Source organism: Nocardioides dilutus (assembly GCF_054779555.1).
The window spans coordinates 1,348,469-1,405,080 of sequence record NZ_BAAGYA010000001.1 but is presented as its reverse complement, the minus strand read 5'-3'; the positions used below and the strand labels follow the sequence as shown (position 1 = coordinate 1,405,080).

Here is a 56,612-nt window from a genome sequence, read left to right as displayed (position 1 = left end):
CCGGCCACCGCCGGGATCACCGAGATCTGGGTGCCGTCCGGCGTCGGCGTGGCGAGATTGTCGAGGAACCGGACGTCGTCGTTGCCGACGTAGACGTTGACGAAGCGGCGCAGCTCGCCGTTGTCGTCGAGGATCCGCGCCTTGATCCCTGAGTAGCTGCCGTCGAGGTCCTCGAGGACCTCCTGCAGGTTGGCCCCGCTCGCGGTCACCTCCGACTCACCGCCGGTGTAGGTGCGCAGGATGGTGGGGATCCGGACGGACACGCTCATGTGCGGGCTCTCTGCTCTCTCAGGGGTGGTCAGGCGATTCCGGTGGCGGCGAACGCGGCGTACGTCGGCTCGATGGTGACCGCGGCACCGACCCGGTCGGAGACGGCGTCGAGGGTCTTGAGGCCGTGGCCGGTGTTGATGACGACGGTGTCGAGGTCAGGGTCGAGCTGGCCGGTCTCCACGAGCTTCTTGAGCACGCCGACGGTCGTCCCCCCGGCGGTCTCGGTGAAGATGCCCTCGGTGCGGGCCAGCAGCACGATGGCGTCGCGGACCTCGTCGTCGGTGATGTCCTCGACCGCGCCGCCGGTCTCGCGGCAGATGTCGAGGACGTAGATGCCGTCGGCCGGGTTGCCGATGGCCAGGCTCTTGGCGATGGTGTCCGGCTTGACCGGGCGGATCGCGTCGACGCCCGCCTTGTAGGCGACCGACACCGGCGAGCAGCCGGTGGCCTGGGCGCCGAAGACGCGGTAGGGCTTGTCGGCGACGAGTCCGAGCTTGATGAGCTCCTGGAAGGCCTTGTGCACCTTGGTCAGCTGGGACCCGGACGCGACGGGGATGACGATCTGGTCCGGGAGCCGCCAGCCGAGCTGCTCGGCGATCTCGTAGCCGAGCGTCTTGGAGCCCTCCGCGTAGTAAGGCCGGACGTTGACGTTGACGAACGCCCAGCCGTCCTCCTCGCCGGCGATCTCGGAGGCGAGCTTGTTGACGTCGTCGTAGTTGCCGTTCACCGCGACCAGCTGCTCGGTGTAGACCGCCGAGTTGACCTGTTTGGGCTGCTCGAGGTCGCTCGGGATGAAGACCACGGTCTTGATGCCGGCGCGGGCGCCGGCGGCCGCGACCGCGTTGGCGAGGTTGCCGGTGCTCGGACAGGCGAACACCTTGGCGTCCAGCTCGCGAGCCGCGCTCAGGGCGCAGGCCACGACCCGGTCCTTGAAGGAGTTGGTGGGGTTGGTCGAGTCGTCCTTGACCCACAGGTTGGCGATGCCCAGCTCACGGCCGAGGTTGTGTGCCTTGAGCAGCCGGGTGAACCCGGGCTCGGTGTTGGGGCTCTGCTCGATGTCGGACGGCACGGGGAGCAGCGCCTTGTAGCGCCAGATGTTGGGCGGTCCCGCCTCGATCTCCTCGCGGGTCACCAGGGGGAAGTCGTAGGCGATCTCGAGCGGGCCGAAGCATTCCGGACACGCGTAGAAGGGGCCGAGGTCGACCTGGTGGCCGCACTCGCGGCACGAGAGTGCGGTGGCGTGCCCGAAGGCCCCGGCTCGGAGCTTGGACTTCTCTGCGACTGCGGCGCTCACGAGACCTCCTCATCTTTCCGGGGCGACCATCGCACCCGGACGGATTTGGCACCTTTCCGCGCCGATCGAGCAGCGCGGCGGTTGCCGGGACTTCGTTGGGCCGTTCCCTCAGTCCCTCTGGATGAGCAGTGCCCACAGTAGGGATCGCCGACAGACGGGCGCGAACCGGAATCCCATCATGCGGACAGCAGTCTCAACGACCGGACACTTCTCAGGCGGCGGCGGTCGCCTCGGACGCGCCGGTGTGAGTGAGAGCACCCCGCACCACGTCGAGGACGTCACCCACCACGTTGACCGTCAGGGCGTCGCGGACCTCGGCCGGTACGTCGTCCAGGTCGGGCTCGTTGCGCAGCGGCACGAAGACCTCGGTGAGCCCGGCCCGCTGGGCCGCGAGGAGCTTCTGCTTGAGACCACCGATCGGAAGCACCCGGCCGCCCAGGGTCACCTCGCCGGTCATCCCGACCTCAGAGCGCACCGGGCGACCGGTCGCCAGCGAGGTGAGCGCGGTGACCATGGTGATGCCGGCCGATGGGCCGTCCTTCGGTGTCGCCCCCGCGGGGACGTGGACGTGGATCGCCTTGTCCTCGAAGTACCCCGGGTCGACCCCGAGCTCGGCCGCATGGGACTGCACGAAGGTCAGGGCGATCTGCGCCGACTCCTTCATCACGTCACCGAGCTGGCCGGTCAGCGTCAGCCCGGACTTCCCCTCGTGCGCGGAGGCCTCGATGAAGAGGACGTCGCCGCCCATGCCCGTGACGGCCAGGCCGGTGGCGACGCCGGGCACCGCCGTCCGCTCCGCCGACTCCGGCGTGAACCGGGGCCGCCCGAGCAGGTCCTTGAGGTCCGGCTCGTCGATGTCGACCCGACCCTCGACGAGCCCGGCGCCCGTCGCGAGCCGGGTCGCAGCCTTGCGCAGCGCCTTGGCGAGCAGCCGCTCCATCTGCCGGACACCGGCCTCGCGGGTGTAGCTGGCCGCGAGCTCACGCAGCGCCGCGTCGCTGACCGTGACCTCCTCGTCCGTGAGCGCCGCCCGCTCGAGCTGGCGCGGCAGCAGGAAGTCGCGGGCGATGGCGACCTTGTCGTCCTCGGTGTAGCCGTCGAGCGTGACCAGCTCCATCCGGTCCAGCAGCGCCGACGGGATCTGCTCCACGACGTTGGCGGTGGCGATGAAGAGGACGTCGGACAGGTCGAGGTCGAGCTCGAGGTAGTGGTCGCGGAACGTGTGGTTCTGCGCGGGGTCGAGGACCTCGAGCAGCGCCGCGGCCGGGTCGCCTCGATAGTCGGAGCCGATCTTGTCGACCTCGTCGAGCAGGACGACAGGGTTCATCGAGCCGGCTTCCTTGACAGCCCGCACGATTCGGCCCGGCAGGGCACCGACGTACGTCCGGCGGTGGCCACGGATCTCGGCCTCGTCCCGGACGCCGCCGAGGGCGACGCGGACGAACCTGCGCCCCATGGCCCGGGCCACGGACTCCCCGAGCGAGGTCTTGCCGACCCCGGGAGGACCGGCCAGCAGGACCACCGCGCCGGAACCGCGGCCGCCGATGACCTGGAGCCCGCGCTCGGCCCGGCGAGCCCGGACGGCCAGGTATTCGACGATCCGCTCCTTCACCTCGTCGAGGCCGTGGTGGTCGGCGTCGAGCACCTCCCTGGCCTGGGAAACGTCGTTGTTGTCGTCGGTCCGGGTGCTCCACGGCAGCTCGAGCACTGTGTCGAGCCAGGTGCGGATCCACGCCGCCTCGGGGTTCTGCTCGCTGGAGCGCTCCAGCTTGTCGACCTCCTTGAGCGCAGCCTCCCGGACCGCCTCGGGCAGCTCGGCCGCCTCCACCCGGGTGCGGTAGTCGTCGGCGCCCTCGGGCTCGCCCTCGCCCAGCTCTTTGCGGATGGCGGCGAGCTGTTGGCGCAGCAGGAACTCGCGTTGGCTCTTCTCCATCCCCTCGCGGACGTCCTCGCCGATCTTGTCGGCGATCTCGGCCTCCGCCAGGTGGTCGCGGGTCCAGGCGATGAGGGTGGTCAGGCGCGCCTCGACGTCCGGCGTCTCGAGCAGCTCGCGCTTCTGCTCGTCGGAGAGGTACGGCGCGTAGCCGGCCGCGTCCGCGATCCCACTCGGGTCGGTCATCCGGTTGACGGTGTCGATGATCTGCCAGGCCTCACGGCGCTGGAGCACGGCCACGACGAGCCGCTTGTAGTCCTCGGCCAGCTCGCGGGCGCGGTCGGTGACTGCTTCCTCGGGCTCCTCGACCGGCTCGACCTCGACCCACAGCGCCGCACCCGGCCCGGTGACGCCGCTGCCGATCCGGGCCCGGCGTCCCGCGCGCAGGACCGCACCCGGGCCACCGCCCATCAACCGGCCGACCCGCTCGACGGTCGCCACCACGCCGTACGAGGCGTAGCGGTCCTCGAGCCGCGGCGCGATGAGCAGCTCGTTCTCCCCGGTCGCCTGGGCCGCGTCGACCGCGGCCTGCGCGGCCTCGTCCAGCGAGATCGGCACCACCATCCCCGGCAGGACGACGACGTCGGACACGAACAGCACCGGGAGTGAGGGTTGAGTCATGTCGGCTCAACTCCTCGCGGGCTTTCCCCTGTTCCGGCGTTCGCTGTGAGCGGACGCGCGGTGCGGGGAGGTTTCCCCGCCCCGCCCTAGGCTCGCAATGCCGCCGCGTCGGAGGTCAGCTGGCGCAGGAAGGCCATCACCCCGTCAGGGCCGTGCACGACGACGTCCGACAACGGGACCAAGGCGCTCTGCTCGCTCGAGGCGGAGCACACCAGCAGGGTCGGCAGGCCGTCCTTGGCGAGCGCGGTCACGGCCTCGAACGCCTCCAGGTCGCCCAGGTCGTCGCCGGCGAAGCAGAACGCACCCGCGTCGACCTCGTCGACGATCCGCTCGACGACCAGCCCCTTGTGCATGCCGGCCGAGCGCACTTCGACCACGTTGCGGCCCGGCTCGACGACCAGGTCGTGGCTGCCCGCCAAGTCTCGGAGCAGCGGGAGGAGCACCTCGGTGGCGCGCTCCGGTTCACGCATCCGGCGCGTGTGGATGGCGACGGCCAACCCCTTCTCCTCGACGTAGGCGTCCTCGGCTCCGGCCCGGCGCAGGAACCGCGGCAGCTCGCGCAGGAACGTCGCCAGACCGTGCGGAGGCCGCGGTCCGATGACCCGGCGGTTGGTGGAGCTCCACCGCTCGTTGCCGTACTGCCCGAAGACGAACAGCTCCTTGCCGGCATCGCCGATCGCGTTGCCGACCACCTCGAGCCCGCCGAGGTCCAGCGCCTGGCGCGCGGGCCGACCGGTGATCACCGCGACGGCGCGGACCTGCTCGGCCAGCTCGACCAGCACCTGGGCCGCGTCGTCGTGGATGTGCGCGAGGGCCGGGTCGTCGACGATCGGCGCCAACGTGCCGTCGAAGTCCAGCCCGACGACGGCGTCCGCGGCGGCGCGCACCAGTGCGGCGTACCGCTGCTCGCCCTCCGTCGAGGTGAACTCCACCCCCGAAGCCCACCACACACCCGTCGGTTGCCCCAAAGCACCCTCGGGGCGTACGCCGCCGCGAGTACCGTCAGGCCGTGCCCGGACACCGGATCCCTCTCGTCGTCGCCTCGACCCTGCTGTCCATTGCACTGGGGATGAGCGTGCCGACCGGGAGCGCCGCCGCCGTGGCCGACGAGGCGCCCACCGTGGGGACGCCGTCGATCGCCACGAGCTCCGCCGCGACCGTGCAGGTGTCGGTGCCGGTCGACAGCCACGGCAACGAGACCACGGTCATGGTGGAGTACGTGACGGCCGGGGCCTACCGGGGCGCCGGACGGCGCCCGCGGGTCCCGTCGGCGGCGACCACGGTGACCATCGGCACCATCCCGGCCTCGGACGCCGGCCCCGTCGTGGTGGCCGGACAGGTCAGCGGTCTCGACCCGGGCTCGACCTACCGGATGCGGGTGAAGGCGCTGAACGTTCGAGGTGAGGCGGCCTCGGCCGACATGACCGTGGCGATGCCGGCCGCGCCCAAGGTCACCTTCAAGGCGAGCGTCGGGGCGGACACGACCAAGCTCACCAAGCTCCTGCTCACCCGTCTGACCGGCGGGGAGTCCGCGACGGTGCGGTGCAAGAGCGCCGCCAAGGGCTGCCCCTTCACCAGCAGGACGGTCGACGGGCTGGCCGCACGCAAGCACTCCCTGACCTCGCTGCTGAAGGGCGTGCCCCTCGACCCCGGCGCCAAGGTGGTCATCCGGGTGAGCGAGTACGACGTCCGGCTGGCGACCCTGACGTTGACGATGCGCGACGGTCAACAGCCCAAGGTGAAGCGGAGCTAGGTCAGCGGTCCGGTGAGGATCAGGGTCAGGCGGTCGAGTCGCATCGGTTCCACGGCGGGCGCGGTGCGCCGGATGCCGAGGTCGAGGGCGAGCTGCTTGGCCGCCGCCTTGAGCCGCTTGGGGTAGTAGACCGTGGTCGCGTCGACCGTGCCGTACCAGTTGTCCGATCCGACGACCTGCCACCCGATCCTGCCGGCCCGGGTCGCGACCCGGCCGGCCAGTCCGGTGATCCCGGAGTTGTTGTAGACCTCGACCGGCACCTTGCCCCGCTGCACCGGGGGCTTCTTGGCCGGCTTCTTCGTCGGCTTCACCGACGGGGTCGGGGTGGCGGTCGGCTGCTTGGCGATCGTGGTGATCTCGCGTTCCGCGGGCGGGGTGTCGCGAGTGGCCACGAAGGCCACTGCGGCCATGACGACCGCGACGATGCTGAGCATCACCACGGGCGACGGCAGCACGAGCCCGCGCTCGTCCCGGGCCCTGGTGACGGCCCTGGAGCTGGGCACGGTCAGAGCTCGAAGCCGAGCCGGCGAGCCGATCGCTGGCGCTGTCGGGCAGCGCGCAGCCGGCGGAGCCGACGCACCAGGAGCGGGTCGGCCTCGAGCGCCTCCGGGCGGTCGATGAGGGCGTTGAGCACCTGGTAGTAGCGCGTCGACGACATGTCGAACTTGTCGCGGACCGCGGTCTCCTTGGCACCGGCGTACTTCCACCAGTGCCGCTCGAACTCGAGGATCTCGCGGTCACGGTCGCTGAGGGCCGCCTGGAGCTGCGGCTCCGAGGCGACAGCGCTCCCCACGTTCGCGGCGTCCATGGCTGCCACTGTAGGCGAGTAATCACACCGATGTCATTCACACGCCCGGCGTGTACGCGCCGAGCTGCACACGACAGGGTGGACCCATGACCCCGACCCGATGGGCCATCCTCGGCCCCGGCCGCATCGCCCGCACCTTCGCCTCCGACCTCGCCCTGGTTGCGGGGGCCGAGCTGGTAGCGGTCGGCTCCCGCTCGGCCGAGCGGGCCCGCGCCTTCGCCCAGGAGTTCGACGTCGAGTCGTCCTACGGCTCCTACGAGGAGCTCGTGAGCGACCCGCGGGTCGATGTCGTCTACATCGCCTCGCCGCACGCCCTGCACCTCGAGCACGCGCGGCTGGCCTTCGAGGCCGGCAAGCACGTCCTCTGCGAGAAGCCGCTGACCCTCTCGGTCCCCGAGGCAGAGGAGATGGTCGCACTGGCCGCCCGGCACGACCGCTTCCTCATGGAGGCCATGTGGACCGCCTGCCACCCGGTGATCCTCGAGGTCCGAAGGCGCATCCAGGCCGGCGACCTCGGCTCGCCGCGGCACCTGCATGCCGAGCTGGGCTTCGTCGTGCCTCCAGACGCCTCGACCCGGATGCACGACCCGGCGCTCGGCGCGAGCGCACTCCTCGACATGGGCGTCTATCCGCTGACCCTGGCCCACCTGATGCTGGGCGAGGCCGAGGAGCTGGTCGCGACCGCGCAGCTGTCGACGGACGGCATCGACCTGGACGTCGCCATCAGCGGTCGCTACCCGGGCGGAGCGCTGGCGACGATGACCGCGTCGATGACCTCGTGGTCCTCAGACCGCGCGGAGATCGCCACCGATGCCGGACGCCTGTCCCTGGAGCCCTTCCACCACCCCGACTTCGCGACCTGGGTGCCCTACGCCGCCGGCGCCAGCCACGGCGACGCTGGTGGGGACCCACAGAGGATCTCCGGTGCCGTGCCGGTCATCGGTCACGGCTTCGGCCACGAGATCGCCGAAGTCGGCCGCTGCCTGGAGGCCGGGCTGCGGGAGAGCCCGTTGGTCCCGCATGCCCAGACCCTGACGATCCTGCGCCAGATGGACGACGTACGCCGGCAGGTCGGCGTGGCGTTCCCGACCGCTGGAGGCTGAGGACGGCCTGGGCTGCGCGCTTACCCGACCGACGCTCGCCGTTCCGGACCCGGCGGTGAGTCAGGTCCACTTTGGCTCAGCGAAATGGTGCCTGGCTCACCGCTGCGAGCGTCCTTGACGCGGAGACCCGGCCTGCTACGCGCGCGGGCACCACCCCAGCCCCAGGACCGAGCGCCACATGGGCATGCCCGGACGGTCACCACGGGTGCTGCACCTACACCCGCAGGTACCTGATCACCGCCCGCACCCGACGGTGCTGGGCGTCGTCGGGCAGCAGGTCGAGCTTGGCGAAGATGCGCTGCGTGTGCTTCTCGACGGCACCCAGGGTGACCACCAAGGCTTCGGCGATCGAGGCGTTGGAGCGGCCCTCGGCCATCAGCGCCAGCACCTCGAGCTCACGCGGGGTGAGACCACCGAGCGGGTCGCGGCGGCGTCCCATCAGCTGCTGGACGACCAGCGGATCGAGCACGGTGCCACCGTCGGCCACGCTGTCGAGCGAGCGCAGGAAGTCGTCGACGTCGCCGACCCGGTCCTTGAGGAGATAGCCGGTGCCGCCCTCACCGGCGGCGAGCAGGTCGTCGGCGTAGGACACCTCGACGTACTGCGACAGCACCATGATCCGGGCCTCCGGCCACGTCCGCCGCACCTCGACGGCGGCGCGCAGGCCCTCGTCGGTGTGGCTGGGCGGCATCCGGACGTCGACCACGCTGGCGTCCGGTCGCAGGTCGAGCACCGCGGCGACGTAGGCCGGACCGTCGCCGACCGCAGCGACGACCTCGTGCCCTGCCTCGACGAGGAGCAGCTGCAGGCCCTCGCGGAGCAGGACCGAGTCGTCCGCGACCACCAGTCTCATCGCACCGTCACAAAGGGGATCCTCGCCTCCAGCACGGTCGGCCCGCCGTCAGGGGAGCTCAGCGCGAGCGTCCCGTCGACGCCGGCGAGCCGCTGGGCCAGCCCGGCGAGGCCTTGACCCTTGCCTAGGTGGGCCCCGCCGCGACCGTCGTCCTCGACCCGCACCGAGACCGCGCCGTCGGCCGCCACGACCTGCACGGACACCCGGGTCGCCCCGCTGTGCTTGGCGATGTTGGTCATCGCCTCCGCGACCACGAAGTAGACAGCGGTCTCCACGTGCGGCGGCAGGCTGTCGGGCACCCGCACCACGGACTCGACGGGTACGTCGCTGCGCACCATCAGCTCTCCCAGCGCCGCCCGGAGGCCACGATCGACGAGCAGGGGCGGGGCGATGCCGCGGGACAGGGAGCGGAGCTCGTCGACGGTCTCGCGGGCCTGGCGCAGGGCGGCGTCCAGGGTCTCCGCCACCTTGGCCGGGTCCTGGTCGAGCTGCTTGCGCGCCCGGCCCAGGTCCATCGAGAGCCGGACCAGGCGCTGCTGCGGGCCGTCGTGGATGTCACGCTCGAGGCGGCGCAACGAGGCGGCCTCGGCCACCCTGGCCGCGTCGCGCCCTCCCTCGACCCGGGCGACCTCCTGCTGGAGCTCGGCACGGCCGCAGAGCACCGCCTCGGCGAAGCCACCGTGGAACGATGCGAGGGCCCGGACCACGAACGGCAGGGTGAGCAGGGCGACGAGCCCGATCATCGTCTGGAGCGCGACATCGGCGAACCGGGTGTCGCCGAAGCCGATGAGCTCGGCGAGCGACTCGTCCCGCCCGTCCTCCGGCAGATAACGCTCCCAGAACCAGTAGGTCAGGCCGTTGAGGGTCGCCGCCCACCACACGAGCGTGACCACGAACACGAACGTGCCGGTGACGAACGACACCAGGCTCCAGACCACGTCGAGCCATGACTGCGGGTCGCGCAGCGGCGTGAAGACCCGGCGGAAGAAGCCGGCGTCCGGAGCCGCCCGGAGGTACGCGGGGACCGGAGCATGCCGCCCCAGCCACGACCGGAGCCGCAGTCGCTCCAGCTGGGCGACCGCCCGGGCCGCCAGGGTGCCGGCGACCAGCAGCAGGACGCCGCCGACGATGACGGCCGTCCCGATGCCCACGGTGACGAGGACGAGCACGGTGACGAACGAGACGAGGCCGAGCGGGAAGGCGGTCAGCGTGTATGCCGACTCGCGCAGCGTCCGGCGCAGGTCGGTGAAGTCGAAGCTCACGGAGGTCGTCTCCGGACTGTCGGTGTGGAGGGTATCGGTCATGCCCGCCAGCCTCGTCCGGCGCGGACTCGGCCACGATCCTGCCAGCCCGACACGTGTTGTCGGGCTGGCCCGACACCCCGGGGTTCCTTGACACCCATCGCGGTGGGCACGACGTTTGTGCACCCAACGCTCCCTACCGAAAGAGACGCTCGTGACCTCGTCCTCCCGCTCATCCCGCTCACGCCGCTCGTCGGTCCTCGTCCTGCTGCTGGTTCTCGTGCTGGGCTCGGTCGGCTTCGCCGGCACGGCCTACGGCGCGAGCCTCACCGCCAAGCAGGTCAAGAAGATCGCCGCCAAGGTGGTCAAGAACAAGGCCCCCAAGCTCAGCGTGAAGCACGCCGGGACGGCGGACAGCGCCACCACCGCCGGCACAGCGGGCAACGCCGCCAATCTGGGCGGGCAGCCCGCAACGACGTACCTCGACCGCGTGGCCTTCGAAGCGCTCAACAACAGCGTGCAAACGGATGGCGGCGTGACCCAGCAGGTCCTCAACCCCACCGTCATCGAGGTGCCCAGCGGGGTCGGCTTCGTGCGGGTCGACACGGTCGTGAGCTTCTCCAGTCCCGCCGTGCTTCTGTTCATGTGGATCTCCAAGGGCACGTGTCAAAACTCTGGCGACGACTTCAACCACCGGCAGATGGGAAGCACTGAGGGGACCCAGACCTCGGTCAGCGCGACCCGGGTCTACGCCGTACCTGCAGGCCCGTCGTCGTTCCGAGTGTGCGTATGGACGACCGGCGACTCGGCCGTCACCAACAGGTCGATCACCATCCAGACGGTGGCCGGGGACTTCAACGGCTGAGCCCGTAGGTGGCGATCCCGCTGCGACCGCGCAGCTCAGCTGCGAGGGCTGCGGCAACTGGGGGATCGTCCAGGGGGACCCGGGGTCGTGTCCCGGGTCACCCTGGTGCGCGTCGACTCGGGGACCAGCCTGACGACCACCGTGACGAGGCCGACGGCCAAGCCCGGTGAGGGGTCGGCTTCGGTCCGCTGACGTCGGTTCGACCGCCCCACTCGCTGCGGTCGGCGGGTGGGGCGGTCGGCCACTCGGCCTGGCGTGTCCTGCGGCCCGGGCTGTGCCTAGGCTGGAGCCCGTGCCCCACGACCTGGTGATCGTCGCCAACCGGCTGCCGGTCGACCGGGTGACCAACGCCGACGGGTCCACCGGGTGGACGAGGTCGCCGGGCGGTCTGGTCAGTGCCATCGAGCCGGTCCTGCGCGGCTACGACGGCGTCTGGATGGGCTGGCCCGGCGGGACCGAGCAGCACCTCGAGCCGTTCGAGGACGACGGGCTCGCCCTCGTCCCGATGTCGATGACCGCCGAGGACGTCGAGGGGCACTACGAGGGCTTCTCCAACGGCACGCTCTGGCCGCTCTACCACGACCTCGTGGCCAAGCCGGCGTTCCACCGGGAGTGGTGGGAGAGCTACGTCAAGGTCAACGAGCGCTTCGCCGCCGCGGCCGCGGAGGAGGCGGCGGAGAACGCCACCGTGTGGGTCCACGACTACCAGCTCCAGCTGGTCCCACGGATGCTGCGCGAGCTGCGGCCCGACCTGCGGATCGGCTTCTACCTGCACATCCCCTTTCCGCCCGCCGAGCTGTTCCAGCAGCTCCCGTGGCGGCGGCAGATCCTGGAGGGCCTCCTCGGCGCCGACCTGGTCGGGTTCCAGATGCCCGGCGGCGCCCAGAACTTCGTGCGCCTGGTGCGGCAGCGCGTCGGCCACAAGACGCACCGCGACCTGGTCTACCTCCCGGACGGGCGCACCGTCCGCGCGGCGGCGTTCCCGATCTCCATCGACGCGGCGGGCTTCGAGGCACTGGCCACGAGCCCGGAGGTGGTCGCCCGGGCCGAGGAGATCCGCACCGCGCTCGGCAACCCGCGCCGGGTGTTCCTCGGCTGCGACCGGCTCGACTACACCAAGGGGATCTACGCGCGGCTGCGGGCGTTCAGCGAGCTCATCGAGGACGGCCACTTCGACGTCGAGGACGCGGTCTTCGTGCAGGTCGCCGTGCCGTCGCGCGAGCAGGTCGAGCAGTACCAGCGTCTCCGCGACGAGACCGAGCGGCTGGTCGGCCGGATCAACGGCGAGCACGGCCGCATCGGCCGGCCTGCCGTGCACTACCTGCACACCTCTTTGTCCCGCGAGGAGATGGCCGCGTTCTACCGCGTCGCCGACGTGATGGTGGTGACGCCCTACCGCGACGGCATGAACCTGGTCGCCAAGGAGTACGTCGCCTGCCGGGTCGACGACGACGGCGCGCTGGTGCTCTCGGAGTTCGCCGGCGCCGCCGACGAGCTGCGGCAGGCATGGCTGGTCAACCCCTACGACATCAACGGCATGAAAGCGGCGCTGGTCGCGGCCTACGAGGCCGACGAGCACGAGATCACCCGCCGGATGAAGGCGATGCGCAAGCAGGTCACCCAGCACGACGTGACCGCCTGGGCCGAGAGCTTCATGAGCGCGCTCGCCGACCAGCGCGACAGCCACCACGACAAGACCGTCCGGCCGGCCCGGCGCTCGTAGCGCGGACCGGCCTACGCCGTCGGCGGCCGTTCGGGCTCGCGGACCCGCTCGCCCATCAGGTCGACGAGCGCCTTCTGGTGTCGCTCGCCGAGCTGGCCCCAGCCGGGCTCGTAGCCGTAGACCTCGCGCAGCCCGCGGGAGGTCTCGATGCCGTGCGCGATGTCGATGTCGTCGGGCGTGACGAGGCCCGGGTGGACGACCCCGATCGCCTCGGAGACCTTGAGCAGGTCGCGGCGCAGGGACGCGACGTAGTTGTGGACCCGCACCGACTTCAGCTCCGGGGCGAGGCCGCGCTGGAGCCAGGGGTTCTGGGTGGCGACCCCGGTCGGGCAGTGGTCGTTGTGGCAACGCTGGGCCTGGATGCACCCCAGCGCGAACATCGCCTCGCGGCCGACGTTGACCGAGTCGACGCCCATCGCGAACGCGACCATCGCGGTCTCGGGCAGGCCCAGCTTGCCGGCGCCGATGAAGAAGACGTCGTCGACGAGGCCCGCCTGGGCGAAGCGGCGGTAGACCTCGGCGAAGCCGAGCCGGAACGGGTAGGCGACGGAGTCCGCGAACACCAGGGGCGCGGCGCCGGTCCCACCCTCGCCGCCGTCGACGTTGACGAAGTCGAGGCCCCGCCCGCCCTTGCTCATCTCGGCGACCAGGTGGTCCCAGAAGTCCAGGTTGCCGACCGCCGACTTGATGCCCACCGGCAGCCCCGTCGCGTCGGCGACGGTCTCGACGAAGTCGAGCATCGAGTCGACGTCGTCGAAGACCTGGTGCCGGCTCGGCGAGGCGCAGTCCTTGCCCGCCGGGATGCCCCGGATCTCGGCGATCTCCGCGGTGACCTTGGCGCCGGGCAGCATCCCTCCCAGGCCCGGCTTGGCACCCTGCGACAGCTTGATCTCGATCGCCCTCACGGGAGCGGAGGCGACCAGGTCCGTCAGGCGCGCCAGGTCGAACCTCCCGTGCTCGTCGCGACAGCCGAAGTAGGACGTCCCGATCTGGAACACGAGGTCGCCGCCGTTGCGGTGGTAGGGCGAGAGGCCACCCTCGCCGGTGTTGTGCCAGCACCCTGCCAGGGCCGCACCCTTGTTGAGGGCCTCGATCGCGACGGCCGACAGCGAGCCGAAGCTCATCCCCGAGATGTTGACCACCGAGGCAGGTCGGAACGCCAGGCGCCGGCCGCGGGCCTCCCCCATCACCTTGGCTGCCGGGAGCGGCACCCCCTCGTCGCCGTGCCTGGCCGTCGCGGCACCGGGCCCGGCGAAGGTGCGGTGCTTGATGACCGGCCACGCCTCGGCGTTCTCCAGGTTGTTGTCGGTGCCGAAACCGAAGTAGGAGTTCTCCAGCTTGGACGAGGCGTAGACCCAGCGTCGCTGGTCGCGGCTGAACGGGCGTTCCTCGTCGTTGGACGTCACGATGTACTGCCGCAGCTCGGGGCCGAACCGCTCGAGCTGGAACCGCAGGTGCCCGATGATCGGGAAGTTGCGCAGGATCGCGTGCTTGCGCTGGACGAGGTCGTGGGTGGCCACAGCGCCGAGCGCCACCGCCCCCATTGCGGCGAGCCGGGGCATCCTCATGCCTGGTAGGAAACCCGAGACGGGTGCCGGTGTCGAGGCGGACCTCGACGTGTCCGCATAGGCTCCGCCCATGGACCTGATCCCCAAGCCCGACCAGGTCGTCGCCGCCGCCGGCAACGTGGCACACAAGGTGCTCTACGGCGGGCTCGCCGACCTGCGTCCGATGCCACGCACCCTGATCGACGAGGGCGAGCTGCGCGAGGTCTACCACTACCGTCCTCTGGCCGGGGTCCGCGACCACGGTGACCCGGTGCTGATGGTGACGCCGCTGGCCGCCCCGGCGATCTGCTACGACCTGCGGCGCGGCTGCTCGCTCGTCGAGCACTTCGTGGCGGCCGGCCGCCCGACCTACCTCGTGGAGTACGGCGAGGTGTCGTTCCGCAACCGCGGACTGGGGATGGAGCACTGGGTCGACGAGGTCCTCCCCGAGGCCATCGCCGCGGCGTCGGCGCACGCCGGCGGGCGGCCGGTCCACGTCATCGGCTGGAGCCTCGGCGGGATCTTCAGCATGCTCACCGCGGCCGACCGCCCGGACCTCCCGGTCGCGTCCCTGACGGTTGTCGGCTCGCCGCTCGACGTCAGCCTGGTGCCACTGGTGGCGCCGCTGCGCCCGCTGCTCAACCTCACCGAGGGGCGCGGGGCGATCACCCGTGCCTACCGGGTGATGGGTGGTGCGCCCAAGCCGCTGGTGAGATGGGCGTTCCAGCTGTCGTCGTTCCAAAAGCTCGTCACCAAGCCGATCGCGCTGGCCACCCACCTCGACGACGCCGACTTCCTGGCCCAGGTCGAGGCCGTCGACCGGTTCACCGACAACATGATCGCCTACCCGGGCCGGACCTTCGGCCAGCTCTACCACCGGTTCGTGAAGGGCAACGCGCTGCGGACGGGCGAGATCGAGCTGGGTGCCCGGTCGATCCGGATCGCCGACATCAAGGTGCCGGTCCTGGTGTTCGCGGGCGCGACCGACGGCATCGCCCCCGTCGCCGCGGTCAAGGCGGTCGTGCCGCTGCTGACCGGATCGCCCGAGGTCCGCTTCGAGATCGTCCCGGGTGGACACCTCGGAATGCTCACCGGCCGGGCCGCGCGTGGCACGACCTGGAAGGCGATGGACGAATGGATCTCCCGGTGGTCGACGCCTGACGCGAAGCCCGCCGCGGAGCCCGGCGCGAAGCCGCGGAAGTCCGCCGCCAAGAAGGCTCCGGCGAAGAGGACGACCACCAAGAAGACCGCAGCCAAGAAGGCGCCCACCAAGGGGACCCCGGCGAAGCCGGCCGCCGAGCCCACCACGAGCATCGGCCTCAACCCCACCCGCCGCTACGGCTCCGCCGGATCGAGGAGCCTGGCCCGCTAGCCTGCGGCAGTGAGTGCGCTGCCGCGGTCGGTCCGGTTCGGCTACGGGTCGGGCTCGGTCGCGACCGGCGCGTTCGGCACGGTGCCGGGGCTCATGCTGCTGCCCTACCTGACCGACAGCCTCGGCATCGCGGCGCTGGCGGCAGGGTTCATCGTCTTCCTGCCCAAGGCCTGGGACGTGATCCTCAACCCGATCGCGGGCCGGATCAGCGACCGCACCCACGACCCGCGCGGGCCGCGGCGCCCGTGGCTGCTGCGCGCCGGGCTCGGTCTCGCGGCGGCGTTCGCACTGCTCTTCGCGGCCCCGGAGATGGGGTCGAAGGCGGTCGAGGCGACCTGGGTCCTGGTGTGCTTCCTGGCCTGCGCGACGGCGTACGCGTTCTTCCAGGTGCCCTACGTCTCGATGCCGGCGGAGATGACGACGTCGTACGACGAGCGCACCAGGCTGATGACCTGGCGGGTGGCGATCCTCGCGTTCACGATCATGCTCGCAGGAGCGACCGCACCCCTGATCCGTGACGCCGTCGGGGGCCGGGCCGGCTACCGGGTGATGGGCGTGGCGATGGCCGCGCTCATCGCGGTCGGCGTCGTGAGCGCCTACCGCGGCACCCGGGCCGCGCCCGTCGGCTCGGTGCAGCCGGGAGCGGGCTCGCTGCGCGACCAGCTGCGGATCGTCGCCGCCGCCCGGGACTTCCGGCTGCTGCTGACCACGTTCGTCGTGCAGGCGCTCGCCACCGGCTGCATGCTCGCCGGCGTCGACTACCTGGCCAGCGACGTCCTCGGCCAGAAGGGGGCGACGACCATCCTGTTCGTCTGCTTCGTCGCTCCTGCGCTCGTGCTCACGCCGGCGTGGTCGGCCTACGGTGCCCGCTTCGGGAAGAAGAACGGCTATCTGGTGTCCTCGGGGATCCTCGCGACCGGAGCGCTGCTCGTCGTGTCGGCGCGGACCGCGCCGAGCGTCGTGGTCTTCCTGGCGACGGCGCTGGTGGGCGTCGGCTACGCCGGCGCGCAGGTGTTCCCGATGGCGATGCTCCCCGACGCGGCCGCGGTCGACGCGAGGCGCACCGGCACCGGACGGGTAGGCGTCTACACCGGCGTGTGGACCGCGGGCGAGACCCTCGGGCTGGCGCTGGGGCCCGGGCTGTTCGCGGTGGTGCTCGCGATCGGCGGCTACCGCTCCAGCACGGACGGTGAGGTCGCCCAGCCCGACAGCGCACTCACCGCGATCACCCTCGGCTTCTCGGTGCTCCCGGCGGCCCTGATCCTGCTGAGCCTGGTCTGGCTCGTCCGCTACTCGCTGACGGCGGTCGACGTCGACGAACCGGAGGTGGCCATCCCGTGAGCGATGCCCTCGAGCGGCTGCACACGCTGCAGGCCGGCGACCTGCCGGTGCACGGCGGCCGGACCCTCGCCTACGTCTACGACTCCGGGCTGCCCGACATCGACCGGATCGGCCGCGAGGCGGTGGCCGCCGCGGCCGCCACCAACGGGCTGGACCCCACCGCGTTCCCCAGCCTGCTGCGGATGGAGAACGACCTGGTCGGCTTCGGGCTGCGGCTGCTCGACGCCCCCGACACCGGCGTCGGGACTGTCACCTCGGGCGGCACCGAGTCGGTCCTCCTCGCCGTCCAGACCGCACGAGACGGCCGGCCGGAGGTCGAGCGGCCGGCGATGGTGGTCCCGTCTACCCGGCACGCCGCCTTCGACAAGGCGGCTCACTACTTCGGCGTGGAGAAGCGGGTCGTCCCGGTCGGCGCCGACTTCCGCGCCGATGTCGCGGCGACGGCGGCCGCGGTGGACGAGCTCGGTGACCGGGTGGTCCTGCTGGTCGCCAGCGCGCCGTCGTACGCACACGGCGTGATCGACCCGGTGCCGGAGATCGCAGCGCTGGCCGCGCGTCGCGGGATCCGCTGCCACGTCGACGCCTGCATCGGCGGCTGGGTCCTGCCCTACGCCGCCAGGCTGGGCCGGCCCGTGGCGCCCTGGACGTTCGCGGTAGACGGCGTCACCTCGATCTCGGTCGACCTGCACAAGTACGGTTACGCACCCAAGGGCACCTCGCTCCTGCTGCACCGCACGCCCGAGCTCCGCCGTCCGCAGTTCTTCGCCTCCGCGGAGTGGCCGGGCTACACGATGCTCAACTCGACGATGCAGTCCACGAAGTCCGGTGGCCCGCTGGCCGGCGCCTGGGCGGTGGTCGAGTCGCTGGGCGACGACGGCTACCTGACGCTGGCCCGGCAGCTGTTCGACGCGGTCGACGCGATCGTGGCCGGGATCGAGGCCGCGCCCGCGCTGTCCTTGGTCGCCCGGCCCGACTCGTCGCTGGTCACCTTCGAGACCGACGGCACCTGCGACGCCTTCACCGTCAGCGACGAGATGCGCGAGCGCGGGTGGTACGTCCAGCCGCAGATGTCCTACGCCGGGCGGGGACCCAACATCCACCTGTCGGTCAGCGCCGGCACCCTCGCCCATGTCGACGACTTCCTCTCCGCGCTCGGCGAGGCGGTGGCCGCCGCACAGCAGACCGGCCCGGTCACCGTCGACCCCGGCATCGCCGCCTACATCGAGTCCTTGGACCCGGCCGCCCTCACCGACGCCGACTTCGACGGTCTGCTCGCCGCGTCCGGCCTGGTCGGCGAGAACTCCGGAGGCGGTCTCGAGCTGCCCAGCCGGATGGCCGAGATCAACGCGATGCTCGACCTGGCCGCCCCCGCCATGCGCGAGGCGCTGTTGGTGGCCTTCCTCGACCGGCTCGCCCGGCCGACGGACTGATGCGCGAGGCAGCCGTCCGCCGGCTCGAGATGCTCGAGCTGCTGCACCGCCGCGGCCTCCAGCTCCTGCGAGGGACGCCGTCGATCGCCCCGAGCGGGCTCTTCTGGCGGCTCACGGTGGGCGCGCCCGGGTGCGAGGACTCGGATCGGTGGACCACCGGCAACGCCGACGACGGGCTGGACGCGGAAGCGCTGGCGGACCGGTTCGTCGCCGAGCACCCCCAGCTCGCCGAGGCCGGACGCGGCGCCGACCCGGCGTACGCCGCCTGGTGGTCCGGCGCGGTCGAACTGGCCAGGAGGGGCTGGCTGCCCTACTTCCACGCCGACTGGCCGACCGACGACTTCGAGGGGGTGCCGTTGTCCGGCCCCGAGGAGGGCCGGCCGGTCCTGCCCTGGCCGCCGGCGGGATAGTCCGTGACGTCTTGGCCCCGGATCCACTGATCTGTGGACCGGAAGGTCACGGACTATCCCCGCGTCGGCGTCGAGGCCATGAACTGCTGGACCGACGCCAGGTCATAGCTGCCGGCGTCGGTGCCGAGGCCCTGGGCGACCTGGGCCGCCGTGGCGCAGCCCAGCTCGGCGGCCGAGCGGAGGTCGCCGCCGAGGGACAAGCCGCGCAGGAAGCCGGCCGAGAACGCGTCGCCGCAGCCGGTCGTGTCCACGACGTCGATCTCGTACGCCGGCACCTCGACGGTCTCGTCGGCGGTGACCACCACGGCGCCGCGCGAGCCGGCCGTGGCCGCGACGCAGCCGGCGCCCGCGTCGACCAGCGCCCGGCAGCCGTCGACGAGCGACGAGGCGCCGGTGAAGCCGAGCACCTGCTCGTCGTTGGGCAGCAGGTAGTCGGCGTGCGGCAGCGCCGCCGCGATCCACGCCAGCATGTCCGGGTCGCCCGGCGCCAGGATGTCGAGCGACGTGGTCGCGCCGATCGAGCGGGCGCGCGCGAGCAGCTCGCCGGCCGCCTCGCCGCCCAGGAACTCCGGACCACCGAGGTGGACGTGCGTGCACCCCGCCAGCCAGGACGGGTCGAGGTCGTCGAGGGTGAAGGCGCCGTTGGCCCCGATGCAGTGCCAGGCCGGCCGGTCGCCGCCCGGGCGCACCGGGAGCACCGACGCCGACGTCTGGTGGTCAGCCTTGGGCACTAGGCCCGAGACATCGACGCCCTCGGCCTCGAGCATCGAGAGCAGCGAGGTGGCGATCGGGTCGGTGCCGACGGCGCCGAAGGACCGCACCTCCGCGCCGAGCCGGGACAGCACCACCGCCGTGCCGCCTGCCGTGCCCGCGGGTGACATCCGGATGGTCTCGACGAGCTGACCGTCGGACCCGTCCGGGATGGACTCGATGCCGATGACATGGGTGTCGAGGACGTGCACCCCGACGGTGGCGATCTTCACTGTGTCTCCTGCGTTGTTTGCCGGGCGGATCTCGGTGGGGCGGGCGAGGCGTAGCGCTCCAGATAGCCCGTCACCAGGGCCATGCCCTCCTCGACGAGCTCGCGGTCACCGTCGTCGTTGTGCTCGAAGGCCAGCTGGAAGATCCGGTCGCCGACCTCGACGGCGAGCAGGGCGCGTGCGGGGGTGAGCGCGGGTCCGGCGAGACCGGCGCCGACGGCGTAGTCCCGCAGGGTGGCCGACACGCGCTGGTTGTGCTCACGCCCGAAGCGGTTGACGGCGAGGTTGGTGCGGCCGCGCAGATAGATCTCCACGAACGACCGGCGGCGGTGGTAGACGCGGACGAACGCCTCCATCGTTGCCCGGACCAGGGTCTCCACCGTCAGCTCGTCCGGACTTAGCTCGCCGAGCGCGGTCAGCACCTCGGCGTCCATCTCGTCCATGTCGCGACCGGCCAGGGCGAGCAGGACGTCGTCCTTGTCCGCGAAATACTGGTAGAGGGAGGCCACGGGCACCCCGGCCCGGCGGGCGATCTCCTGGGTGGACAACGCGGCGACGCCGTCGCGGACGACCACCTCGGCGGCCGCGTCCAAGATCTGCTCGACCCGTCGGCGGCTGCGCTCCTGGCTGGGCACTCGCCGGGTCGCCGTGACCGGACCGGCCGTAACCGATGGAGCCGGCAACGGTTGCGACGTCATACGAGGCAGGCTACCATCAAAACCCGAATGTGAAACAGTTTCAGATATGTTACTGGCAGGAGCGCCGAAATGCACCTTCCCGGACCACTGACCCGCCGGTCGTTGCTGGGCGGCGTCGCCGGCACCAGCCTCGCCGTCGGCACCGGAGCGCTCACCTCCGACGCCGAGGCCTCGGTGCTCGCGGGCACTCGGCAGGGCCCCCTTCCGGCCAAGGTCGACGTCGTCGTGGTGGGCGCCGGCATCTCCGGGCTGGTCGCGGCCCGCAGGATCGCCCGCCGGGGCCACGACGTCCTGGTCGTCGAGGCCCGCAAGCGGGTCGGCGGCCGGGTGCTCAACCACACGCTCAACAAGCAGGGTGACGTCATCGAGTCGGGCGGCGCCTTCATCGGTCCGACCCAGGGCCACATCACCAGGCTCGCCGAGCGGCTGAAGGTGCCGACCTTCCTGGAATACAACACCGGCAACAGCGTCTACATCTCCTCGACGACCGGCCGGATGGAATACAGCGGGACGGTGCCGCCGGACCCGACGATCCTCCCGGACGCCGGGGTCCTGCTCGCCCTCATCGACCAGTACGCCGCCGAGATCGCGGTCGACGCGCCCTGGTCCCACCCCCGCGCCGTCGAGTGGGACTCGATCACCCTCGGCGAGTGGATCCGCTCGACGGCGGTCAACTCCGCCGGGGTGGAGAACCTGATCCGCTGCTGGACCCAGCCCGGCTTCGGTGCCGACCCCAACGAGCTCTCGTTCCTCTTCGTGCTCTGGTATGTCGCCTGCTCGGGCGACGAGCAGAACGTCGGCACCTTCTCGCGCAACTCCGACACCGCGGGCGGGGCCCAGGAGCGCAGGTTTGTCGGCGGGTCCCAGCTGATCCCGCTGCGGCTGGCCAAGAAGCTGGGCGACATCGTCGCCCTCAAGGCGCCGGTCGAGCGGATCGTCCAGCGCGACGGCCACGTCCGCGTGCACACCGGGCGCGGCATGGTGAAGGCCAAGCGGGTCATCGTCGCCGCGCCGCCGCCGATGGTGCTCGACATCGACTGGTTCCCCAGGCTGCCGGTCCGCCGCAAGCAGCTGCTGCGCAGGCTCGACATGGGCCAGCTGATGAAGTGCGACGCCGTCTACGCCACGCCGTTCTGGCGCGACGCCGGTCTCAATGGGTTCGGCATCAACGACGCCGGGGCGGCCCGCGCGGTCTTCGACAACACCCCACCCGACGGCGGCCCGGGCGTCCTGCTGGCCTTCGTGGGCGGGTCGACCTGGCGCACGTACGGCGTCCTGTCGAAGTCCCGGCGGCGCGCCGCCGTGCTGCAGGGCTTCGCCGCCATGTTCGGCGAGCAGGCACTGCACCCGGTCGACTACGTCGAGCACGACTGGACCAAGGAACGCTGGACGGGTGGCGGCCCCACGGCCATCCACGCCCCCGGGTCACTGGTGGAGTTCGGCCCCGCCATCCGCACCCCGCACGGTCGGGTCCACTGGGCCGGCACGGAGACCTCGACCTACTGGTCGGGCTACATGGACGGCGCGGTCCGCGCGGGCGAGCGCGCCGCCGTCGAGGTCCTGGACCGCCTGTGAAGCGCTCACCCCGCCTCCTGCTGACCCTGCTGCTGGCCCTACTGCTGGCCCTGGTGCTGGTCTCGCCGGTCGCCCCGGCGCAGGCCGCCGAGCGGTGGGAGACGACCGTCCTCGCCAAGGTGCCGGCGCCCGGCTTCCCGGCGTACGTCTTCGTCCACCGCAACAAGCGCGTCTACGCCGGCACGTACGTCGACCCCGAGGACCCCGGCACGCCGTCACGGGTCTTCGAGTGGAGCCGCAAGGGCACCCTGCTCCGCTCCTGGGAGGTGCCCGGGCAGCGGCTGGACGAGAGCCACGGCGTCCAGGTCGCCAACCAGACCAGGTCCGGCCGTCTGGTGGTGCTCGAGACCTCGACCTCGACGGTGCGCACGCTCGACACCCGCACCGGGCGGTGGCGCACGGTCGCCCACCTGCCCGGCGCCGTCCCCAACTACGCCACCTGGGGGCCGGGCGGGGTGCTCTTCGTCACCGACTACGGCGCCGGACGGATCTGGAAGGTCGGCCGCCAGGGCCGGGCCAAGGTCTGGTTCACCTCCCCGGCACTGCAGGGAGCCCAGACCTTCGGCACGACGGGCATCGTCTTCCGCAAGCGCGAGCGCGACCTGCTGATCACCCAGCAGACCACCGCCGACGGCGGCGGAGTCACGCCGACCCAGGGCTTCCTCTACCGGCTTCCGATCAAGCGAGGCGGCCGGCCCGGTGAGATCGAGACCCTGTGGACCTCGCAGCCGGGCGACCTGCCCGACGGCTTCGGGATCGGCCGGCGGACCGGACACATCTACGTCGCGATGGCGGGCCTGACCAACCAGATCGTCGAGATCGACGCGAACGGCGCCGAGGTCGACCGGTTCCCCGACCAGCCTCTCACCGGGGACAACGGGTCCCCCATCCCCTTCGACACCCCGTGCAGCGCGACGTTCCTCGGCACCCGCGTGCTGGTCGCCAACCAGTCCGCGGTCCAGGGCGACGCGAGCCACCAGGCGATCCTGGCCGTGGAGGTCGGCGAGCGGGGTCGCCGACCGTTCCTTCCTAGGAGAGCATTCCTGGGTGGCTAGCGCGCTGGCAGGACTCGTCGGCAAGGGCCTGGTCGCCCCCGACTGGGCCGCGGCCCTCGCCCCGGTCGACGACCGGATCGCCCAGATGGGGCAGTTCCTGCGAGCCGAGCTCGCCGCCGGACGCGGCTACCAGCCCGCCGGCGAGCACGTGCTGCGCGCGTTCCAGCGACCGCTGGCCGAGGTGCGGGTCCTGATCGTGGGCCAGGATCCTTATCCGAACCCGCGCCATCCGATCGGTCTCTGCTTCGCGGTGAACCCCGACGTCCGACCGCTCCCGCCGAGCCTCGCCAACATCTATCGCGAGCTCCAGGACGACGTCGGCGTCACCCCGCCGGCGCACGGCGACCTGTCCGCCTGGAGCGAGCGCGGGGTGATGCTGCTCAACAGGGTGCTCACCGTGCGGCCGGGTGCCTCGAACTCGCACAAGGGCAAGGGCTGGGAGGACGTCACCGCGTGCGCGATCGACGCCCTGGCGGCGCGCGGCGGCCCCCTCGTCGCCGTCCTGTGGGGCGCTGACGCCCAGAAGCTGGAGCCCCGGCTCGGCGGCGTACCGGCCGTCACCTCCCCGCACCCGTCGCCGCTGTCCGCCCATCGGGGGTTCTTCGGCAGCAGGCCGTTCAGCAAGGTCAACGCGCTGCTGGCCGAGCAGGGCGCCGACGCGCTCGACTGGTCGCTGCCCACGTGACCCCCAAGCCCTAGCCTCACTACGTGGGCGGACTGCGGCGGGCCAGGCTGGCGCTGGTGGCGCTGACCGGTGTCACCGTGTTCGGCGTCGTCGGCTACGTGCTCCTCGGCTTCACCCTGCTGGAAGCGGTCTACCAGACGATCACGACCGTGGCGACCGTCGGCTTCCGCGAGGTCAGGCCGCTGGACGCATCCGGCCAGGTCTTCACCATCGCCCTGATCCTGCTCGGCGTCGGCACGGCGCTCTACACCTTCTCGGTGCTCATGGAAGCAGTCATCGAGGGCCACCTGACCCATCACCTGGAGAGACGTCGCATGGATGCCCGGATAGCCGCTCTGCACCACCACGTCGTCATCTGCGGCTACGGGCGCGTGGGCGCGGCCGCCGCGGAGTTCCTCCACGCCGGCGGCCAGCCGATCGTCGTGGTCGACGCCGACGCCGACCGCCTGGCGGGTCTCGACCCGGACGTGCCGTTCCTTGTCGGCGACGTCAACGACGACGAGATCCTCCGAAGGGCCGGCATCGAGCGCGCCCGCGCCGTGATCATCGCCCTCGACACCGATGCGGACACTGTCTACGCGACGCTCTCGGCGCGGGCCATGTGCCCGGACACGGTGATCGTCTCCCGGGCCCGCACCACCGGGTCCAAGCAGAAGCTCGAGCTGGCCGGCGCAAGCCGGGCGGTGAACCCGCAGCGGATCGGCGGCCGACGGCTCGCGGCGTTCGCCCTCCAGCCCGACGTCGCGGAGTTCCTCGATGTCGTCATGCACGACGACAACCTGGACTGGCGGGTGCAGCAGCTCCCCATCGCCGACGGCTCCGCCCTCGCCGGCTGCTCCGTCGCCGAGATGCGGATCGCCGAGCGGACCGGCGCCCTGCTGCTCGCCGTACGCCGGTCGCCCGGCGCGCCGCTCGAGCCCAACCCGACGGGGGACCTCACGGTGCCGGCGGGCGCGCTCCTGATCGCCCTGGGGAGCCAGGAGCAGCTCGCGGAGCTGGCCCGGCTCGCCTCGTGATCCGACGAGCCGGTGGGAATAAAGTTGAATCTGCAATCATTGAGGTGACATGACCACCAGCGCCCGGATGCCCGCCCTCTACATCGGCCACGGCGCTCCCCCGCTGCTCGACGACCCGATCTGGTCGGGCGAGCTCGCGGCGTGGGCGCGGGGCCTCCCGCGACCGACCGCGATCCTCATCGTGAGCGCGCACTGGGAGTCGGCGCCGGTCAGCCTCTCGGCCGACGGCGTGGAGCTGGTCTACGACTTCGGCGGCTTCGACCCGAAGTACTACAACATGACCTACCGCACCCCGGCCGCCACCGAGCTGGCGCAGCGCATCATCGCGATGATGCCGGCCAGCGAGCCGGTCCACCAGCACGCCAGCCGCGGTCTCGACCACGGGGCCTGGGTGCCGCTGAAGATCATGTATCCGGACGGCGACGTCCCCGTGCTGCAGATGTCCCTGCCGACCCACGACCCGCAGCGCCTCCTGGCCCTCGGTGAGCGCCTGCGGCCGCTGCGCGACGAGGGCGTGCTGATCATCGGCTCGGGCTTCCTGACCCACGGTCTGCCGTTCCTCACGGAGTTCCGGATCGAGGCCGAGGCCCCCGGCTGGTCACGCGACTTCGACGCCTGGGCCGGCGAGGCACTGGCCCGCGGGGACGTCGACGCCCTGGCCGACTACCGCTCCCAGGCGCCCGGCATGCCCTACGCGCACCCGACGGTCGAGCACTACACCCCTCTGTTCGTGACCCTCGGCGCCGCCACCGACCCCGCCGAGCCCGGTCTCCAGGTCATCGACGGGTTCTGGATGGGCCTGTCGAAGCGGAGCCTGCAGGTCGCCTAGCGAGCGCAGCGAGCGTCGGTGGTCGAGGGCTACCGGATCCGGGTCTTCCGCATCATCTTGAGGCCGGACAGCATGCCTTTGACGTACTTGTCGTAGTCCTGGCCCGGCCGGGCGCCCATGACCTGCTTCTTGAGCACGGCGAGGTTCTGCACGTCGGTGTACTTCAGCAGGCCCTGGTCGCCGTGGCGGGCGCCGACGCCGGACTGCTTGACGCCACCGGACGGCGTGCCCTTGGACGCGAACGCCGTGGCCAGGATGTCGTTGACGTTGACGTTGCCCGACTCGATCCGACGGCCCACGGCACACGCGTTGTCGACGTCGCCGCCCCAGACCGAGGCGTTGAGCCCGTAGTCGGTGTCGTTGGCCAGCGCGACGGCTTCGTCGACGGTGGAGTACTTGTGCAGCGCGACGACCGGGCCGAAGGTCTCGGTCACTCCCGCGATCATGTCCTTGGTGACGCCCTCGAGGATCGTCGGCTCGAAGAACGCCGGGCCGAGGTCAGGCCGCGCTCTCCCGCCGGTCAGCACGGTGGCGCCCTTGGCGACCGCGTCCTCGACGTGGGACTGCACTCGTTCCTTGTGGTCCGGCGAGACCAGCGAACCGACGTCGGGCCCGAAGTCGTACGACGCCCCGAGGGTCAGCGCCTCGGTGGCGGCGACGAACCGGCGCTTGTAGTCGTCGTACTGCGACTCCGGCAGGTAGACGCGCTCGATGTGCATGCAGATCTGCCCGGTGTTGCCGAAGGCCCCGAACATCAGGCCCTGGACGACCTCGTCACGGTTGGCGTCCTCGAGCACGATCATCGGGTTCTTGCCGCCCAGCTCGAGGCACGCACCGATCAGGTTGCGGCCGGCGCGCTCACCGATCACCCGTCCGGTGGCGGTCGAGCCGGTGAACATGACGTAGTTGGCGTTGTCGATCAGCGTCGGACCGACGTCCGGTCCCTCGCCGCACACCACTTGGAACAGGCCGCGCGGCAGCCCGGCCTCCTCCAGCATCTGTACGCCGTAGAGCGGCGACAGCGCGGTCTTGTTGTCCGGCTTGAGCACGATGGCGTTGCCGGCCATCAGCGCCGAGATGGAGTCGGAGATGCCGGTCGCGAACGGGAAGTTCCAGGGCGCGATGATGCCGATGACGCCCTTGGGCTGGCGGATCTCGGTCGAGGTCGAGAGCATCGGCACCGGGCCACCGCGCTTGACCGGCTTGAGCAGCTTGGGCGCCCGCTTGAGGTAGTGGCTCATCACCATCACCGGGTCGCAGGTCTCCTCGATGGCCATCCGCCGGTTCTTGCCGGACTCGACCTGGATGAGGTCGGTCGTGGTCTCGGCGTTGTCGATGAACAGCGCGTGCGCCCGCTTGAAGACCTCGAGCCTCTCCTTGAGCGGCCGGGCGGCCCACTCCACCTGGGCCGCGCGCGCCGCGGCGTACGCCCGCTCGACGTCCTCGGGGGTCGACTGCGGCAGCTCGACGAGGACCTCGCCGGTGTAGACCTCGGTGAGCTTCCAGGTGCCGCCACTGGTCGAGGGGACCCGGGCGACGAGCTGGTCGAGGAAGGCGTCGGTGATCGATGCGGGACGCTTCAGGGTCATGCGGGGCTCCCGTTGAGGACGAGGTCGGCGCCGCGCTCGCCGATCATGATCGCGGGCGCGTTGGTGTTGCCGCCGGTGATGGACGGCATGATCGATGCGTCGCAGACCCGCAGGCCCTCGACGCCGCGGACCTTGAGGTCCGGGCCCACGACCGCGAGCTCGTCGATGCCCATCCGGCAGGTGCCGACCCCGTGGTAGACCGAGGTCGCCCGGTTGAGGATCGCGTCGCGCAGCGCCTGGCCCTGGAGCTCCTTGCCCGGGTGGGTCTCCCCCTTGACCGAGCCTCCGAACGCCGCGCCGGCCATGATCTCGCGGACCATCTCCGAGCCCTCCGCGAGCAGCTCGAGGTCGGCGGGGTCGGAGAGGTAGCCGAAGTCGATGAGCGGGCTGGCGGTCGGGTCGGCCGACGCCAGCCGCAGGGTGCCGCGGCTCCTGGGGTAGATCAGCGTCGTCAGCACGGTCAGGGAGGTGCGCTTGTCGACGTCGTGGCGGATCGGCTCGTCCTGGTTGGGCGAGACGTAGGCCCACGGCAGCAGGTGCAGCTGCAGGTCGGGGATGTCTCCGGCCTGCGAGGTCTTGAGGAACGCGAGCACCTCGAAGACCGAGTTGGCCATGAACGTCGTCCCCGGACGCAGCACCTCCCGCATCACGCCCTTCGCGAAGTAGGGCGCCGTGCCCTTGTTGCGGCTCGCGCTGCTCTGGAAGGTCAGCGCGTGGAACATGTGGTCGTGCAGGTTGTCGCCCACCGGCAGGTCGGCGACGACGTCGATGCCGAGGTCGCGCAGGTGCTGGGCGTGCCCGACGCCGGAGAGCATCAGGATCTGCGCGGAGCCGACGAACCCAGCGGAGAGGATGACCTCCTTGCTGGCCCGGATCGTGCGGACCCGGCCATTACCGCGCTTGCTGACGTCCTGGACCTCGATGCCCACCGCCCGGCCGTTCTCGATGATCACCTTGCGGGTCAGCGTCTCGGTCTGGAGCTCGAGGGTCTTGGGCGCGAGGTTGTGGATGTAGCCGCGCGACGCGCTGTAGCGCAGCCCGTCGGCGGCGTTCTGCTGCATCCGGGCCACGCCCTCCTGCGACGCGCCGTTGTAGTCGTCGAGGATCTTGCAGCCGATGACGTCCGCGGTGGCCTGCAGGAACTGGAGCGACCCCTCCTGCGGCTTCTTGTTGATGGTGACCCGGATCGGTCCGCCGGAGCCCCGGAAGGCGTCCTCGCCGCCCTCGTAGTCCTCCATCCGCTTGTAGGCCGCGTTGACGCTGTCGGCGTCCCAGCCGGTGTTGCCCTCGGCGGCCCAGTCGTCGAAGTTGGCGCGGTTGCCGCGCACGTAGACCATGCCGTTGATCGAGCTCGACCCGCCGACGACCTTGCCGCGGGGGACGGGCATCTTGCGGTCGAGGATGTGCTTCTGCGGCACCGAGTAGTAGCCCCAGTCGACGGTCCGCTTGATCTCGGGCACCGAGTGCATCGGGCCGATCATCCCCGGCTTCCTGACCAGGAACTTCTCGTCGGTCTTGCCCGCCTCGACGACGATCACGCTGGCGCCCGACTCGGCGAGGCGGCCGGCGATCGCCGCACCGGAGCTGCCGGACCCGACGACCACGTAGTCGGCTTCGTTGGCGTAGGGAGCACCGGCGCCATTTCTGCGTGACATGGGCAGAACTGTAACGCGTTCTAGTTTCTGCTGGTAGATGGTCCGGCGAGCGGGCCGCGCGGGCGTCGAGACACACCAAATGGCTCTGGTGCGCGCGGCTGGACGACCATTCCGTGCGTCTCGACGCCGCCAGTCCGGCCGCCGCTGACACCATGAGGCCGTGCAGGTGCTCTCGATCCAGTCGTCGGTGGCCTACGGCTACGTCGGCAACTCCGCCGCGGTCTTCCCGCTGCAGCGGCTGGGGCACGAGGTCTGGCCGGTGTCCACCGTGCAGTTCTCCAACCACACCGGCTACGGCGCCTGGCGCGGCCCACTGCTCGACCCGGCCGACGTCCGCGAGGTGATCGCCGGCATCGACGACCGCGGCGCGCTCGCCGGTGTGGACGCGGTGCTGTCCGGCTACCAAGGCGACCCGGCGGTCGGCGCGGTGATCCTCGACGCCGTCGTGCGGGTCAAGGAGCTCAACCCGGACGCGGTCTACTGCTGCGACCCGGTGATGGGCGACGTCGGCCGGGGCATGTTCGTCCGGCCCGGCATCCCGGAGTTCTTCCGCGACACCGTCGTGCCGGCCGCCGACATCCTCACGCCCAACCACTTCGAGCTGGACTTCCTGGCGGGGGTCGACACCACCTCCCTGGCCGAGGTGCTCTCCGCCGCGGACACGGTGCGCGAGCGTGGGCCTCGGGACCTGCTCGTCACCAGCCTGCAGGTCGCGGACACACCGCCCGACTCCCTCGACCTCGTCGCGGTCTCGGACGTGGGGGCCTGGGCGGTCACCACGCCACTCCTGCCGATCGCGCCCAGCGGCTGCGGCGACGTGACCGCCGCGCTCTACCTCGCCCACCTCGCCACGACCGGCTCGCCCGCCCGGGCCCTGGCGCTGACCACCTCGAGCGTGTTCGCGATCCTCGAGCGGACCCTGGCCGCGGGCACCCGGGAGATCCAGCTCGTCGCCGCCCAGGACGCGATCGCCGACCCGCCGGAGCGGTTCCCGGTCAGGCGGCTGCGGTGAGCGGGCTGCCATGAACGAGTACGTCGCGCTCACCCTCGACCTGGTCGGCACCTTTGTATTCGCGCTGACCGGCGCGCTGGTCGCGGTGCGCAAGCGGCTGGACTTCTTCGGCACGCTGGTGCTGGCCGTCGCGACCGGGCTGGGCGGCGGGCTGCTGCGCGACGTGCTCATCGCCGACGTGCCGCCGCCCGGGCTGACCGACTGGCGCTACCTGTTGGCCGCGGCGGTCGCCGGCCTGGCGACGTTCCTCTGGCACCCCGTCGTGGCGCGCTGGGAGAACATCATCCTGACCCTCGATGCCGCTGGGCTGGCGCTGTTCTGCGTCAACGGCGCGGTCAAGGCCTCCGAGGCCGGACTGTCCGTGGTCCCGGCCGCACTTCTCGGCATGATCACCGCGGTCGGCGGCGGCATGGTCCGCGACGTCCTGGCCAACCGGGTGCCGGTGGTCCTGGAGGCCGGCACCGGCTGGTACGCCGTGCCGGCCCTCGCGGGCGCCACCCTCGCGGCGATCGGCCACCACTACGGCTGGCCGACACCGCTGGTGCTGGCCCCGGGGATGGTCGTCTGCTTCGGCTGGCGGGCGCTGTCGATGCGCTACGGCTGGGCGCCGATGCCAGCCCGCGGGGTCGACCCAGCCTCCTGACTCCCGCGAGTCGGCGCTACTGCCTATCAGTAACGACGACTCGACCCCAGCCCCGCCTCCTGTCCGCCGGCGAGTCGGCGCTACTGCCTATCAGTAACGACGACTCGACCCCAGCCCCGCCTCCTGACCGCCGGCGAGTCGGCGCTACTGCCCGTCAGTAACGCCGACTCGGCGTCAGCAGGCGGTGCCGCGGTCGACCGACAGCACCGCACCGGTGACCGAGGCGGCGGCGTCGGAGGCCAGGTAGGCCACCGCGTCGGCGATGTCGCGCGGCGGCATGAAGCCGTAGCGCCCGCCCGCGGTCTCGGTGAGGAGGCCCCAGTCGAGCGTGGAGTCGGCGTGCTCGGCGGCCGCGGCCATCGGCAGGTCGGTCTCGACGCCGCCCGGGCAGACGGTGTTGACCCGGATCCCGTCGGCCCAGAGCTCGAGGGCCAAGGACTTCATCAGCATGACCACGCCGCCCTTGGAGGCGCAGTAGGCCGCCTGGTAGGGCTGGGCGCGCAGGCCGGCGATCGAGGCGATCGTGACGATGTTGCCGCGACTGGCCCTCAGGTGCGGCAGCGCCGCGTGGCTCATCAGCATCGGACCAGTCAGGTTGACGCCGAGGTGGCGCTCCCAGGTCTCGACGTCGAGGTCCTCGAACCGGCGGAACTGGTCGATGCCGGCCACGTTGACGAGTACGTCGAGCCCACCGAGCTCCTCGACCGCGGCCGCGACCGCCGCCGTCACGGAGCCCGGGTCGCTGACGTCGCAGCCGCGCACCCCGTCGGCCTCGCGCAGGTCGACGCCGACGACCGCGGCGCCCTCTCCCGCAAGGCGCTCGACGGTGGCGCGGCCGATGCCGCCCGCCGCGCCGCTGACCAGTGCCCGTTTGCCCTGGAACCGCCGCCCTGCCTGGGGCACTAGATGACGTCCTTGATGGTGACCTCGTCGTACTCGGCAGGCATCGTGTCGCTGCTGACGCAGGTGAGCGTCACGGTCCGTCCCTCGGGGATCCGGCCGTCGCTGGTGCAGGTCGCCTCGGCCAGCGCCTCGTCGTCCGACAGCAGGCTGATCGTCACGAAGGCCTGGTCGGTCTTGCCTCGGTCGTTGGTGACCTTCAGCCCCTGGACCGCGAGCAGGCCGGCGGCGTCGGGCCCGACCGTCCAGCCGTCGGCGTACTCGAAGCCGGCGACCTCGAAGCCCTCCCCCGGCTCGATCGTGAGCGGGTTGTTGGGTCCGCCCTCGGTGTCGTCGTTGAGCACGTTCTCCGCCTCGTTGCCGACGAACGCGACGACCGCGACGCAGCCGCCGCCGCAGAGCAGGAACAGCGCCGCGAACGCGATCAGGAGGTTGCGCGCCAGGTTGCTCTTGGCCGGCGCCGCCGGCTGGACGACCCCGTAGGGCTGAGCCGTGCCGTACGGCGGTGGCGGCGTCGCCGGCGCGGCTCCCGGGAGCGGCCGGGTGTGGCTGGTCCACGCGTTGCCGTCCCACCAGCGCTCGACGCCACCCTCCGGGTACCACCCGGCCGGCGTCTGCGGGGTCTGTGTCATGGCGGCACCCTCCCGCGTCGGGGCCCTACTGGTCCAGTACCGCCCTAGCCGTCGCCGCGGCGCGTCCCGACGCCACGACGTCCTCGAGCAGCAGTGGCACGCCGTCCGGGCCCGCCAGCGGCACCCGCCAGTTGGGGTATTCGTCGACGGTGCCCGGCTGGTTCTGCGTACGCCGGTCGCCGACCGCGTCGGTGAGCGCGACGCACAGCAGCCGCGCCGGGGTGAGCGCCAGGTAGCGGTGCAGCGCCAGGACCGTCTCGTCCACGTCGGCGTCCGGTGCCAGGCCGGTGCGCCGGCGTACCTCGGCGAGCCAGGTCTCCCGGTAGGCGGCGGCCGCAGCGAGCTCGTCCTCCAGCGTGCCCTCGAGCAGCCCGAGGGAGTGCTGGAGCCGGACGCCGTCGCCGGCGAGGTAGCCGGCCGACGGTGGCAGGTCGTGCGTGGTGACCGAGGCCAGGCACCACTCGCGCCACCGCTCGGCCGGCAGCACCGCGTCGCCCTCGCGCTCGAACCACAGGATCGAGGTGCCGAGGATGCCCCGCTCGCGCAGGTAGCCACGCGCCTCCGGGGCGACCACGCCCAGGTCCTCGCCGACGACGACGGCTCCGGCCCGGTGCGCCTCGAGCGCGAGCACCCCGACCAGGGCCCGGTGGTCGTAGTGCACATAGGTGCCCTGGTCGGCCGGCATGCCCTCGGGGATCCACCAGAGCCGGAACAGGCCGATGACGTGGTCGACGCGCACGCCGCCCGCGTGCCGCAGGACGGCGCCGATCAGGTCGCGGAACGGCTCGTAGGCCAGCTCAACCAGCCGCTCGGGACGCCAGGGCGGCTGGCTCCAGTTCTGCCCGAGCTGGTTGTAGGGGTCGGGCGGCGCGCCGACCCGGACACCCTCGGCGTAGACGTCGCGGAGGCGCCAGGCGTCCGCGCCGCCGGGGTGCACGCCGACGGCGAGGTCGTGCATGGTGCCGAGCCGCATGCCCGCGGACAGGGCCCCGGCCTGCACCGCCTCGAGCTGTTCGTCCAGCACCCACTGCAGCCACATCGCGAAGTCGACACGGTCGGCGTGGGTCGCCGCGAACGCCGCCACCGCTTCACCGTGGGCGTCCTGGAGCTCGGCCGGCCACGTGCGCGCGTCGTTGCCGTGGTCCTCGGCCAGCACGCTCCAGGTCGCGTACTGGACGAGCGCCTCGCCCTCCCGCTCACGGAACGCGGCGTACGCCGCCTCGCGCTCGGGCCGGCGCGGCACGCCGTGCGCGAGCAGCAGCGCGGCCCGCTTCGCCGACCACGCCGGGTCCCGCTCGATCGCCGAGTCGGCGTCCTGCCCCGCAGGCACCTGGGACCTGAGCTGCTCGACCGTCGCCCGGTCGGCCGGCGGCAGGTCGGCGTACTCGTGGATCTCCTCGACCCGGAGGTAGAGCGGGTTGAAGAAGCGCCGGGTCGAGGGGAGGTAGGGCGACGGCTCGAGCGGAGGCAGCGGCTCGGCGGCGTGCAGCGGGTTGACCAGCACGTAGTCCGCGCCGAGACCGGCCGACCAGGAGGCGAGGATGCCGAGGTCGGCCAGGTCGCCCACTCCCCAGGAGCCGCGGGACCGCACGCTGTAGAGCTGCGCCGCGAACCCCCACTCCCGGTCGTCACCGGCGCCGTCGGGCAGCCCGAGCCAGGCGGGCGTCACGATCAGCGTGCCGGTCACCCGGGCGTCGTCGGAGCTGGCGTACAGGGTGTGGTAGCCGAGCGGCAGGTCGGCCGGCACCGCGAACGTGGCTTCACCGACCCGGGTCCCGTCCACGTCACGGGGCTCGACCCAGCGGTCGGTCTGGTCGAGGCGCCGCCAGGTGCCGTCCTCGAGCTCGACCTCCAGGTGGGCCGGGTCGCCGTCGACCACGTGCACCCAGCAGGTGCTCGCCTCGCCTTGGACCACGACCAGGCACGGCGGCACCATCCGCCGCCAGTCCTCGAGGTCCTTCTCGGCCAGCGCGCGCGCCGGGTCGGAGACGTCGACGTCCATGACGGCCAGCACCGCCTCGATGGTCTCCGCGGAGACCCGGACCGGCGTACCGCGGAAGTCAACGTACTCCGTCATGACGCCGTAGGCGTGGGCGAGCTCGACCAGCGAGCCCGTGGGAGACGTCACCCACCCGATCTTGTCAGGGCCGGGTGGTCGGCTTGTAACCCGGTGTCCGGACCTCCACCACGGTGTCAGGACGCCGTGGCAGAGGTCCGGACACCGAGTTACAGCTCTACGCCGGAGCCGGTGACAGGAGTCGAACCCGCGACATTTCGCTTACAAGGCGAACGCTCTACCAACTGAGCTACACCGGCATGTGCGCCGGCAATCGTAGTTGCCCGTTCAGCTCATCCCGCCATCGAAGGCCAGGATCGAACCGGTGATCATCCGGGCCGCGGGCGAGGCGAGGTAGACGATCGCCTGGCCGATCTCGTCGGGGGTGATGGCAGGCCCGGGCAGCATCATCATCAGCCGGTCCATCACTCGTGGGTCGAGGTCGGACGGGAAGTTGGCCGCGACGTGGTCGACCAGCGGGGTGGCGACGGTGCCCGGGCAGATCGCGTTGACCCGGATGCCCTCGGGGGACAGCTCGAGGGCCATCGCCTTGGTGAGCTGGGTGAGACCGCCCTTGGCCGCCGAGTACGCCGCGGAGTAGCCCTGCGGCTTGTTGCCGGCCACCGACGAGACGTTGACGATGTTGCCGCCGCAGGCCCGCAGGTGCGGCAGCGCCGCCTGCATGAGGAAGAACGGGCCCTTGAGGTCGACCGCCAGGACCCGGTCGTACTCCGCCTCGGTGATCCCGTCGACCCGGCCGAACTGGACGACGCCGGCCACGTTGGCCAGGACGTCGATGCGGCCGTGCTGCGCGCAGTGGGCGATCGCCGCGTCGACGGCGGCCTTGTCGGCGACGTTGCACTCGACGTACTCGACGCCGTCCGGCACCACCGGCGAGATGTCGAGGCCGAAGACCAGGTCGCCCTGGTCACGGAACAGCTCGGCGGTCGCGTAGCCGATCCCGGACGCGGCGCCGGTGAGGACGACGACGCGCTGGCCGTCGGCGGGAGCAGTGGGCATGGACGGACGCTACCAGTCGAACTAGAACACGTTCTACCTTCGAGACGGTCGCTGCGCGACCTCCTCAGGTACCGAAGGCGTCTGTCTACCTCAAGTAACGTTGAGGTATGACGTCAACGCTGACGATCGGCGAGCTCGCCGAACGGTCCGGGGTCGCCACCTCGGCGATCCGCTTCTACGAGTCGCGGGGACTGGTCGGCTCGGAGCGCACGACAGGCAACCAGCGCCGCTACGAGCGATCGACCCTGCGCCGGGTCGCGTTCATCCGCACCGCCCAGCGGGTCGGGCTGACGCTGGAGGAGATCGGCGACGCGCTCGCCACGCTCCCCGACGGGCGGACGCCGACCAAGGCCGACTGGCACCGGCTGAGCCAGTCCTGGCGGCCGCGGCTGGACGCCCAGATCCGCCGCCTCGAGCTGTTGCGCGACCGCTTGGAGGGCTGCATCGGCTGCGGCTGCCTCAGCCTGCGGTCGTGCGCGCTGACCAACCCCGGCGACGAGCTGGCCGGCCTCGGCCCCGGCGCGGTGCTCCTGGACCCCGAGAAGCGTCGCTGGTGACGGCGCGGCCGCCCACGCCTGACCACTAGCCTCGTCTCCATGGCACTCCGGATCGTGGCGAGCCGTCCGGATCCGGCGATAGTGACGCTGCCCTGGGCACTGCCGCTCGAGGAGTGGGGCGAGCCGCACGTCGTCCCCCTCCCCCGCGGGCTCTCGCGGCACGTCGTGCGGATCGTGCGGCTCGGTGAGCGGACGTACGCCGTCAAGGAGACCGTCGAGGACATCGCGTTCCGCGAGTACCGGCTGCTGCGCGACCTGCAGCGCCTCGGTCTCCCGGCGGTGGTCGCCCAGGGCGTCGTGACCGGGCGGGTCGGGAAGGACGGCGAGCCGCTGCCGAGCGCGCTGCTGACCGAGCACCTGCGCTTCTCGCTCCCCTACCGCAGCCTGTTCTCCCACGGCCTGTCAGCCGACAACCTGCCCTCGCTCGTCGACGCGCTCGTGGTGCTGCTCGTCCGGCTGCACCTGACCGGCTTCTTCTGGGGCGACGTCTCCCTGTCCAACGTCCTGTTCCGCCGCAGTGCTGGCGGCTTCGCGGCCTATCTCGTGGACGCGGAGACCGGCGAGTTCAAGCCCGAGCTGTCTCCCCAGCTGCGGCAGTACGACGTGACCCTGGCGACCGAGAACGTCTTCGGCGAGCTGCTCGACCTGCAGGCCAGCGAGGCGGTCGGCTACGAGGTCGAGGCGCACGACATCGTGGAGCTGCTCGAGGAGCGCTACCACGCGCTGTGGGGCGAGCTCACCGCCGAGGAGGAGTTCGGCGCCGACGAGCTGTGGCGCATCGAGCAGCGGATCGAGCGGCTCAACGACCTGGGCTTCGACGTCGACGAGCTCGACATCGTCACCGACTTCGACGGAGACCGGATCCGGATCCAGCCCAAGGTCGTCGAGCTCGGCCATCACCAGCGCGAGCTCCAGGCACTGACCGGCCTCCACGTCGAGGACCTCCAGGCGCGGCGCCTGCTCAACGACATCGCCTCGTTCACCGCGCACTTCGACCTGGGCCGGGAGGACCGCACGCTGGTCGCCAACCGCTGGCTCACCCAGATCTACGAGCCGGTCCAGGCGATGGTGCCGGGCGAGGCGCGCGGCAAGCTCGAGCCCGCGGAGGTCTTCCACGAGATCCTCCAGCACCGCTGGTTCCTCTCCGAGCAGCGCGGTGCCGAGGTCGACACCTTCGAGGCCGCCGCCGACTACATCTCCAACGTGCTCAGCACCAAGCCGGACGAGGCGTTGGCCGCCCCCGGCGGAGACGCAGACGACAGCCCGTAACCTCCGTGCCCACGAGCATTCAGAGGCGCTCGAGCCGGAAGCAGTGGTTGCCACCGGTAGTTCGTCGAAGGCGCCGGAGCGCAGCCGTACTTGCTCGTCCAGCGAGCGACGGCAACGCGGCGACGTGCGTGCCCGGGGTGCGGGACACCCGACGAGCTACCGGTGGTGGCCACTAGTAGCAGGAGTTGCCGTAGGTCCCGGCCGGGAAGTACCTGTGGTACGCCGCCCCGTTGGCTACCACGCGACTACTGGCGTGGAAGCACACAGGTGCGACCTTGAACAGGTAGTCAGGGTGACCCCAACCGGTGTGAACCGTGCACGACGTCGCGGTGACGCAGTAGTTGGTGCCACTGACGGTGCTCTCCGGAGTCGTCGACGCCGCCGGACGATTCTGCACGTCCACGGCCATCGACTGCGCGGTGGAGCACCCCGTGACGTTGGCGTCCAGAAAGAAGTACGTGTAGTAGACGGGTCCAACCGTTGTGTAGTTCACATGAACGCCCGGACCGTACGTGTACCACGTGACGCTACAAAGCCCGGCTCGGGACGACGTCACCTGGGTCGGCGCCAGTGACGATGCACCTTCATCGCAGTCAGAGATGCCCAGACGATCGCAGACATCGATCATCGGGCCCGCTGACGAAGCAGCAGCTGCTGACAGGGGAGCTGCGGCGGCGGGTAGCCCGGCGGGAGCCATCGCGAGCACAACGGTCAGAGCGGCAAGGGCAAGCGTCTGAATCACTCGCGCCGAACGAATCATGGACAAGGTCACACCTCGGGAACGCAACTGACGGACGGTGGTCAAACGCGGCACCAGGGAATTCGTTACGCACGGAACGATTTGCTACTCAATGCCGCAGGCTCGAGGCGTGGCCCGCCGTCAGGGACGGCAAACGCGGCAGGCGGTCAGGTGGGCGTTGTCCTCGCCGACCGGACGCAGGTCGTCGCGGTGGGCGATGAGCGAGCAGTCGCGACGGTGCATCGTCGTGCCGTCACCGGCGGTGACCGGCAGCGCGTCGACGTCGATGCCCTGGTCGTTGACCGCTGCGGCGCGCGAGGTGACGTCCGCGAGCACCAGCAGCGTGTCGGCCAGGCGCTTGTTGGACTCACGGCCGTCGTTGGCGATCCGGGCGAGCCAGGCGCCGAAGTAGAGGAACCCACCCACGAAGGTCAGGCCGAGACCCAGCAGGCCACCGGACACGAGGTAGGACAGCTGGTCGTACTGGTAGGGCGTGTTCGCGGCGCCGTACCAGCCCAGGACGATGACCACGAGGCCCGTCGGCAGGAGCACGGCACCCGCCCAGAACAGCACCACCTGGAGGAGCTGGAAGTTGTTGTTCTTCAGCGGCGCCGCGCCGGTCGAGCCGGCGCGGGGCAGGCTGGTCGACCCGGCGCCCATCCGGGCGCCGCTTGCTCGCTGGGGAGTCGTTGGCACGGTAGTCATGAGTTCACCTTTCGCAGGTCGGGCAGACCCGAGTCGAGGCCGTGGGAGCAGGCGCCGCCGCCGCCGAGCGCCATCGCGCCCATCCGGCGGATATAGCTGCCGGCGACGCACGCACCGGCGATCGCGCCCACCATGAGCAGGCCGGGGATCGAGAACAACGCCGGCAGACCGGAGGCGAGCTCCGCCGGTGGCAGCGCCGTGTCCGTCGTCGTCGGCGACGAGGCGGTCGGCGTGGTGGTCGGTGAGGTGACGCCGCCGGCGGCGCCACCGGTCGCTCCGCCGCCCGAGGAGCCGCCGGTGTCCTCGGTGGTCTCCTCAGCGCCAGGGTCGTTGTCCGGGACGAAGTCCGGGATCTCGATCGGGTCGGCGGTCTCCACCTTGGCGGTCGCCCGACCCAGGTGGATGACGATCCGCGGCGAGAGGTTGATAGCGGCCTGCAGCGCCTTCTTGAGCTCCTTCATGTCCTCGGGGAGCTGGTCGAGGATGTCCTGCAGCGGAAGCGTGCGGAGCCCGTCGCTGAGCGTCTTGGTGTCGATCTCGATGATGAGACCCTCCACGACGCTCTTGATCTCCTTCTCGTCAACGTCGAAGACCGGCTCGGGGACCGTGACGGTGACGCCGAGCTCGGCCAACGCTGCCTTGGGCTCGTCCGGCAGGCCCGGGATGGGACTTGCTTGACCGCCGCCCTCGATGCCGTCGGGGCCGATGGAGAACTCCTCACCGGCGATGGTGATCGTGCCGTAGTTGGCCTTGCCCTTGCCCTTGGGCGCGGTGCCGTCGCTGGACGAGGTGACCTTGGCCTTGACCCCGGACATCGTGATGACCCCGCCGAACAGGCTGACGTCGCCGACCGCCGAGCGCGAGACGCCCCTGATCTCTCCGGGGGTGCGCTCGGCGTAGGTGGATGCCTGGAACCCACCGAAGGTGGCCAGGGCCGCCATCTGAGCGGGGATCTGGCACTCGGTCGCCGGCTCCTCGGCCGCGGCCGACCGCGCCGAGCTCCTGGTCGTCGTGGCCGAACGGTCCGACAACGCATCGAACAGGTTCTCGAGACCGGGGATCGGGATCGGGATCTCCGGCAGGCCCGGGACCGGCGGTTCCTCGCCGCCCTCGCCGCCGCCCTCCTCGCCCCCGGAGGTGTCGCAGGTAGACGAGTAGCCGCTCTGTGCGTACGTCGCCTTCTCGGTCGCGCCGGTCCGCATCACCGTGCCGGGAGCGGGCTCGTTGGCCTCGCCTGCGGCACCGGACGGGTAGCCCGAGTTGACCTGGAGGGGGTAGCCGGCCTCATAGATCGAGTCCTTGACCTCATCGGGAATCGGGAAGAACTGCAGGCGCGGATCCTCGATGAGAGCCTGCTCGATCGTCTTGGCGCCCTCGCCGACGGCGTCACCGGGCCAGACGTACGACGCCCGGCCGCGGCTGCTGCTGCTGTCGGCGACAACCCTGGTGTAGCCGAACATGACCTCAGCCTGCGGGTAGGCGGGGATCGGGATGGTGGGCTCGTAGACCTCGATGTAGACCGGCGTCGCCGTGGTCAAGGCGCTGTAGCCGAACTTCTTCTCACCCTCCTCGGCCGCCGCGAAAGCCCCGGCAGGAGCACCACCGGCGAGCGGCAGCGCCAGCGCCACCAGCCCGGCGGCGACCACAGGGAGCGCAAGGCGGCGGCGGTTCATGCCGCACCGCCCAGGATGACGTCGGACATGGTGGCCATGATTTCCTCCGGTTCGCCGGTGGCGACGATGCGCCCTCCGGTCATGACGGCCGCGTAGTCGGAGACCCGCAGGGCGGTGCGCGCGAACTGCTCGATGCACAGGATCGAGACGCCGCTCTGGGCGATCTGGGCGACGGTCTCGTAGAGCTCGTCGACGATCAGGGGCGCCAGGCCCATGGAGAGCTCGTCGAGCAGCAGCAGGGCCGGGTCGGAGGCGAGCGCCCGCGACATCGCCAGCATCTGCTGCTCGCCGCCCGACATGGTGCCGGCCAGCTGCTTGCGCCGCTCGAGCAGGCGCGGGAAGTAGGCGAACGCGGTCTCCAGCACCGCCTCGGCGGGCACCCCGGCGTAGGACATCAGGGTGAGGTTCTCCTCCACCGTGAGGTTGGGGAAGACCGACCGACCCTCCGGGACCGTGCACAGGCCGACCCGGGCCAGCTCCTCCGGCGGGGCGTCGCGGAGGTTGACCCCGGCCAGGTGGATGTGGCCGCTGGTCGGTGCCTTCTGACCGCTGATGATCTTGGTCAGCGTCGACTTGCCACCACCGTTGGGGCCGAGCAGCGCCATCACCGCACCCTTGGGGATGGTGAGGTCGACCCCGCGAAGCACCTCGATCCGGCCGTAGGCCGCGTGCAGGTCGACGACCTCCAGGATCGGGACGCTCATCTGCTCACCGCCGGGATCTGCTGGGTCTGCTCGACCGCAGGGATGTCGGTGAGCGTGACGTCGTCGGCAGCGTCGGCTTCGTCGGAGTAGCCGAGGTAGGCCTTCTGGACCGCCGGGTCGCTGCGGATCATCGACGGTGGACCGGAGGCGATGATGCGACCGAAGTCGAGGACGTGGATCTCGTCGCAGACCGCCATCACCAGGTCCATGTCGTGCTCGACCATGACGATGCCGCGGCCCTCGGCCGCCAGCTCCTTGAGCAGCTCTCCGAACGCGTCGGTCTCGCTCTCGTCCTGCCCGGAGGACGGCTCGTCGAGCAGCAGCAGCTTGGGGTCCCCGGCCAGGCAGCGCGCGAGCTCCAGCAGTCGGGCGGTGCCGGTCGGGATCGAGTCGGCCCGCTCGTCGGCGTACGCCGCGATGCCGACCCGCTCGAGCAGGCCCTCGACGTCGGCCTTGGCGGGCCGGACCAGGCCGAGCAGGCCGGCGTGGATGTCGTGGGCGACGCGGACGTTCTCCCGGACGCTCAGCGAGCCGAACGCCTCGAGCCGCTGGAAGGTGCGACCCATGCCGCGCTTGGCGCGGCGGTTGACCGGCAACCGGGTCACGTTGCGGCCCTGGAACCTGACGGTGCCCCTGGTCGGGCGCTGCAGCCCGCTGATGACGTTGAAGCACGTGGTCTTGCCGGCGCCGTTGGGGCCGATCAGGCCGGTGATCCGCCCGGCGGCGGCGACGAACGAGGCGTGGTCGACAGCGGTGACGCCACCGAACTGCACCACGACGTCCTCGACGCGCAGGAGCGCGTCGCCGAGCTCGTGGCCGGGGGCGACGCTGGTGTCAACGTGCGCCATGAGCGGCCACCTCCCTCGCGTCCCCTGTGTCTCTCCCGGGGTCCACCGCCGGCGTGACGGTGGTCTCATCGATGTCAACGAGGTCATCGTCATTTCGTGACGCGGGATCCGCGTCGTCGTTCTCCCCGGTCATCGGCAGGGCCGGCAGCCTGGACAGCAGCCGTGGCCCGATCTGGCCCTGGAGCCAGCGCCCCAGCCGGAAGACGTAGATCGCGAGCCCGTTGGGGTTGCGGCCGAGCAGGACGGCACCGACGGCGAGGATGATGAAGAGGATCGCCTGGGCCTCCGGGAAGTTGTAGAGCAGCATCAGCCCGGTCCCGCCCAGGGCCGCCCCGGTGACCGAGGTGACCCCCAGCACCACCGCGAGCAGCAGCAGCGGCAGGCTGTTGAAGAACTGGAACTCGGCGGCTCCTACGCTCTGCCGCAGACCGGCGTAGAGGCCGCCGGCGAGTCCGGCCATGCCCGCCGAAGCCGCGAACAGGCCGACCCGGAACCACCGCATGTCCAGCCCGAGGGTGCCGCAGGCCGCGGGACTGTCGCGCATCGCGAGGAGCATCCGGCCGATCACGCCGCGCCGCACCAGGAGGAGCAGGAAGGCCATCAGGACGAAGAACACCGACATCACGAAGACGTAGCCGCCGGTCGAGGTGACCGACCGGCCGAGGATCGAGAGGCGCTCGGCCCCGAGCGTGCCGTTGAAGCCGAACGCGAAGTCCGCCTGGAACAGCATCTTGTCCATGATCGAGGCGAACGCGAGCGTCGACAGCGCAAGGTAGAGCCCGGTCAGCCGGAGCACCGGCAGGGCCACCACGGCACCCACGCCGGCCGCGACGAGCGCCGAGACCAGCAGGCCGTAGAGGTTGGGCTCGTCGAGCTTGGCGTAGGTCAGCGCCCCGACCCCGGCGAAGGTGAACTGCGCCAGCGACACGTGCCCGCCGTAGCCGGTGAGCAGCACCAGCGACAGCATCACGATGGCGTACGTCGCGGCGGTGCCGACCAGCAGCAGGTTGGCCTCCGAGGTCGAGCCGGTCAGCAGCGCCACGAAGATGAGGAGGGCCGCACCCCAGCCGAGCGCCTTGGGCAGCGACGGGAGTGGCGCCGAGACGATGCCCTTGACCTGGCCGATGCGCAGCTGGGCCTGCGGCATCGCGACGATGACGATGAAGAGGAAGAGCGCCGGCACGACGTTGTCGACCGTGCCGATCAGGCCCTCCTGCGGGAGGTAGACCGGGGCGTAGGCGCTCAGCAGGCCGAGACCCATCGCGCCGAGGAAGGTCAGCGGCAGGCTCTTGAGACGGCCCAGCATCGCGGCGGCGTAGGCGTTGATCACCAGCAGCGTCAGCGAGTAGGTGTCCAGACCGACGGTCGAGACCAGCAGGATGCCGCCGAGGCCGGCGAGCGAGATGCCGATCATCCACGACAGCGTGGCGACCTGGTCGGGCTTGCCACCGAACAGCTTGAGCAGCTCGGGGTTGTCGACCGAGGCCCTCATGGCGGTGCCGATCCGGGTCCGGTTGAGGAGCGCGTAGAGGCCGCCGGCCACCGCCACCGAGGCCAGGATCGTGATGAGCTGGTGGGCGGTGATGTTGGTGTCGCCGAGCGAGAAGCTGGTCTCGGGGAAGAACGGCAGGACGGTGCGCGCCTCGGGCTTGTAGACCTGGGTGGCGAAGCCGATGCAGCCCACGAGGAGACCCACCGTGACCACCAGCCCGACACTGACCGGCGCCTCGCCGAGGCCCCTGGCGACGAACCGGGCGATGAACCAGCCGATCGCCGGCGCCACCACGAAGAGCGTGAGGATCAGGGAGAGCCAGATCGGCAGGCCCTGGCGGACGCTGAAGTCCCAGAACAGGAACGACAGGACCATGCCGAAGGCGCCGTGGGCGATGTTGAACACCCGGGTGGTCGTGTAGGTCAGCACCAGGCCGCTGGCGGCGATCGCGTAGGCCGCCCCGGAGAACAGCCCGAAGATCGTGTAGGCGAGGAACGAACTCATGGGTCAGCCTCCGACGTCGATGAGAGGGCCGCACTGGAAGCCGTTGCCCGAGACCGGGGTCCACTTGCCGCCGTTGAGCTGGATGATCTGCGCGCAGTTGTAGGTCGTCCGCGCGCCGACCTGCTGGGGGACGTGGACGCCGTTGCCGGTCCAGTCCTTGACCTTGGCGAACGCGGCGACCAGGGACGCCCGCTCGAGCTTGCCGCCGAGCTTGACCGCCTCCTGCACGAACAGCCGGGCGGCCGACCAGGCGTAGAGGCCGTAGTAGTTGGGGACGGCGCCGGGGCTCACCTGGGAGAGCCAGGAGCGGTAGAGCGCCATCTCCTTGTTCTTCAGGTCGTCGAACATCGCGGTCGAGGAGTAGACGAACGTCCCGTCACCCAGCGAGCCGGCCTGCTCGACGTAGCGCTCGTCGTAGATCGTGGCGTCCTGGAGGAACACCGTGGGGTCGAAGTCCTGCTGGTCCATCGCCTGCTGGAGCTTGACGGTGTTCTGGTAGGGACCGACGTAGACCACCAGGTCGACGTTCTTGTCCTTCATCTGCTGGACGTAGGGCGCGAAGTTGAACTCCGAGACGTCGATGCCGGCGAACACGTCGATGTTCCAGCCCGCCTTGGTCCATGCGTCACGGAACTTGATCGCGTTGGGCGGCGCGGCGCCGGCGTTGATGTAGAGCAGGCCGACGTGCTCGGTCGAGCTCTTGTACTTCGACAGGAAGAAGTTGGGTACGACGCTCGGCACCAGCCCGACGTTGACCGACTGCGCGCTGAAGCAGGTCGAGCACTTGGTCCGCTCGGGGTTGACCGAGGTGGACCGGATGTCCGGGAGCCCGCAGCCCTCGGCCGCCCCCGCACCGCCGGAGTCGAAGGCTGACATCGAGCCGACCGCGGCGAACGCCTCCGCGCACGCCCGCGTGTAGGCCTGCTGGTCGGCGCCGGCGTCGGCCCGGCTGTCGAGCAGGGTGACCTCGAGCTTGCGACCGCAGATGTCGCCGGTGGAGTTGAAGTAGGCCGCGTAGGCGCGGGTCGCCTGCTGGGCGGACTCGAAGATCCCCGGCACCGGGCCGGAGATGTCCGAGGCGTTGGCGATCACGATCTTGTCGTCGGTGATGCCGGTCTGGTTCTTGAACCCGTCGCAGCTGGCCGCCTCGGCCCCGCCGTCCGCGGCGTTGTCACCCTGACCCTGGCCGCCCCCGCCGGAGCCGTCGCCGGAGCCGCCCCCGGTGCCGCTGGTGCCGGTCGTGCCGGTGGACCCGGTGGTGCCGGTCGAGCCGGTGGTCCCGGGCGTGGTGCCCGCCACCGCGTCACCTGTGCCCGTCTTGCCCGCGGAGCCAGCGTCGGTGCCCAGGACGCCGCCCGACCCCGACCCCTCTTGGGTCCCGCCCGTGCCTCCGCCGGCCTGCGCGACGTCCTCGGGGTCGAGCTGCGACCCGCACGCGGTCAGCGTGAGCACGCCGACCACCACGGCGGCGACCACGGCCTTGCGGCGTACGGACGACATGACAGGCCCCTCAGCCCGCCGTCACGCCGGCGCACTGGTACTTCGTGCCACCCACGGGGACCCACTTGCCGCCGGTGAGCTGGATGAACCGCCAGCAGTCGCCGGTCTGCTTCGTGCCCACGTTCTGCGGCGAGTGCAGGTCGTTGGCGGTCCACTTGCCGGTCGCCTTGACCGCGTTGATCAGCGCCGCGCGGTTGAGGCCGCCGCCCAGGGCGATGGCCTTCTCGACGAAGAGCCTGGCCGCGGACCAGGAGAAGACGCCGAAGAACGTGGGGTCGGCACCGGGCCGGACCTGCTGGAGCCAGCTCATGTAGAGCGCGGTCTCCTTGTTCTTGCTCGCCTCCTCGAACGGGGTGAAGTTGGTGAACACGACCGTCCCGTCGACCGCGGAGCCGCCGGACTCGACGAAGTCGGGGTGGTAGTCCGTGGGGTCGCGCATGTAGAGCTTGGGGGTGTAGCCCTGCTGCTGCATCGCCTGCCGCAGCCGCACCGACTGCTGGTAGGCGCCGGTCCAGAAGACGACCTCGACGTTCTTGTCCTTCAGCTGCTGCACGTAGGGGGCGTAGTTGAACTCCGCGATGTCGATGCCCTGGACGATGTCGAAGTGCATGCCGCGCTTGGTCATCGCGCTGGCCTGGAGCGGCGCGTTCTGGGCCGCGGCGCCGGCGTTGATGTAGAAGAACGCCGAGTGCTGCCCGGCGCTGCCGTAGTTCTTGAGGATGTAGTCCGCCACGATGTTCTGGTGCTGCCCGGTGTTGGTCGACTGGGCGCCGAAGCAGGTCGCGCAGGCGTTGCGCTCGTTGGTCACCGCGGCCGAGCGGATGTCGGGGAGGCCGCAGCTCTCGGCCGTCCCGGACCCGCCGCTGTCGAAGGCCGACATCGACCCGACCATCGCGAAGACCTCGGTGCACGCCTTGGTGTAGGCCTGCTGGTCCGCGGCGGCATCGGTGCGGCTGTCGTAGGTGACCAGCTTGAGCTTGCGGCCGCAGATGTCGCTGGTGGAGTTGAAGTAGGCGACGTAGGCCTTGGTCGCGTCCTGCGACGCCTCGAACAGGCCGGGCACCGGGCCGGAGATGTCGGAGGCGTTGCCGATAACGATCTCGGTGTCGGTGATCCCGGGACCGTTCTTGAAGCCGTCGCAGCTCGCAGCACCACCACCCCCGGTGGCGGAGTTGTCACCGCCGCCCGAGCCGCCGCCCGACCCGCCGCCCGACCCGCCGCCCGAGCCGCCGCCCGACCCGCCGCCCGAGCCGCCCGTGGTCGTGCCGCCCGTCGTCGTCCCACCGGTCGTGTCACCCCCGCCGGTGGTGTCGCCGGTCGTCGTGGTGCCGGTCGTGTCGCCGCCCGCGACCGTGCCGTCGGGATTGACGATCCCTCCCTGGACGGTGCCTCCACCGCCGCCGAGACCCTGGACGTCCTCCGGATCGATGTTCGACCCGCAGGCCGCCAGCGTCAGGGCGAGCGTCACCGCGGTGACTGCCGCGGCGAGCTTGCCGACCCTCTTGTCGATCTGGTTTCCGGCACGAAGCACGGGACCCTCCACTGGTGAACCGTCTGGTGCGTGACGAGCGGAACTAGAACGCGTACCAGTTCCGCCCCGTCCAACGACGGCCCGCAGCAAAGGTGACGGGGGTTACAGCATGGTGAGAGCTACTCCTGGGTAGGTCCGGACAGCGCTTTACGGCGTCCTGGCGCGGGCGACCGCGTAGAGGGCCACGCCCGCGGCCACCCCGGCGTTGAGGGACTCGACCTGGTTGGCCATCGGGATCGAGAGCAACTGGTCGCAGGTCTCGGCCACCAGGCGGGAGAGCCCGGCTCCTTCGGAGCCGACCACCAGCACGAGAGGGCCGTCGGCGAGCTCGAACGCGGTGAGGTCGACGTCGCCGTCGGCCGCCAGACCGACGACCATGCAGCCGGCCTCCTGGTAGTCCTTGAGCGCGCGAACCAGGTTGCCGGCCTGGGCGACCGGAATCCGGGCCGCGGCCCCGGCGCTGGTCTTCCAGGCGGCCGCTGTCATCCCGGCCGCACGGCGCTCGGCCACCACGACGCCGTGGGCACCGAAGGCGGCCGCGCTGCGCACCGTCGCCCCGAGGTTGCGCGGGTCGGTCACCTGGTCGAGGGCCACGATGAGCGGGGCCTCGCCCATCTCCTGGGCCCGGTCGAGCAGGTCGTCGGGGTGGGCGTACTCGTACGCCGGGATGCGCGCGGCCAGCCCCTGGTGGACCGCGCCGCCCGTCATCCGGTCGAGCTCGCCGCGGCCGACCTCGAGCAGGCTGATGCCGCCCTCGGCGGCGAGCCTGAACGCCTCGCGGAGCCGGCCGTCCCGCTCGGCCCCTTCCGCGACGTAGAGACCCGTGACGGGCACCCCCTCGCGGAGCGCCTCGACGACGGCGTTGCGGCCGGCCACCCACTCCGCGTCACCGCCGGTGCGGCGGCGCGGCTTGGTGGTCGAGGACTGTGCCGACTTCTTGGACTTCTGCTGGGCCTTCTTGTGCGCCTGGTGGTAGGGCCGGTCCTTGGCCTTCGGCGTCGGACCCCTGCCCTCGAGTCCACGGCGCACCCGGCCGCCGGACCCGGCGGTGGGGTTGCCCTTGCTCGACTTGCGGACCGAGCCCTTGCGCTGGCTGTTGCCCGGCATCAGCCGATGCTCCACTTCGGGCCGTCGGGCGTGTCCTCGACCTCGATGCCGGCGGCCTTGATCCGGTCGCGGATCGCGTCGGCAGCCGCGAAGTCCTTGGCGGCGCGGGCCTCGGCGCGCTGCTCCAGCAGTCCCGCGACCAACGCGTCGACGGCGGCCGTCAGCTTCGCGTCCCCACCGCCCGAGCTCGGCCAGGCGGGGTCGTCCGGGTCGAGTCCGAGCACGTCGAGCATCGCGCGGACCTGCCCAGCTGCCGCGGACGCGCCCTCGCCGGCCGCCAGCAGCCGGTTGCCCTCGCGCACGGTGTCGTAGAGGACCGCGACCGCCGCCGGCGTACCGAGGTCGTCGTCCATCGCCGCCGTGAAGGCCTCGGGGAGGTCACCGGCCTGCGCGGCGCCCGCCCGGTCGAGGAAGTTCTCGATGCGCCGAAACCCCTGGGCCGCCTCGTCGAGCGCCTCGAAGCTGAACTCGACGTGACTGCGGTAGTGGGCGGCGACGATGTAGTAGCGCAGCTCGATGCCGCGGACCCGCTTCAGCACCTCGGGCACCAGCAGGCTGTTGCCCAGCGACTTGCTCATCTTCTCGCCGGAGGTGGTGATCCAGGCGTTGTGCATCCAGTAGGACGCGAACGGGTGGCCGGCCGCGCGGGACTGGGCCTGCTCGTTCTCGTGGTGCGGGAAGCGCAGGTCGACGCCACCGCCGTGGATGTCGAAGGCCTTGCCGAGGTACTTCCCGGCCATCGCGGAGCACTCGATGTGCCAGCCCGGGCGCCCCGGCCCCCACGGGCTCGGCCAGGCGGCCGTCTCCGGCTCGGTCTCCTTCTTCCAGCCCTTCCACAGCGCGAAGTCGCGCGGGTCGCGCTTCCCGCGCGGGTCGGCGTCCTCCGCGGCCTCCATGTCGTCGATGGCCTGGTGGGTGAGCTCGCCGTAGGCCGGCCACGACCGCACGTCGAAGTAGACGTCTCCGGACCCGTCGGCGGCGGGGTAGGCGTGACCCTTCTCGATCAGCTGTCCGATCAGCTCGAGCATCTCCGGCACGTGGCCGGTCGCAGCCGGCTCGTACGTCGGGGGCGCGACGTTGAGCGCGTCGTAGGCGTGGTCGAGCTCGCGCTTCATCGCATAGGCGAGGTTGTACCAAGCGCGGCCCTGCTCAGCGGCCTTGACGAGGATCTTGTCGTCGATGTCGGTGACGTTGCGGATGAACGTCACCTCGAAGCCGCGATGCCGCAGCCAGCGCTGCAGGACGTCGAAGTTGACGGCCGAGCGGACGTGGCCGACGTGCGGCTCGGACTGGACCGTGAGACCGCAGACGTAGAGCCCGGCCTTGCCCGCTTGGAGCGGCACGAAGTCACGGACTTCGCGGGTCTGGGTGTCGTAGAGCCTCACCGGCCTCAGTCTAGGGAGAGGTGGCCCACCTACCGACTCGCCGCCGATTCGCGATACAGGTGGGACCTGTGTGACTTAGCGTGGCGTGGTGTCCCGGCTCCTGCCCGCCCTCGTCCTTGCGCTGACGCTGGCCGTCGCGCCGGTAACGTCCTCCGCGCACGCCCCGGCGGCGGCGAAGGGCCCGGTCCGGCTGATCTTCGACTCGTCGTGGGACCTCGGCCAGGACTGGCGCACGGGCAACAAGCAGGGCGTCCGGGTGCGCAAGGGCTCGCTGGTGCTCACCAAGACCGCGCTGTCCCGCCGCTACCGCGGCACGACCTACGACGTGGGCCAGTGGACCTCGGCCTGGACCTCGCCCGGGTTCGGCGTCACCGAGCTGATCGGGTCGTGGCAGGCCGTCACGCCACGCAACAGCTGGGTCGAGGTGCGGGTCCGCGGCCGGGTCGGCGAGCAGACCTCGAGCTGGGACATCCTCGGGCGCTGGGCCGCGAGTGACCGCCGGGTGCGCCGGACGTCGGTGGCCGGCCAGGGCGATGACCTGGCCGACGTCGCCGTGGACACCTGGAAGGTCAAGGACCCCGGTGGGGCGGCGTCCTACCAGGTGCAGGTCCGGCTGATGCGCCGCAGCGGGGCGAGCTCGCGGTCACCGGCCGTGGACGCCCTGCACGCCGTCGCGACCCGGCTGCCTGCCGGCCTGCCGTCGGTGTCCGCCCCGGGCCCGGCCGCGGGCATCACGCTCGAGGTGCCGCGCTACTCGCAGATGGCCCACGTCGGTCACTCGCCGAAGTACGGCGGCGGCGGCGAGGCCTGGTGCTCCCCCACCTCCACGTCCATGGTGCTCGGCTACTACGACCGGCTGCCCGACGCTTCGGCGTACGCCTGGGTCGGCGCGGACCACACCGACCCGTGGGTCGACCAGGCGGCTCGGGCGACCTACGACGCGGCGTACGAGGGAACCGGCAACTGGGTGTTCAACACCGCCTTCGCGGCCTCGCTGGCCGGCGACGCGTTCGTCACCCGGCTGCCGGACCTGCGCGCCGCCGAGAAGTACATCGCGGCTGGGATCCCGCTGGTGGCGTCCTTGTCGTTCGGGAGCGGAGAGCTGACCGGTGCCCCGATCTCGTCGAGCGCGGGGCACCTGCTCGTCATCGTCGGCTTCACCGCCACTGGCGACGTCGTCGTCAACGACCCCGCCTCGCGCAGCCGCAGCGGCGTCCGCCGCACCTATGACCGCGCCGAGCTCGAGGCTGCGTGGCTCGGCGGCTCCGGCGGCGTCGTCTACGTCATCCGCGACGAGGCCCACGCCCTTCCATAACCCCCGTGAGCTTCGGCCCGGCACCCACGGGGCGCGCTCGCTCCGCTCGCAACGCTCGCTTCGCTCGCACGCGTGGGTTCAGACGGAGTAGCCACCATCGACGTCGAGCTTCTGTCCGGAGATGAAACCCGCCCGGTCGGAGGCGAGGAAGCAGACCGCCTCGGCGACGTCGGTGGCGGTGCCGAACCGGCGCAGCGGGATGTTGCCCCGGGTGATGGCCAGGGCGTCGTCGCTCAGCTCGCCGGAGGAGATGAGCCGGGCCGCCATGCCGTCGGTGAGCATGCCGGGGCCGACACAGTTGACACGCACCCCGAAGCGGCCCTCCTCGGCGGCCAGCGCCCGGACCATCGCCTCGACCGCGGCCTTGGGGGCCGAGGAGAGTCCGTCGCGCACGGGGTAGCGCGCGGTCGCGGCTGTGGTCACGGCGACGATCGAGCCCTCGGCCTCACGCAGGTAGGGCAGCGCCGGGCGGGCGAGGTTGAAGAACCCGCTCGCGTCCGAGGCCATCTGCTCGGCCATCTGCTCGGCCGGCACGGCCGATAGGTGGACCATCGGGACGTGCGGGCCGGCGGCGTGCACCAGCGTGTGCAGACCGTCGTACGCCGTCGCGACCTCGGCGACCACCTCGGACGCCCGGGCCGGGTCGGTGACGTCGAGCTGGTACGCCGCTCCCCGCACGCCCCACCCGCGGACCGAGTCGACGACCGCTTCGGCGGCTTCCGGGCGGGAGCGGTAGGTCAGGGCGACGTCGCAGCCCCTGCTCGCGAGCATCCGGGCGATCGCCAGGCCGATGCCGCCGCTGCCGCCGACGACCAATGCCCCGCCGACCCGGCCTGCGAAGTCCTTGCCGTGCTGCGCCATGCGCCCACTATGTCCGACTACGCGGCGGAGAAGTCACGCACGTGCAGGCCAGTGGCGCCGTCCGGCAGCACGCCCTGCTCGACGCTGGTCTGGACCTTGCCGTCGCGGTCCACCGCCCGGACCCGGACCAAGTGGTCCCCCGGCTCGACGTCCACGACCCCCCACCACTGCACCCAGGTGTCGTCGTTGGGGACCGTGGCGAGATCCGCGGCCCGCCAGGCGCCGCCGTCCAGTGAGAACTCGACCTCCGCGATGCCGGTGTGCTGCGACCAGGCGACGCCGCCGAAGACGACCTCGCCCGCCGGCACCTCCTCGCCCGAGCGCGGCACGTCGACGCGGGACGACATCTTCACCGGTCCGCGCTCGGCCCAGCCGCGCTCGGTCCAGTAGGCCGTGATCTCGGCGAACGTGGAGACCTCCATCTCCCGGAGCCACTTCGTCGCCGACACGTAGCCGAAGAGACCGGGCACCAGGGTGCGCACCGGGAACCCGTGGTCGATCGGCAGCGGCCGGCCGTTCATCGCCAGGGCCAGCATCGCGTCGCGATCGTCGGTGAGCGCGGCCAGCGGCGTGCCGCAGGTCCATCCGTCGTCCGAGGTCTGCAGCACCGCATCGGCACCGGGCAGGATCCCGGCCTCCTCGAGGATCGGTGCCAGCCGGACCCCGCTCCACCACGCGTTGCCGATCAGGTCGCCGCCGACCTCGTTGCTGACGCAGCTCAGCGTCACCCACGCCTCGGTGAACTGCCGTTGGAGGAGGTCGCTGTAGGTCAGCGTGATCTCCCGCTCGACCATCCCGTGGATCCGGAGCGACCAGTCGGTCGGCTCGATGGCGGGTACGACGATCGCGGTGTGGATCCGGTAGAAGCTGTCGCTCGGGGTCATCCACTCGGTGATGCCATCCACCCCCAGGCTGGCGCCGTCCGGGACCTCGGGGCGGGTGACCTGAGGGAGGCGGAGCAGCCCGCGGACCTCCTCGACGTGACGGCGCCCGCGACCGACGACCCGGCCCGCGACGCCCAGCACGCCAGCGGCGGCGACCAGCACCCCGACCCGGACCCCGAAGGCCCGCCGGGTGTGGGCGGTCTCGCCAACCGGGCCCGCTTCCACTCCCTGGCCCGCCGCCTCTTCGGCGGCCCGCAGCGGGTCCGTCAGCAGCGACAGGGTCACCAGCCAGGTCACGAAGCCGATGGCGACCGGCAGGACGTCGATGACCGCCGCGCCGCGCTGGGTCGAGACCGCGACCGCGCCCACCGCGGCCAGCGCGGCGTAGACGGCAGCGGGCGCCCACCAGCTGCGCCGGGCGAGGCGGCCGGCCCAGGCGAACACCGCCGCCAGGAAGGCGAAGATGCCGAGGAGCAGCAGCGGCTTGTCGAGCTTGCCGACCAGCGAGATGAGGTATTCGGCGACCGGTCCGGGGGTGAGCTTGATGACGAGCTCGGCCACGGCCACCACCGGCGACTCGCGGATGGTCAGCGCCATGGCCGCGAAGTAGCTGGTGGCCAGTCCGGCCGCGCCCGCGGTCAGGCCGGCGACCGACCAGGCACCGCGGAACGTCGTCACAGCACGATTGTCGCGCAGAGTTGCCGCCGTTCCCCGTGTCGAGGAGGCATGATGCGTCGGTGGACATCAGGGTGGGGGTGGGTTCTGACGTCCACCGGCTGACCGAGGGCGTGCCCATGCGTCTCGCCGGCCTGTCGTGGCCCGACGAGACGCACGGCCTGGAGGGACACTCCGACGGCGACGTCGCAGCGCACGCGATCTGCGACGCGCTGCTGTCCGCGGCCGGGCTGGGCGACCTCGGCGAGCAGTTCGGCACCGCGGACCCCGCCTGGGCCGGAGCGTCCGGCGTGGCGCTGCTCGGGGAGACCGCCCGCCTGGTGAGGGCCGCGGGCTTCGAGATCGGCAACGCCGCCGTCCAGGTCATCGGCAACCGGCCCCGGCTCGGGCCCCGGCGCGCCGAGGCGCAGGCGGCGTTGACCGCCGCAGCAGACGCACCGGTCACGGTGTCCGCCACGACCACCGACGGACTCGGCCTGACCGGCAGGGGCGAGGGCGTGGCCGCACTGGCAACCGCCCTGCTCCTGGGCCGGGCCGGATGAGCCGCCTGCGCAGCGTCGCCGCCTGGGTGCCCGCTGTCGTGCTGGTCCCGGTCACCCTGGCCGCCTCGATCAGCGTGACCCGGACCGACGACCCCGACGCGGCGATGGACCAGGTGTCGCCGCTCGACCCCGGCACCACCTGGGTCTACCGCGTCCTCGACCACGGCGAGCCGTCCGGACGCCATGTACGCCAGGTGCTGGGGCCGGCCCAGCTGATCACCGACCGCGGCCTGACCGAGATGACCCGGGTGTCGAGCGTGCACGACGCCTATCCCGGTCGCGGGCGGCAGGCGGTCGAGATCTACCTCTCCGTCGACGGCGACGAGCTGCTCCAGCACGGCCTGATCCTGGGCGGCGAGAAGATCGACGTCACCCCGGCGGCCACCGCGGCCAAGACCCCACCCACCCTGGGCACGACGTGGTCCTACGACGGCATGGTGGGCACGGTGCCCTACGCCTACGAGGCCGAGGTGACCGACGTCGGAGACGTCGAGGTGGGCGGCCGCACCTTCTCCGGGTGTGCCGAGACCACGAGCACCATCGACCTCACGGACAGCGACAAGGGTGAGACAGAGGTCCTCGTCGAGTGGACCTGCCCCGACATCGGCATCGTGAAGAGCCGGGACGTCGTCGAGCGGGACGGCGTCGACATCACCGAGGAGCTGGTCAGCTTCCAGGGGCCGGAGCAGAAGATCGTGCTGGGCCCGGTGCCCGACGAGATCGACCCCGCCACCCCGGCCGCTCCGGCCGCGGACGCCGAGGACGCCCCCTCCACGGCGGGCTTCGACCTGCGTCGCAGCCACGCCGTCCCCGACGGAGAGCTCGGGCGCGAGCTGGCCTGGACCGAGTCCCGCGACGAGTTCTCGGGGATGTCGCCGGTCTCCGACGGCCGGACCGTCGTGCTGGGCGAGCAGGACGGCCTGGTGTCCGCCCGCGACGCGGCCAACGGCGAGCTCCGGTGGCAGGTGTCGCTGACCCCGCCGATCGTGGCCACCCCGACCATCAACGACGACCAGGTCCTGGTCGCGGACGCGTCCAAGAACCTCTGGGCGCTGTCGCTGGCCGATGGCTCGGCACAGTGGGTGCACCGCTTCGACGACGTCGTCAGCGCCACGCCGGTGGCCACCGGGAACCTGGTCGTGGTGGCGGTAGAGGACGGGTCGGTCATCGCCCTGTCGCCGGACGACGGCGAGGAGCAGTGGAGCGCCGAGGTCGGGGGCCTGATCCGCAGTGCACCCGCCGTCGAGGACGACGTGCTGGTGGTCGGCGACCGGTCGGGCACGCTGACCGCCCTGGACCTCGACGACGGCGAGCAGCTCTGGACCGCCGGGCTGTCCAACGGGTTGGACTTCGGTCCCGCTCTCGGCGACGACGAGGTCCTCGCGGTCGACGGCGACGGCGTACTGGTCGCCTACGACCTGGACGATGGCGACCTGACATGGCAGGCCCGCGGTCGCTCGTTCCCCTCCGAGCCGGTCGCCGTCGCAGAGGACCTGGTCGTCACGGTCACCGTCGCTGCCAGGGTCGAGGCGTTCGACATGGACGACGGCGAGCTGGTGTGGTCCCGGCGGCTCTCCGACATGGAGGTCGCTCCGGCCGTCGTCGGCGACGAGGTGATGGTCGTCGGCAAGAGAGGTCGCGTCACCGTGCTCGGCCTCGACGACGGGACGGTGCGGGAGACCTGGGATCTCCCCGCGCCGACCCCCGACGCGCGCCTGACCGTCGACACCCCGATCGGCCTGGTGGGCGGCGACGTCGTCGTCACCGCCTTGGCCGAGGCACCCGACTTCGCCTACACCAGCTATGCCTACCCGATCCGCCGTGAAGACGATCGGCCCCGTGGGGTGGCCTACACCGTCGAGCCCTACGTCTTCCCGCAGGGGCTCACCGCCGCCCCGGTCCTGGACGGGGAGGCGGTCTACGGGCTCGACTACGACAGCACCCTCCACCGCAGCACCGGTCTCGGTGCGGCCACGCTGCTGCAGGAAGGGCTCGGCACCACGGTGGGCCTGGCGGCAGGGGACGGCGTCGTCGTGGTGCCGAAGGGTGACGAGGTCTGGGGGGTCCGCGGCGCAACCGGAGAGCGACTGTGGAAGGTCGCGGCCACCGAGGCGTTCTTCGGCACCTTCCCCGCGGTCGCCGACGGCGTCGCGTTCGTCCCGATCCGCGAGGTCGGCCTGGTCGCGGTCGACCTCGAGACCGGCAAGAGGCGCTGGGCCGCGCCGGTCGTGGGCACCGCGGGCACCTCGGTGCCCCTGCCCCTCGCCGGCGGCGACGTGGCGTACGCCGGCAGCACCCTGACCCGCTACGACGGCCGCACCGGCGACGTGGTCTGGCAGCTCGGCGGCGACCTGGCCGACTCGGTCGGCTACGTGCCGATCGCCGCCGACCAGGACGCTGTCTACGCGCAGCTGACCGGATTCGACGCCACGTCACCGAACCTCGAGCGCACCGACGTCGTCGCGGCCGACCTGAGGACCGGCGAGGTCCTGTGGCGACACCAGCTGGCGTCCGGGGCGTTCGCGATCGGCACCGCGGTGGACTCGCGTGTCGTGGTCGCGGTGGACGGCCAGTCACTCGTGACAGCGCTGGACGCCGAGACCGGCGAGGTCCTGTGGACCTACCGGATGGCGTCGGCGGCGGCCGGGACACCAGTCGCGTCCGACAACGTCGTACATCTTGCCGAGCGGGGGCGCGGCGAGGATCTGCTCCAGCGCGACGTCCGGGTCGTCACTCTCGACCTTGCGACCGGCCGGTTCCTCGGCTCCTACGAGCCGCCGTCCGCGAACGACACCGTGCTGCCGATCGTGGGCGCGGGACCTGACGGTGAGCTGCTGGTGCCCACCACGGCGGAGTTCGGCATCAACGTGGCCGTGCTCGAGGTGTCCCGTGACTGAGGTCGAGACGGCGACTCACGACCCCTCCATCCGCCGCCGGCGGATGGCCCGTGGGCTTGCGCGCGGGGCGCGCACCACGCTCGGCCCGCTCTGGGTGACCACGTTCAGGGACCCGGTGCGCACCGGCCGGCTGCGCCTCGACGGCCTCTCCGGTCCCGAGCGGCTGCTCGCCCGCTCCGGGTTGGTGGCCATGGTGCTGCTGCTGGGGTCCTTGCTCTTCGGCGACCTGTGGCGGCGCGGGGACCTGCTGCCCCTGACCATCCTCGCGGACCCGCTCTTCGTCCCAGACGGCCTTGTCCCGGTCACCTTGGTCGCGCTCTTCCTGGCGCTGGCGCTGATCGTCTGGGGCGCCCTCGACGCGTCGCCAGGGGTGCGGGTGACGGTGGCCGGGCTCTACCTCGGCACGGTGTCGATCCTCGGAGTCCCCGCGGTGGTCGAGGTCTCCGACAGCTGGTGGCTCACCCAGGGCGACCTGATGCTCCGGATCGGCTTCTGGACGCCGTGCGGCGCGCTGG

At 71.5% G+C, this 56,612-nt stretch carries 50 protein-coding genes, 1 tRNA gene and 1 riboswitch (2 of these 52 running past the window's edge); of the genes, 21 read left to right on the top strand and 30 right to left on the bottom strand.

From position 1 onward, the window contains the following. The 4 genes from ACYVC6_RS06795 to otsB all read right to left on the bottom strand — a co-directional run. Positions 1-269: the 5' portion of a MoaD/ThiS family protein gene (locus ACYVC6_RS06795; RefSeq protein ID WP_460712263.1), read on the bottom strand. 7 nt of this gene lie to the left of the window's left edge; the window shows 269 of its 276 coding nt (coding positions 1-269); it begins with the start codon at positions 267-269; its stop codon lies off the left edge, out of view. 29 nt (positions 270-298) lie between these two features. Then, positions 299-1,564, bottom strand: coding sequence for a threonine synthase (gene thrC / locus ACYVC6_RS06790; protein ID WP_460712261.1), 1,266 nt, complete (start codon positions 1,562-1,564; stop codon positions 299-301). A 6-nt stretch (positions 1,565-1,570) separates the two neighbouring features. Next, a riboswitch (SAM riboswitch) is annotated at positions 1,571-1,692 on the bottom strand. Positions 1,693-1,775: 83 nt separating this feature from the next. After that, positions 1,776-4,118: an endopeptidase La gene (gene lon / locus ACYVC6_RS06785; protein WP_460712259.1), complete on the bottom strand. Its 2,343-nt coding sequence runs from the start codon at positions 4,116-4,118 to the stop codon at positions 1,776-1,778. An 86-nt stretch (positions 4,119-4,204) separates the two neighbouring features. Next, a complete protein-coding gene (gene otsB / locus ACYVC6_RS06780) occupies positions 4,205-5,050 on the bottom strand; it encodes a trehalose-phosphatase (protein ID WP_460712257.1) in 846 nt (281 codons plus the stop codon). A gap of 77 nt (positions 5,051-5,127) precedes the next feature. Here otsB and ACYVC6_RS06775 point away from each other — a divergent pair, with 77 nt between their 5' ends. After that, positions 5,128-5,871, top strand: a complete 744-nt coding sequence (locus ACYVC6_RS06775) for a fibronectin type III domain-containing protein (protein ID WP_460712255.1) — start codon at positions 5,128-5,130, stop codon at positions 5,869-5,871. Here ACYVC6_RS06775 and ACYVC6_RS06770 read toward each other — a convergent pair. Then, positions 5,868-6,374: a LytR C-terminal domain-containing protein gene (locus ACYVC6_RS06770; protein WP_460712253.1), complete on the bottom strand. Its 507-nt coding sequence runs from the start codon at positions 6,372-6,374 to the stop codon at positions 5,868-5,870. The genes ACYVC6_RS06775 and ACYVC6_RS06770 overlap by 4 nt on opposite strands. A 2-nt stretch (positions 6,375-6,376) precedes the next feature. Further along, positions 6,377-6,679, bottom strand: coding sequence for a DUF3263 domain-containing protein (locus tag ACYVC6_RS06765; protein ID WP_460712251.1), 303 nt, complete (start codon positions 6,677-6,679; stop codon positions 6,377-6,379). 86 nt (positions 6,680-6,765) lie between these two features. Here ACYVC6_RS06765 and ACYVC6_RS06760 point away from each other — a divergent pair, with 86 nt between their 5' ends. Then, positions 6,766-7,782: a Gfo/Idh/MocA family protein gene (locus tag ACYVC6_RS06760; RefSeq protein WP_460712249.1), complete on the top strand. Its 1,017-nt coding sequence runs from the start codon at positions 6,766-6,768 to the stop codon at positions 7,780-7,782. Positions 7,783-7,996: 214 nt separating this feature from the next. Here the strand turns inward: ACYVC6_RS06760 and ACYVC6_RS06755 are convergent, their stop codons facing one another. Then, complete coding sequence (locus tag ACYVC6_RS06755; protein WP_460712247.1) at positions 7,997-8,635, bottom strand: response regulator; 639 nt, start codon at positions 8,633-8,635, stop codon at positions 7,997-7,999. Beyond that, entirely contained in the window at positions 8,632-9,939 is a 1,308-nt protein-coding gene (locus tag ACYVC6_RS06750; protein WP_460712245.1) for a sensor histidine kinase, read from the bottom strand. The genes ACYVC6_RS06755 and ACYVC6_RS06750 overlap by 4 nt, the downstream gene beginning before the upstream one ends. Before the next feature lie 151 nt (positions 9,940-10,090). Here ACYVC6_RS06750 and ACYVC6_RS06745 point away from each other — a divergent pair, with 151 nt between their 5' ends. Then, positions 10,091-10,741 (top strand): hypothetical protein, encoded by a 651-nt coding sequence (locus tag ACYVC6_RS06745; protein WP_460712243.1) that lies wholly within the window; start codon positions 10,091-10,093, stop codon positions 10,739-10,741. Between the two features lie 292 nt (positions 10,742-11,033). Continuing rightward, positions 11,034-12,464, top strand: coding sequence for an alpha,alpha-trehalose-phosphate synthase (UDP-forming) (locus ACYVC6_RS06740; RefSeq protein WP_460712241.1), 1,431 nt, complete (start codon positions 11,034-11,036; stop codon positions 12,462-12,464). Between the two features lie 11 nt (positions 12,465-12,475). Here ACYVC6_RS06740 and ACYVC6_RS06735 read toward each other — a convergent pair whose 3' ends face one another. Further along, positions 12,476-14,032: an FMN-binding glutamate synthase family protein gene (locus ACYVC6_RS06735; RefSeq protein ID WP_460712239.1), complete on the bottom strand. Its 1,557-nt coding sequence runs from the start codon at positions 14,030-14,032 to the stop codon at positions 12,476-12,478. 70 nt (positions 14,033-14,102) lie between these two features. Between ACYVC6_RS06735 and ACYVC6_RS06730 the strand changes: the two genes are divergently transcribed. From ACYVC6_RS06730 to ACYVC6_RS06715, 4 genes are read left to right on the top strand one after another with little or no spacing between them, the layout of a single operon-like run. Further along, positions 14,103-15,383 (top strand): alpha/beta hydrolase, encoded by a 1,281-nt coding sequence (locus ACYVC6_RS06730; protein WP_460712237.1) that lies wholly within the window; start codon positions 14,103-14,105, stop codon positions 15,381-15,383. Positions 15,384-15,392: 9 nt separating this feature from the next. Then, positions 15,393-16,724: an MFS transporter gene (locus ACYVC6_RS06725; RefSeq protein ID WP_460712235.1), complete on the top strand. Its 1,332-nt coding sequence runs from the start codon at positions 15,393-15,395 to the stop codon at positions 16,722-16,724. Then, a complete protein-coding gene (locus tag ACYVC6_RS06720) occupies positions 16,721-18,154 on the top strand; it encodes a pyridoxal phosphate-dependent decarboxylase family protein (protein ID WP_460712233.1) in 1,434 nt (477 codons plus the stop codon). The genes ACYVC6_RS06725 and ACYVC6_RS06720 overlap by 4 nt, the downstream gene beginning before the upstream one ends. Continuing rightward, entirely contained in the window at positions 18,154-18,564 is a 411-nt protein-coding gene (locus ACYVC6_RS06715) for a hypothetical protein (protein ID WP_460712231.1), read from the top strand. The genes ACYVC6_RS06720 and ACYVC6_RS06715 overlap by 1 nt, the downstream gene beginning before the upstream one ends. Positions 18,565-18,617: 53 nt before the next feature. Here the strand turns inward: ACYVC6_RS06715 and ACYVC6_RS06710 are convergent, their stop codons facing one another. Both ACYVC6_RS06710 and ACYVC6_RS06705 read right to left on the bottom strand, forming a co-directional pair. Then, the gene (locus ACYVC6_RS06710) at positions 18,618-19,547 is read right to left on the bottom strand and encodes a carbohydrate kinase family protein (RefSeq protein ID WP_460712229.1); all 930 of its coding nucleotides are present in this window, start codon (positions 19,545-19,547) and stop codon (positions 18,618-18,620) included. Continuing rightward, positions 19,544-20,242, bottom strand: coding sequence for a TetR/AcrR family transcriptional regulator (locus ACYVC6_RS06705; RefSeq protein WP_460712227.1), 699 nt, complete (start codon positions 20,240-20,242; stop codon positions 19,544-19,546). Before ACYVC6_RS06705 ends, ACYVC6_RS06710 begins: the two co-directional genes overlap by 4 nt. 69 nt (positions 20,243-20,311) lie before the next feature. Here ACYVC6_RS06705 and ACYVC6_RS06700 point away from each other — a divergent pair, with 69 nt between their 5' ends. The 5 genes from ACYVC6_RS06700 to ACYVC6_RS06680 are packed head-to-tail and all read left to right on the top strand — an operon-like array spanning position 20,312 to position 25,402. Continuing rightward, on the top strand, positions 20,312-21,817 hold the full coding sequence (locus ACYVC6_RS06700; protein WP_460712225.1) for a flavin monoamine oxidase family protein: 1,506 nt from the start codon (positions 20,312-20,314) through the stop codon (positions 21,815-21,817). After that, the gene (locus ACYVC6_RS06695) at positions 21,814-22,872 is read left to right on the top strand and encodes an SMP-30/gluconolactonase/LRE family protein (protein WP_460712223.1); all 1,059 of its coding nucleotides are present in this window, start codon (positions 21,814-21,816) and stop codon (positions 22,870-22,872) included. The genes ACYVC6_RS06700 and ACYVC6_RS06695 overlap by 4 nt, the downstream gene beginning before the upstream one ends. Beyond that, the gene (locus tag ACYVC6_RS06690; protein ID WP_460712221.1) at positions 22,865-23,557 is read left to right on the top strand and encodes a uracil-DNA glycosylase; all 693 of its coding nucleotides are present in this window, start codon (positions 22,865-22,867) and stop codon (positions 23,555-23,557) included. The genes ACYVC6_RS06695 and ACYVC6_RS06690 overlap by 8 nt, the downstream gene beginning before the upstream one ends. 23 nt (positions 23,558-23,580) lie before the next feature. Then, positions 23,581-24,573 (top strand): potassium channel family protein, encoded by a 993-nt coding sequence (locus ACYVC6_RS06685; RefSeq protein ID WP_460712219.1) that lies wholly within the window; start codon positions 23,581-23,583, stop codon positions 24,571-24,573. Between the two features lie 49 nt (positions 24,574-24,622). Continuing rightward, a complete protein-coding gene (locus ACYVC6_RS06680) occupies positions 24,623-25,402 on the top strand; it encodes a dioxygenase family protein (RefSeq protein ID WP_460712217.1) in 780 nt (259 codons plus the stop codon). 29 nt (positions 25,403-25,431) lie between these two features. On the opposite strand, the gene ACYVC6_RS06675 is transcribed toward ACYVC6_RS06680, so the two are convergent. Beyond that, positions 25,432-26,991: a succinic semialdehyde dehydrogenase gene (locus ACYVC6_RS06675; protein ID WP_460712215.1), complete on the bottom strand. Its 1,560-nt coding sequence runs from the start codon at positions 26,989-26,991 to the stop codon at positions 25,432-25,434. Next, a complete protein-coding gene (locus tag ACYVC6_RS06670) occupies positions 26,988-28,646 on the bottom strand; it encodes a GMC family oxidoreductase (protein ID WP_460712213.1) in 1,659 nt (552 codons plus the stop codon). The genes ACYVC6_RS06675 and ACYVC6_RS06670 overlap by 4 nt, the downstream gene beginning before the upstream one ends. 160 nt (positions 28,647-28,806) lie before the next feature. Here ACYVC6_RS06670 and pdxY point away from each other — a divergent pair, with 160 nt between their 5' ends. Further along, positions 28,807-29,658 carry a pyridoxal kinase PdxY gene (pdxY, locus tag ACYVC6_RS06665; protein ID WP_460712211.1) on the top strand — a complete coding sequence of 284 codons (852 nt, stop codon included), beginning with the start codon at positions 28,807-28,809 and terminating at the stop codon, positions 29,656-29,658. A gap of 10 nt (positions 29,659-29,668) precedes the next feature. Beyond that, on the top strand, positions 29,669-30,301 hold the full coding sequence (locus ACYVC6_RS06660) for a trimeric intracellular cation channel family protein (RefSeq protein ID WP_460712209.1): 633 nt from the start codon (positions 29,669-29,671) through the stop codon (positions 30,299-30,301). Between the two features lie 174 nt (positions 30,302-30,475). Here ACYVC6_RS06660 and ACYVC6_RS06655 read toward each other — a convergent pair whose 3' ends face one another. From ACYVC6_RS06655 to ACYVC6_RS06635, 5 genes are all read right to left on the bottom strand, one after another. Then, on the bottom strand, positions 30,476-31,204 hold the full coding sequence (locus ACYVC6_RS06655; protein ID WP_460712207.1) for an SDR family NAD(P)-dependent oxidoreductase: 729 nt from the start codon (positions 31,202-31,204) through the stop codon (positions 30,476-30,478). Continuing rightward, positions 31,204-31,833 carry a DUF2510 domain-containing protein gene (locus tag ACYVC6_RS06650; RefSeq protein ID WP_460712205.1) on the bottom strand — a complete coding sequence of 210 codons (630 nt, stop codon included), beginning with the start codon at positions 31,831-31,833 and terminating at the stop codon, positions 31,204-31,206. The genes ACYVC6_RS06655 and ACYVC6_RS06650 overlap by 1 nt, the downstream gene beginning before the upstream one ends. A 25-nt stretch (positions 31,834-31,858) precedes the next feature. Then, positions 31,859-33,910 (bottom strand): 4-alpha-glucanotransferase, encoded by a 2,052-nt coding sequence (malQ, locus tag ACYVC6_RS06645; RefSeq protein ID WP_460713317.1) that lies wholly within the window; start codon positions 33,908-33,910, stop codon positions 31,859-31,861. Between the two features lie 166 nt (positions 33,911-34,076). Then, positions 34,077-34,149: transfer RNA gene (locus ACYVC6_RS06640), tRNA-Thr, on the bottom strand. Between the two features lie 28 nt (positions 34,150-34,177). Then, positions 34,178-34,909, bottom strand: a complete 732-nt coding sequence (locus ACYVC6_RS06635; RefSeq protein ID WP_460712203.1) for an SDR family NAD(P)-dependent oxidoreductase — start codon at positions 34,907-34,909, stop codon at positions 34,178-34,180. 107 nt (positions 34,910-35,016) lie between these two features. Here ACYVC6_RS06635 and soxR point away from each other — a divergent pair, with 107 nt between their 5' ends. Both soxR and ACYVC6_RS06625 read left to right on the top strand, forming a co-directional pair. After that, a complete protein-coding gene (gene soxR / locus ACYVC6_RS06630; RefSeq protein ID WP_460712201.1) occupies positions 35,017-35,466 on the top strand; it encodes a redox-sensitive transcriptional activator SoxR in 450 nt (149 codons plus the stop codon). A 39-nt stretch (positions 35,467-35,505) separates the two neighbouring features. Beyond that, complete coding sequence (locus tag ACYVC6_RS06625) at positions 35,506-36,735, top strand: DUF4032 domain-containing protein (protein ID WP_460712199.1); 1,230 nt, start codon at positions 35,506-35,508, stop codon at positions 36,733-36,735. A 172-nt stretch (positions 36,736-36,907) separates the two neighbouring features. On the opposite strand, the gene ACYVC6_RS06620 is transcribed toward ACYVC6_RS06625, so the two are convergent. The 10 genes from ACYVC6_RS06620 to cysS all read right to left on the bottom strand — a co-directional run bounded on the left by ACYVC6_RS06620 (position 36,908) and on the right by cysS (position 48,932). Then, positions 36,908-37,228 carry a hypothetical protein gene (locus ACYVC6_RS06620; RefSeq protein WP_460712197.1) on the bottom strand — a complete coding sequence of 107 codons (321 nt, stop codon included), beginning with the start codon at positions 37,226-37,228 and terminating at the stop codon, positions 36,908-36,910. Positions 37,229-37,615: 387 nt separating this feature from the next. Continuing rightward, on the bottom strand, positions 37,616-38,179 hold the full coding sequence (locus tag ACYVC6_RS06615; protein WP_460712195.1) for a hypothetical protein: 564 nt from the start codon (positions 38,177-38,179) through the stop codon (positions 37,616-37,618). Further along, the gene (locus ACYVC6_RS06610; RefSeq protein ID WP_460712193.1) at positions 38,176-39,852 is read right to left on the bottom strand and encodes a choice-of-anchor P family protein; all 1,677 of its coding nucleotides are present in this window, start codon (positions 39,850-39,852) and stop codon (positions 38,176-38,178) included. Before ACYVC6_RS06610 ends, ACYVC6_RS06615 begins: the two co-directional genes overlap by 4 nt. Further along, complete coding sequence (locus ACYVC6_RS06605; protein WP_460712191.1) at positions 39,849-40,556, bottom strand: ABC transporter ATP-binding protein; 708 nt, start codon at positions 40,554-40,556, stop codon at positions 39,849-39,851. The genes ACYVC6_RS06610 and ACYVC6_RS06605 overlap by 4 nt, the downstream gene beginning before the upstream one ends. After that, positions 40,553-41,404, bottom strand: coding sequence for an ABC transporter ATP-binding protein (locus tag ACYVC6_RS06600; RefSeq protein ID WP_460712189.1), 852 nt, complete (start codon positions 41,402-41,404; stop codon positions 40,553-40,555). Before ACYVC6_RS06600 ends, ACYVC6_RS06605 begins: the two co-directional genes overlap by 4 nt. After that, entirely contained in the window at positions 41,391-43,400 is a 2,010-nt protein-coding gene (locus ACYVC6_RS06595) for a branched-chain amino acid ABC transporter permease (RefSeq protein ID WP_460712187.1), read from the bottom strand. The genes ACYVC6_RS06600 and ACYVC6_RS06595 overlap by 14 nt, the downstream gene beginning before the upstream one ends. Before the next feature lie 3 nt (positions 43,401-43,403). Then, complete coding sequence (locus ACYVC6_RS06590) at positions 43,404-44,900, bottom strand: ABC transporter substrate-binding protein (RefSeq protein ID WP_460712185.1); 1,497 nt, start codon at positions 44,898-44,900, stop codon at positions 43,404-43,406. 10 nt (positions 44,901-44,910) lie between these two features. Further along, positions 44,911-46,431, bottom strand: coding sequence for an ABC transporter substrate-binding protein (locus tag ACYVC6_RS06585; RefSeq protein ID WP_460712183.1), 1,521 nt, complete (start codon positions 46,429-46,431; stop codon positions 44,911-44,913). 147 nt (positions 46,432-46,578) lie between these two features. Then, positions 46,579-47,538 carry a 23S rRNA (guanosine(2251)-2'-O)-methyltransferase RlmB gene (rlmB, locus tag ACYVC6_RS06580; protein ID WP_460712181.1) on the bottom strand — a complete coding sequence of 320 codons (960 nt, stop codon included), beginning with the start codon at positions 47,536-47,538 and terminating at the stop codon, positions 46,579-46,581. After that, a complete protein-coding gene (cysS, locus tag ACYVC6_RS06575; protein WP_460713315.1) occupies positions 47,538-48,932 on the bottom strand; it encodes a cysteine--tRNA ligase in 1,395 nt (464 codons plus the stop codon). The genes rlmB and cysS overlap by 1 nt, the downstream gene beginning before the upstream one ends. 79 nt (positions 48,933-49,011) lie before the next feature. Between cysS and ACYVC6_RS06570 the strand changes: the two genes are divergently transcribed. Beyond that, a complete protein-coding gene (locus tag ACYVC6_RS06570; protein WP_460712179.1) occupies positions 49,012-50,238 on the top strand; it encodes a peptidase C39 family protein in 1,227 nt (408 codons plus the stop codon). A 78-nt stretch (positions 50,239-50,316) separates the two neighbouring features. On the opposite strand, the gene ACYVC6_RS06565 is transcribed toward ACYVC6_RS06570, so the two are convergent. Together ACYVC6_RS06565 and ACYVC6_RS06560 are read right to left on the bottom strand one after the other, a co-directional pair. Continuing rightward, entirely contained in the window at positions 50,317-51,099 is a 783-nt protein-coding gene (locus ACYVC6_RS06565; RefSeq protein ID WP_460712177.1) for an SDR family NAD(P)-dependent oxidoreductase, read from the bottom strand. Between the two features lie 17 nt (positions 51,100-51,116). After that, positions 51,117-52,661 carry a molybdopterin-dependent oxidoreductase gene (locus tag ACYVC6_RS06560; protein ID WP_460712175.1) on the bottom strand — a complete coding sequence of 515 codons (1,545 nt, stop codon included), beginning with the start codon at positions 52,659-52,661 and terminating at the stop codon, positions 51,117-51,119. A gap of 59 nt (positions 52,662-52,720) precedes the next feature. Between ACYVC6_RS06560 and ispF the strand changes: the two genes are divergently transcribed. The 3 genes in view from ispF to ACYVC6_RS06545 are tightly spaced (each overlapping or abutting the next) and all read left to right on the top strand, a layout consistent with a single transcriptional unit that may run on beyond the window. Further along, positions 52,721-53,200 (top strand): 2-C-methyl-D-erythritol 2,4-cyclodiphosphate synthase, encoded by a 480-nt coding sequence (gene ispF, locus ACYVC6_RS06555; RefSeq protein ID WP_460712173.1) that lies wholly within the window; start codon positions 52,721-52,723, stop codon positions 53,198-53,200. Then, positions 53,197-56,097, top strand: a complete 2,901-nt coding sequence (locus ACYVC6_RS06550; protein ID WP_460712171.1) for an outer membrane protein assembly factor BamB family protein — start codon at positions 53,197-53,199, stop codon at positions 56,095-56,097. Before ispF ends, ACYVC6_RS06550 begins: the two co-directional genes overlap by 4 nt. After that, on the top strand, positions 56,090-56,612 hold the beginning of the coding sequence (locus ACYVC6_RS06545) for a hypothetical protein (RefSeq protein ID WP_460712169.1). It continues 1,316 nt past the right edge of the window; only the first 523 of its 1,839 coding nucleotides appear in the window; the start codon lies at positions 56,090-56,092; its stop codon lies off the right edge, out of view. The genes ACYVC6_RS06550 and ACYVC6_RS06545 overlap by 8 nt, the downstream gene beginning before the upstream one ends.

Excerpts from the sequence above, each read along its gene's own strand:
- lon (WP_460712259.1), bottom strand. The coding sequence starts at position 4,118 with ATGACTCAACCCTCACTCCCGGTGCTGTTCGTGTCCGACGTCGTCGTC.
- ACYVC6_RS06765 (WP_460712251.1), bottom strand. The coding sequence starts at position 6,679 with ATGGACGCCGCGAACGTGGGGAGCGCTGTCGCCTCGGAGCCGCAGCTC.
- ACYVC6_RS06760 (WP_460712249.1), top strand. The coding sequence starts at position 6,766 with ATGACCCCGACCCGATGGGCCATCCTCGGCCCCGGCCGCATCGCCCGC.
- ACYVC6_RS06755 (WP_460712247.1), bottom strand. The coding sequence starts at position 8,635 with ATGAGACTGGTGGTCGCGGACGACTCGGTCCTGCTCCGCGAGGGCCTG.
- ACYVC6_RS06750 (WP_460712245.1), bottom strand. The coding sequence starts at position 9,939 with ATGACCGATACCCTCCACACCGACAGTCCGGAGACGACCTCCGTGAGC.
- ACYVC6_RS06735 (WP_460712239.1), bottom strand. The coding sequence starts at position 14,032 with ATGAGGATGCCCCGGCTCGCCGCAATGGGGGCGGTGGCGCTCGGCGCT.
- ACYVC6_RS06730 (WP_460712237.1), top strand. The coding sequence starts at position 14,103 with ATGGACCTGATCCCCAAGCCCGACCAGGTCGTCGCCGCCGCCGGCAAC.
- ACYVC6_RS06715 (WP_460712231.1), top strand. The coding sequence starts at position 18,154 with ATGCGCGAGGCAGCCGTCCGCCGGCTCGAGATGCTCGAGCTGCTGCAC.
- ACYVC6_RS06705 (WP_460712227.1), bottom strand. The coding sequence starts at position 20,242 with ATGACGTCGCAACCGTTGCCGGCTCCATCGGTTACGGCCGGTCCGGTC.
- ACYVC6_RS06700 (WP_460712225.1), top strand. The coding sequence starts at position 20,312 with ATGCACCTTCCCGGACCACTGACCCGCCGGTCGTTGCTGGGCGGCGTC.
- ACYVC6_RS06680 (WP_460712217.1), top strand. The coding sequence starts at position 24,623 with ATGACCACCAGCGCCCGGATGCCCGCCCTCTACATCGGCCACGGCGCT.
- ACYVC6_RS06675 (WP_460712215.1), bottom strand. The coding sequence starts at position 26,991 with ATGACCCTGAAGCGTCCCGCATCGATCACCGACGCCTTCCTCGACCAG.
- ACYVC6_RS06670 (WP_460712213.1), bottom strand. The coding sequence starts at position 28,646 with ATGTCACGCAGAAATGGCGCCGGTGCTCCCTACGCCAACGAAGCCGAC.
- ACYVC6_RS06660 (WP_460712209.1), top strand. The coding sequence starts at position 29,669 with ATGAACGAGTACGTCGCGCTCACCCTCGACCTGGTCGGCACCTTTGTA.
- ACYVC6_RS06650 (WP_460712205.1), bottom strand. The coding sequence starts at position 31,833 with ATGACACAGACCCCGCAGACGCCGGCCGGGTGGTACCCGGAGGGTGGC.
- malQ (WP_460713317.1), bottom strand. The coding sequence starts at position 33,910 with ATGACGGAGTACGTTGACTTCCGCGGTACGCCGGTCCGGGTCTCCGCG.
- ACYVC6_RS06635 (WP_460712203.1), bottom strand. The coding sequence starts at position 34,909 with ATGCCCACTGCTCCCGCCGACGGCCAGCGCGTCGTCGTCCTCACCGGC.
- soxR (WP_460712201.1), top strand. The coding sequence starts at position 35,017 with ATGACGTCAACGCTGACGATCGGCGAGCTCGCCGAACGGTCCGGGGTC.
- ACYVC6_RS06625 (WP_460712199.1), top strand. The coding sequence starts at position 35,506 with ATGGCACTCCGGATCGTGGCGAGCCGTCCGGATCCGGCGATAGTGACG.
- ACYVC6_RS06615 (WP_460712195.1), bottom strand. The coding sequence starts at position 38,179 with ATGACTACCGTGCCAACGACTCCCCAGCGAGCAAGCGGCGCCCGGATG.
- ACYVC6_RS06610 (WP_460712193.1), bottom strand. The coding sequence starts at position 39,852 with ATGAACCGCCGCCGCCTTGCGCTCCCTGTGGTCGCCGCCGGGCTGGTG.
- ACYVC6_RS06605 (WP_460712191.1), bottom strand. The coding sequence starts at position 40,556 with ATGAGCGTCCCGATCCTGGAGGTCGTCGACCTGCACGCGGCCTACGGC.
- ACYVC6_RS06600 (WP_460712189.1), bottom strand. The coding sequence starts at position 41,404 with ATGGCGCACGTTGACACCAGCGTCGCCCCCGGCCACGAGCTCGGCGAC.
- ACYVC6_RS06595 (WP_460712187.1), bottom strand. The coding sequence starts at position 43,400 with ATGAGTTCGTTCCTCGCCTACACGATCTTCGGGCTGTTCTCCGGGGCG.
- ACYVC6_RS06590 (WP_460712185.1), bottom strand. The coding sequence starts at position 44,900 with ATGTCGTCCGTACGCCGCAAGGCCGTGGTCGCCGCCGTGGTGGTCGGC.
- rlmB (WP_460712181.1), bottom strand. The coding sequence starts at position 47,538 with ATGCCGGGCAACAGCCAGCGCAAGGGCTCGGTCCGCAAGTCGAGCAAG.
- ACYVC6_RS06565 (WP_460712177.1), bottom strand. The coding sequence starts at position 51,099 with ATGGCGCAGCACGGCAAGGACTTCGCAGGCCGGGTCGGCGGGGCATTG.
- ACYVC6_RS06550 (WP_460712171.1), top strand. The coding sequence starts at position 53,197 with ATGAGCCGCCTGCGCAGCGTCGCCGCCTGGGTGCCCGCTGTCGTGCTG.